General features: G+C 72.9%; 36 protein-coding genes. 10 read left to right on the forward strand and 26 right to left on the reverse strand.

Annotation, left to right across the window (positions count from 1 at the left end; translation table 11 throughout):
* Positions 1 to 109: 109 nt before the first annotated feature.
* Positions 110 to 658 (reverse strand): GNAT family N-acetyltransferase, encoded by a 549-nt coding sequence (locus AC07A6_RS33960; RefSeq protein WP_386271208.1) that lies wholly within the window; start codon positions 656 to 658, stop codon positions 110 to 112.
* On the reverse strand, positions 655 to 1,368 hold the full coding sequence (locus AC07A6_RS33965) for a tyrosine-protein phosphatase (protein ID WP_478779687.1): 714 nt from the start codon (positions 1,366 to 1,368) through the stop codon (positions 655 to 657). Before AC07A6_RS33965 ends, AC07A6_RS33960 begins: the two co-directional genes overlap by 4 nt.
* A gap of 81 nt (positions 1,369 to 1,449) precedes the next feature.
* On the opposite strand from AC07A6_RS33965, the gene AC07A6_RS33970 reads away from it, so the two are divergent.
* Complete coding sequence (locus tag AC07A6_RS33970) at positions 1,450 to 2,151, forward strand: nitroreductase family protein (protein WP_362462950.1); 702 nt, start codon at positions 1,450 to 1,452, stop codon at positions 2,149 to 2,151.
* A gap of 93 nt (positions 2,152 to 2,244) precedes the next feature.
* Here AC07A6_RS33970 and pruA read toward each other — a convergent pair whose 3' ends face one another.
* Complete coding sequence (gene pruA / locus AC07A6_RS33975; protein WP_478779688.1) at positions 2,245 to 3,876, reverse strand: L-glutamate gamma-semialdehyde dehydrogenase; 1,632 nt, start codon at positions 3,874 to 3,876, stop codon at positions 2,245 to 2,247.
* Between the two features lie 35 nt (positions 3,877 to 3,911).
* Positions 3,912 to 4,838, reverse strand: coding sequence for a proline dehydrogenase family protein (locus AC07A6_RS33980; protein WP_385761631.1), 927 nt, complete (start codon positions 4,836 to 4,838; stop codon positions 3,912 to 3,914).
* 199 nt (positions 4,839 to 5,037) lie between these two features.
* On the opposite strand from AC07A6_RS33980, the gene AC07A6_RS33985 reads away from it, so the two are divergent.
* Positions 5,038 to 6,237, forward strand: coding sequence for a PucR family transcriptional regulator (locus tag AC07A6_RS33985; RefSeq protein WP_478779689.1), 1,200 nt, complete (start codon positions 5,038 to 5,040; stop codon positions 6,235 to 6,237).
* Positions 6,238 to 6,244: 7 nt separating this feature from the next.
* On the opposite strand, the gene AC07A6_RS33990 is transcribed toward AC07A6_RS33985, so the two are convergent.
* Both AC07A6_RS33990 and AC07A6_RS33995 read right to left on the reverse strand, forming a co-directional pair.
* Positions 6,245 to 6,727: an RDD family protein gene (locus tag AC07A6_RS33990; protein WP_478779690.1), complete on the reverse strand. Its 483-nt coding sequence runs from the start codon at positions 6,725 to 6,727 to the stop codon at positions 6,245 to 6,247.
* A 59-nt stretch (positions 6,728 to 6,786) separates the two neighbouring features.
* A complete protein-coding gene (locus AC07A6_RS33995) occupies positions 6,787 to 7,395 on the reverse strand; it encodes a TetR/AcrR family transcriptional regulator (protein ID WP_362462935.1) in 609 nt (202 codons plus the stop codon).
* Between the two features lie 103 nt (positions 7,396 to 7,498).
* On the opposite strand from AC07A6_RS33995, the gene AC07A6_RS34000 reads away from it, so the two are divergent.
* Positions 7,499 to 9,040: an MFS transporter gene (locus tag AC07A6_RS34000; RefSeq protein ID WP_478779691.1), complete on the forward strand. Its 1,542-nt coding sequence runs from the start codon at positions 7,499 to 7,501 to the stop codon at positions 9,038 to 9,040.
* 87 nt (positions 9,041 to 9,127) lie between these two features.
* Here AC07A6_RS34000 and serA read toward each other — a convergent pair whose 3' ends face one another.
* The 6 genes from serA to AC07A6_RS34030 form a co-directional block, all read right to left on the reverse strand.
* Positions 9,128 to 10,717, reverse strand: coding sequence for a phosphoglycerate dehydrogenase (serA, locus tag AC07A6_RS34005; protein WP_125816088.1), 1,590 nt, complete (start codon positions 10,715 to 10,717; stop codon positions 9,128 to 9,130).
* Positions 10,718 to 11,011: 294 nt separating this feature from the next.
* On the reverse strand, positions 11,012 to 12,013 hold the full coding sequence (gene ilvC / locus AC07A6_RS34010) for a ketol-acid reductoisomerase (protein ID WP_478779692.1): 1,002 nt from the start codon (positions 12,011 to 12,013) through the stop codon (positions 11,012 to 11,014).
* 141 nt (positions 12,014 to 12,154) lie between these two features.
* Positions 12,155 to 12,679, reverse strand: coding sequence for an acetolactate synthase small subunit (gene ilvN, locus AC07A6_RS34015; RefSeq protein WP_007266740.1), 525 nt, complete (start codon positions 12,677 to 12,679; stop codon positions 12,155 to 12,157).
* A 32-nt stretch (positions 12,680 to 12,711) separates the two neighbouring features.
* Positions 12,712 to 14,601: an acetolactate synthase large subunit gene (locus AC07A6_RS34020; RefSeq protein WP_478779693.1), complete on the reverse strand. Its 1,890-nt coding sequence runs from the start codon at positions 14,599 to 14,601 to the stop codon at positions 12,712 to 12,714.
* 228 nt (positions 14,602 to 14,829) lie between these two features.
* The gene (locus AC07A6_RS34025) at positions 14,830 to 17,706 is read right to left on the reverse strand and encodes a putative bifunctional diguanylate cyclase/phosphodiesterase (protein ID WP_478779694.1); all 2,877 of its coding nucleotides are present in this window, start codon (positions 17,704 to 17,706) and stop codon (positions 14,830 to 14,832) included.
* Between the two features lie 307 nt (positions 17,707 to 18,013).
* Positions 18,014 to 18,961 (reverse strand): 2-hydroxyacid dehydrogenase, encoded by a 948-nt coding sequence (locus AC07A6_RS34030; RefSeq protein WP_362462919.1) that lies wholly within the window; start codon positions 18,959 to 18,961, stop codon positions 18,014 to 18,016.
* A gap of 84 nt (positions 18,962 to 19,045) precedes the next feature.
* On the opposite strand from AC07A6_RS34030, the gene AC07A6_RS34035 reads away from it, so the two are divergent.
* The 3 genes from AC07A6_RS34035 (at position 19,046) to AC07A6_RS34045 (ending at position 21,708) form a co-directional block, all read left to right on the forward strand.
* Positions 19,046 to 20,053 carry an aldo/keto reductase gene (locus AC07A6_RS34035; RefSeq protein WP_478779695.1) on the forward strand — a complete coding sequence of 336 codons (1,008 nt, stop codon included), beginning with the start codon at positions 19,046 to 19,048 and terminating at the stop codon, positions 20,051 to 20,053.
* 156 nt (positions 20,054 to 20,209) lie between these two features.
* The gene (locus AC07A6_RS34040) at positions 20,210 to 21,448 is read left to right on the forward strand and encodes a PQQ-dependent sugar dehydrogenase (protein ID WP_478779696.1); all 1,239 of its coding nucleotides are present in this window, start codon (positions 20,210 to 20,212) and stop codon (positions 21,446 to 21,448) included.
* 41 nt (positions 21,449 to 21,489) lie between these two features.
* Entirely contained in the window at positions 21,490 to 21,708 is a 219-nt protein-coding gene (locus AC07A6_RS34045) for a DUF6191 domain-containing protein (protein ID WP_478779697.1), read from the forward strand.
* Here the strand turns inward: AC07A6_RS34045 and AC07A6_RS34050 are convergent.
* The 6 genes from AC07A6_RS34050 to AC07A6_RS34075 all read right to left on the reverse strand — a co-directional run bounded on the left by AC07A6_RS34050 (position 21,705) and on the right by AC07A6_RS34075 (position 29,342).
* The gene (locus AC07A6_RS34050; RefSeq protein ID WP_478779707.1) at positions 21,705 to 24,773 is read right to left on the reverse strand and encodes a helix-turn-helix transcriptional regulator; all 3,069 of its coding nucleotides are present in this window, start codon (positions 24,771 to 24,773) and stop codon (positions 21,705 to 21,707) included. The two genes, AC07A6_RS34045 and AC07A6_RS34050, sit on opposite strands and share 4 nt — an antisense overlap.
* Before the next feature lie 80 nt (positions 24,774 to 24,853).
* Complete coding sequence (locus AC07A6_RS34055) at positions 24,854 to 25,048, reverse strand: hypothetical protein (RefSeq protein ID WP_362462904.1); 195 nt, start codon at positions 25,046 to 25,048, stop codon at positions 24,854 to 24,856.
* A 158-nt stretch (positions 25,049 to 25,206) separates the two neighbouring features.
* A complete protein-coding gene (locus AC07A6_RS34060; RefSeq protein WP_478779698.1) occupies positions 25,207 to 25,824 on the reverse strand; it encodes a hypothetical protein in 618 nt (205 codons plus the stop codon).
* A 100-nt stretch (positions 25,825 to 25,924) separates the two neighbouring features.
* Entirely contained in the window at positions 25,925 to 26,479 is a 555-nt protein-coding gene (locus AC07A6_RS34065; protein ID WP_478779699.1) for a GNAT family N-acetyltransferase, read from the reverse strand.
* Positions 26,480 to 26,506: 27 nt separating this feature from the next.
* A complete protein-coding gene (locus AC07A6_RS34070; protein WP_478779700.1) occupies positions 26,507 to 28,741 on the reverse strand; it encodes an MMPL family transporter in 2,235 nt (744 codons plus the stop codon).
* Between the two features lie 208 nt (positions 28,742 to 28,949).
* A complete protein-coding gene (locus AC07A6_RS34075) occupies positions 28,950 to 29,342 on the reverse strand; it encodes a cupin domain-containing protein (RefSeq protein WP_362462892.1) in 393 nt (130 codons plus the stop codon).
* A gap of 61 nt (positions 29,343 to 29,403) precedes the next feature.
* On the opposite strand from AC07A6_RS34075, the gene AC07A6_RS34080 reads away from it, so the two are divergent.
* On the forward strand, positions 29,404 to 30,216 hold the full coding sequence (locus AC07A6_RS34080) for a GNAT family N-acetyltransferase (RefSeq protein ID WP_478779708.1): 813 nt from the start codon (positions 29,404 to 29,406) through the stop codon (positions 30,214 to 30,216).
* A gap of 92 nt (positions 30,217 to 30,308) precedes the next feature.
* Entirely contained in the window at positions 30,309 to 30,818 is a 510-nt protein-coding gene (locus AC07A6_RS34085; protein WP_362462889.1) for a DinB family protein, read from the forward strand.
* A 41-nt stretch (positions 30,819 to 30,859) separates the two neighbouring features.
* On the opposite strand, the gene AC07A6_RS34090 is transcribed toward AC07A6_RS34085, so the two are convergent.
* Positions 30,860 to 31,594 carry a siderophore-interacting protein gene (locus AC07A6_RS34090; protein ID WP_478779701.1) on the reverse strand — a complete coding sequence of 245 codons (735 nt, stop codon included), beginning with the start codon at positions 31,592 to 31,594 and terminating at the stop codon, positions 30,860 to 30,862.
* A gap of 72 nt (positions 31,595 to 31,666) precedes the next feature.
* On the opposite strand from AC07A6_RS34090, the gene AC07A6_RS34095 reads away from it, so the two are divergent.
* Both AC07A6_RS34095 and AC07A6_RS34100 read left to right on the forward strand, forming a co-directional pair.
* Positions 31,667 to 33,739 carry a penicillin acylase family protein gene (locus AC07A6_RS34095; RefSeq protein WP_478779702.1) on the forward strand — a complete coding sequence of 691 codons (2,073 nt, stop codon included), beginning with the start codon at positions 31,667 to 31,669 and terminating at the stop codon, positions 33,737 to 33,739.
* A complete protein-coding gene (locus tag AC07A6_RS34100; RefSeq protein WP_478779703.1) occupies positions 33,736 to 34,350 on the forward strand; it encodes a GNAT family N-acetyltransferase in 615 nt (204 codons plus the stop codon). Before AC07A6_RS34095 ends, AC07A6_RS34100 begins: the two co-directional genes overlap by 4 nt.
* Here AC07A6_RS34100 and AC07A6_RS34105 read toward each other — a convergent pair.
* From AC07A6_RS34105 to gatC, 7 genes are all read right to left on the reverse strand, one after another.
* On the reverse strand, positions 34,328 to 35,143 hold the full coding sequence (locus AC07A6_RS34105; protein WP_478779704.1) for an alpha/beta fold hydrolase: 816 nt from the start codon (positions 35,141 to 35,143) through the stop codon (positions 34,328 to 34,330). The genes AC07A6_RS34100 and AC07A6_RS34105 overlap by 23 nt on opposite strands.
* A gap of 68 nt (positions 35,144 to 35,211) precedes the next feature.
* Positions 35,212 to 35,874, reverse strand: coding sequence for an isochorismatase family protein (locus AC07A6_RS34110; RefSeq protein WP_478779705.1), 663 nt, complete (start codon positions 35,872 to 35,874; stop codon positions 35,212 to 35,214).
* Positions 35,875 to 35,955: 81 nt separating this feature from the next.
* On the reverse strand, positions 35,956 to 36,948 hold the full coding sequence (locus AC07A6_RS34115) for a GlxA family transcriptional regulator (protein WP_478779706.1): 993 nt from the start codon (positions 36,946 to 36,948) through the stop codon (positions 35,956 to 35,958).
* Positions 36,949 to 37,089: 141 nt separating this feature from the next.
* Positions 37,090 to 38,580 (reverse strand): Asp-tRNA(Asn)/Glu-tRNA(Gln) amidotransferase subunit GatB, encoded by a 1,491-nt coding sequence (gene gatB / locus AC07A6_RS34120; RefSeq protein ID WP_386271224.1) that lies wholly within the window; start codon positions 38,578 to 38,580, stop codon positions 37,090 to 37,092.
* A gap of 37 nt (positions 38,581 to 38,617) precedes the next feature.
* A complete protein-coding gene (locus tag AC07A6_RS34125; protein WP_030236124.1) occupies positions 38,618 to 38,863 on the reverse strand; it encodes a hypothetical protein in 246 nt (81 codons plus the stop codon).
* Positions 38,860 to 40,359: an Asp-tRNA(Asn)/Glu-tRNA(Gln) amidotransferase subunit GatA gene (gatA, locus tag AC07A6_RS34130; RefSeq protein ID WP_386271221.1), complete on the reverse strand. Its 1,500-nt coding sequence runs from the start codon at positions 40,357 to 40,359 to the stop codon at positions 38,860 to 38,862. The genes AC07A6_RS34125 and gatA overlap by 4 nt, the downstream gene beginning before the upstream one ends.
* 5 nt (positions 40,360 to 40,364) lie before the next feature.
* Positions 40,365 to 40,661 (reverse strand): Asp-tRNA(Asn)/Glu-tRNA(Gln) amidotransferase subunit GatC, encoded by a 297-nt coding sequence (gene gatC / locus AC07A6_RS34135; protein WP_007266718.1) that lies wholly within the window; start codon positions 40,659 to 40,661, stop codon positions 40,365 to 40,367.
* Positions 40,662 to 40,899 lie beyond the last annotated feature (238 nt).

Genomic DNA, 40,899 nt, shown 5'->3' on the forward strand with positions numbered 1-40,899 from the left:
TACGAGGTCTTCCGCCCGGCACGCCGAGAGCACGCACCGGACGCCGCGGGGCCCGCCCTCCGGGCGGACGGCGCCACTTTGCGGACACCCCCTAGGCCGCGTCGCCCGGCTACACGACGTCCCCGTCCCGCCAGTCGAAGTCGAGCCGCCCGGCGGAAGCCGGTACGACCCCGCCGGGCGGCGTCCACACGTAGGTCGAGCCCTCCTCCTCGGGCAGCCGCTCGGGGCCGGCCGGGCCGAGCACGCCGATCTGCCCGGGGTACGGCTTCCACCCCCGGCTCTCGTACAGGGCCGCCCCCTCCTCGGACGCGGACAGGGCGCCCAGTACGTAAGCCCGGGCGATCACGTCCTCCAGCGCGGCCATCACCGCTCCGCCGAGCCCGCGCCGGCGCCGGTCGGCGCGGACGGCCACGGCCTCCACGTACCCGGTCCGCAGGGCCCGCCCCTGGTGCAGCACCCGCCGCTGGACGAGGCTGCCGTGCGCGACGAGCGCGCCGTCCTCGTACACCAGCGCGTGCATCCCGCCGAGGGCGTGTTCGAGGTCCTCGTCGCCGAAGTCGCCGTCGAAGGCCCCGTCGAGCAGGTCCCGGACGGCGGCGAGGGTGCCCCCGTCGAGCTGGGAGGTGTGCGCGAGGCGGGTCCGCATGTCGTCGCTCATGCCCCCAGTCTGCCCCTCAGCCCCTCCAGTTCGGCGGCCGTCAGCCCGGCCGAGCGCAGGTAGGCGTCCGCATCCAGCCACTCGGCGGTGGACCGGGCCAGGGCGTGCACGGTGGTGCCGAGGCCGGCCGTGTACTCCTCGATCTCGCTGTCGTCGTAGGACCTGCCCCGGGCCGCGTACCGGGCCCGGACCCGCGGCTCGCTCAGCGCGTGGTCGTCGGCTATCTGCTCCGGGCTCGCCCCGGCCAGCCGCAGCAGGACGAGCGCGATGATCCCCGTACGGTCGCGGCCCAGACCGCAGTGGAAGACGACCCCGCCCGGCGGGGCTCCGGCGACGGCGCGGGCCACGGAGGCCACGCGGTCGGGGAAGCGCTCCAGGAAAGGCCGGAAATACGCGGGGGTGCCGAAGCCGGGAGTGCCCCACCACACGTCCCAGAAGTCCCGGTGCTCGATGCCGTCGAGCGGGATCCGCAGGGTGGTCAGCCCGGCCGGACGCGGGGCGTGGTCCACCTCGGCCTCTCCGTCGTTGCGCAGGTCGACGACGGTCCGCACCCCGTGAGCGGACAGTGTGGTCCAGCCCCGGGCGGTGAGCCCGTCGAGGCTGTCCGCCCGTATCAGCGCCCCGGGCCGCACCTCTCCCAGACCGCCGAGGTCGCGGGCGTTGAAGCAGCCTTCCCAGTCCACGAATCGACCGACGTTCGACACGGTCATAGCCCCCCTGTCAGTACACAACGGACATTGGTTCATGACGTCCCGCTGGCCTCGGGAGTTCCCTCGCTGGAAGATCTGGACATGTCGCCTGAGACCCAGCAGTGGACCCCCACCCATGGCCAGCCCTACCGGCCCGTCGCCTACCGTCCCGCGCGCATGCCCGGCCCCGAATCCCTCGCGCGGGCGGCGGAGCTGCGCGCCCGGATGGACGAACGGCGGACCGTGCGCCACTTCTCCCCCGACCCCGTCCCGGAGCAGGCCGTCCGCGACGCCATCGCCTGCGCGGCCACCGCCCCCTCCGGTGCGCACCAGCAGCCGTGGACCTTCGTCCTGGTCAAGGACCCGGCCGTCCGGCAGCAGATCCGCGCCGCCGCCGAGCAGGAGGAGCAGATCTCCTACGACGGCCGCCTCGGCGACGAGTGGCTCGCCGCGCTGCGCCCGATCGGCACGGACGCCGTGAAGACCCACCTCACCGATGCGCCGGCGCTGATCGTGGTCTTCCAGCAGCGCTACTGGCTCGGTCCGAACGGCACGAAGCGCAAGCACTACTACGTCGACGAGTCGGTCGGCATGGCGGTCGGCATGCTGCTCTCCGCCCTCCACCTGTCCGGCCTGGCCGCACTCATCCACACCCCGAGCCCGATGCGCTTCCTTTCGCACGTCCTGAACCGCCCTGAGAACGAGAAGGCCTTCGCGGTCATCCCGGTGGGCTACCCGGCCGACGACTGCGAGGTCCCCGACCTGGTCCGCAAGTCCCTGGACCAGGTCCTCGTGGAGGTCTGAACGCCGGGAGCCCTCCCGCCCCCGGAAATGGGGACCGCCCCCGCTCCGGACTTGGGGGTACCGGAGCGGGGGCGGGGTTCAGCGCAGGGCGGGTCAGCCCATGTGGGGGTAGCCGTACTCGGTCGGCGGGACCAGGGTCTCCTTGATGGAGCGGGTCGAGGTCCAGCGGAGCAGGTTGGACGCCGCGCCCGCCTTGTCGTTGGTGCCCGAGGCGCGGCCGCCGCCGAAGGGCTGCTGGCCGACGACGGCGCCGGTCGACTTGTCGTTGATGTAGAAGTTGCCCGCCGCGAAGCGGAGCTTCTCCATCGTGTCGGCGGCCGCGTAGCGGTCCTGGGCGATGACGGCGCCGGTCAGGGCGTAGGCCGAGACGTTCTCCATCTGCGCGAGCATCTCGTCGTACTTGTCGTCCTCGTACACGTGGATCGCGAGGATCGGGCCGAAGTACTCGGTCGTGAAGACCTCGTTCTCCGGGTCGGTGCACTCGATGACGGTCGGGCGGACGAAGTAGCCCTCCGAGTCGTCGTACGTGCCGCCGGCGACGATCGTGCAGGTCGGGTCGGCCTTCGCACGGTCGATCGCGGCCTTGTTCTTCGCGAAGGAGCGCTCGTCGATGACCGCGCCGATGAAGTTCGACAGGTCGCGGACGTCACCCATGGTGATGCCGTCGACCTCGGCCGCGAACTGCTCCTTGAAGCCGTCGTTCCAGATGGAGGCCGGGACGTAGGCCCGGGAGGACGCGGAGCACTTCTGGCCCTGGAACTCGAAGGAGCCGCGGGTCAGGGCGGTCTTCAGGATCGCGCGGTCCGCGGACGGGTGCGCGACGACGAAGTCCTTGCCGCCCGTCTCGCCGACCAGGCGCGGGTACGAGCGGTAGTTCGCGATGTTGTTGCCGACCGTCTTCCACAGGTACTGGAAGGTCTTGGTCGAGCCGGTGAAGTGGATGCCGGCCAGCTCGGGGTGGTTCAGGGCCACCTCGGAGACCGCGATGCCGTCACCGGTGACGAGGTTGATGACGCCCTTGGGCAGGCCGGCCGCCTCCAGGAGCTCCATGAGGAGGACCGCGGAGTGGGTCTGCGTCGGGGACGGCTTCCACACGACCACGTTGCCCATCAGCGCGGGGGCGGTCGGCAGGTTGCCGGCGATGGCCGTGAAGTTGAACGGCGTGATCGCGTAGACGAAGCCCTCCAGCGGGCGGTGGTCGCTGCGGTTCCACACGCCGGCGCTGTTCGCGGCGGGCTGCTCGGCCAGGATCTGGCGGGCGAAGTGGACGTTGAAGCGCCAGAAGTCGACGAGCTCGCAGGGGGTGTCGATCTCGGCCTGCTGCGCGGTCTTGGACTGGCCCAGCATGGTGGAGGCGGCCAGCTTCTCGCGCCACGGGCCGGCCAGCAGCTCGGCGGCGCGCAGGATGATCGCGGCGCGGTCGTCGAAGGACATCGCGCGCCAGGCCGGGGCGGCGGCCAGGGCGGCGTCCACGGCCTCCTGGGCGTCGGCCTGGGTGGCGTTGGCGTACGTGCCGATGACCGACTTGTGGTCGTGGGGCTGGACGACGTCGAAGCGCTCGCCGCCACCCATCCGCTTGACGCCGTTGATCGTCATCGGGAGGTCGATCGGGTTCTCGGACAGCTGCTTCAGCTGGATCTCGAGGCGCGCACGCTCGGCACTGCCGGGGGCGTACGAGTGGACCGGCTCGTTGACCGGCGCGGGGACCTGGGTCACAGCATCCATGGGGCGGTAACTCTCCTTGACCTGGTTCGGGCGGGCTAGTTCTTGGTGATCATCGAGCGGAGGAAGAAGAGCAGGTTGGCCGGCTTCTCCGCGAGACGGCGCATGAAGTAGCCGTACCAGTCGGTGCCGTAGGCCGTGTAGACCCGCATGCGGTGCCCCTCGGCGGCGAGCCGCAGGTGCTCCTCGCTGCGGATGCCGTAGAGCATCTGGAACTCGTACTCGTCCAGCTTGCGCCCGGCCTGGCGGCCGAGCTCCTGCGCGATGGCGATCAGGCGCGGGTCGTGGGACCCGATCATCGGGTAGCCCTCGCCCTCCATCAGGATCTTCATGATCCGGACGTACGCCTTGTCGATCTCCGCCTTGTCCTGGTAGGCGACCTCGGCGGGCTCCTTGTAGGCGCCCTTCACGATCCGGACGCGGCTGCCGGCGGCGGCCAGGCGTCGGGCGTCGGCCTCGGTGCGGAAGAGGTAGGCCTGGATCACGCAGCCGGTCTGCGGGAAGTCCCGGCGCAGCTCCTCGTGGATGGCGAACATCGAGTCGAGGGTGGTGTGGTCCTCGGCGTCCAGCGTCACGGTGGTGCCGATGGCGGCGGCGGCCTCGACGACCGGGCGGACGTTGGCGAGGGCCAGCTCGTGGCCGCCCTCCAGGGCCTGGCCGAACATCGAGAGCTTGACCGACATCTCGACGGTCTCGCCCAGCTCCAGCTCCTTGAGGCGCTCGATGAGCTCCAGGTAGGCGTCCCGGGCCGCGTAGGACTGCTCCACGGCGGTGATGTCCTCGCCGACGACGTCGAGGGTGACCTCAAGGCCCTTGCGGGTGAGCTCCTCGACGATCGGGATGACCTGGTCGACCGTCTCGCCGGGGATGAACCGGTTGACCACCGGCTTGGTCACCGGGGCGGCAGAGACGATTCGGCGCATCTTGTCGCTGCGCGAAGCGGCGAGGATCGCGGGACCCAGCACGGGGCACCTCCAACGGGTGGCAGAAGCGGACGAACGGACGCCGCAGGGGTGGGCCGCGACCGTAAGGAAAACGCAAGTAAAACCACCGTGAAACCTAAGGATCTCCACGATCCTCTGCCATCGACAGCTGTCACGCATCCGTGGCCCGGATCTCATACATCTGTCTGAAGGGCCCGCCGCGGGGTGGGAGAATGTCCGCGTGAAGGGCGATTACCAGGACCTGGTGGACGAGATCTCGGCGCTGCTCGGCGCCCCGGCGACGCTGGAGAACCGGGACTTCCGCCTCATCGCCTTCGGCGCGCACGACAGCGAGGACGACCTCGTGATGGACCCGGTGCGCACCCGCTCGATCCTGACCCGGCAGTCGACGGCGGCCGTCCGCTCCTGGTTCGAGGGCTTCGGCATCGCCCGCGCCACCGGCCCGGTGCGGATCCCGGCGGCCCCGGACGCGGGGGTCTTCCGCGGGCGGATCTGCCTGCCGGTGCGGTACCGGGGCATCGTCCAGGGCTACGTGTGGCTCCTCGACCAGGACCCCGGCCCGGAGCCGGCCGCCCTGGAGGCCGCCATGGAGGTGGCCCAGCGGATCGGGGTGCTGCTCGCCGAGGAGGCCAAGGCGGGCGCCGACCTCTCGCGGGAGTTCCTGGCGGTGCTCACCGCCGGCCGGGGCTGGCAGCAGGACATGGCGGTGGCCGCGCTGCGGGTGGCTCTGGGGCCGGGGGCCGAGGGGCCGCACGCCGCCGTGTGCGTGGCCCCGTGGTCCGGGGAGGCTCCGGGGTCGGTGCCGGGGGCGGCGGCGGTGTGCGTGGTCCCGGCGGGCTCCGAGTACCGGGACGGTCCGGGCCCGGGGACGGGGGTGCTGGCGGTGCTGGTGCGGCTGCGGTCGGGGGACGCGCTCGGTCCGGCCCTGGCGGCGGTCGGGCGGCTGCTGCCCCGGGCGGAGGCGGGCTCCCCCGGCGGCCGGGGCTCCGCCGGCGGGGGCGGCTCCGTCACCGCCGGGCTCTCCGACCCGGTCCGGGCGCTCGCGGAGCTGCCCGCGGCGTGGGCGCAGGCCACCGCCGCCGCCCGGGCGGCGGCGGGTCAGCCGGGGCTGGGTCCGGTTGCGCAGTGGTCGGGGATCGGGCCGTACCGGATGCTGGCCGCCCTGGGCGCCGGGCCGGCGGACGACCCGGCGACGCGGGCCCTGCTGGGCCCGGCCCACCGGGAACTGGCCCGCACGGCGGAGGTGTTCCTGGACTGCGCGGGGCAGGCGGGGCGCGCGGCGGCCGAACTGGGCATCCACCGCCAGACCCTGTACTACCGGCTGGGCCGGGTGGAGCAGCTGACGGGGCTCGACCTGGACCTCGGCGAGGACCGCCTGCTGCTGCACATGGCCCTCAAGGCCGCCCGCCTGCGGGCCTGAGCACCGCTCAGGCGGGGGTCCTGCGGCGGTGGACCACCGCGCTGCCGACGGCCTTGTCGTGGAGGCCGAGGGCATCGGGGCTGAGCGTGATGGAGGACGCGTTCGCCACGCACAGCACGGGGACCGCGTTGACCACCAGGTTGGCCAGGTGGCGGACCACCGCCGCGCCGTAGCCGAGGCGCCCGCCGCCCCCGAGGACGATCACCTCCAGGCCCAGCAGCCGCTTGCCCGGGGTCGCCCCCCGGCGCGAGACGCACAGCGGCGAGTACAGCAGCAGGAAGGCGGCCGTCCAGATCCCGGCGGCCGTGCGCCAGACCGTCGGGGCGTCGCCGTCGGGGACGCCGAGCGGGCCGAGCAGGCGGTCGAACCCGACGAGCGGCACGAGGATCACCACGATGCCGATCGCCAGGTCCACCGCCGTGGCGGCGCAGCGCCGCACGCCCCCGGCCGGGGAGCCGGGCAGCGGCCGGGCGTCCGGGGCGCGGCCCACGGGCGGCAGGGGGGGCGAGGTCGCCCCCGGCGGACAGGTATCCGGGGCCCATCGGACGCCTACTCCCCCGCCCGCGCGGCGGAGCCGCCCCGCAGGGACGCCGTCAGGCCTTCCGCGATGCGGCGCAGCCCCTCGGTGAACTCCTCCGCGGAGGAGGCGGTCGCGGGGTCGAGCAGCCACTGGATCATCAGCCCGTTGAGCAGCGCCTGGACCACGGAGCCGAGGGTGCGTTCGTCGCGTTCGGTGAGCTCCTCCTCCGGGGTGCCGGTGAGGAGCGCGATCAGGCCCCGGCGGCCCTCGGCCTGGGAGGCGGCGAGCATCCCGCGCAGCTGCGGCAGCCGTTCGCCGCTCAGCGCGACCTCCATGCTGGCCGCCCAGACGGGGGCCGCGGTGTCGTGCTGAGCGAGGACGCCGTCCCACATGGCCCGCAGGCGCTCCAGGGAGCCGTCCTCACCGGGCAGGCCGGCCTGGAAGGCCGTCTCCCCCCACTCCTGCATCAGGGCGATGAACGCCTGGGTGAGCAGGGCGTCCTTGGAGCCGTAGTGGTAGCCGATCGACGCCAGGTTCGTGCCGGAGGCGCCGACGACGTCGCGCGCGGTGGTGCGTACGAACCCCTTCTCGACCAGGCACTTCTTGGCACCTTCGAGCAGATCCTCTTTGTGTCCCATGGCCGCCACCGTAGCAAGACAACCGTCCTAGACGAAGGTCCCACACGAATTTTCCATACACACGTCATAGACAAGCGTTCCATACGCTTGTACATTCCTGCTCATGACGAAGCCCGCCGCCACGGCACCCCTCGCCGGCCGCCGCGAATGGACCGCCTTCACGGTCCTGCTGCTGCCCCTGCTCCTGGTCTCGATGGACGTCTCCGTCCTCTACTTCGCCGTCCCGGCCATCACCCGGGAGCTCGAACCGAGCGCCACCCAGCAGCTCTGGATCTTCGACAGCTACGCCTTCGCCCTCTCCGGCCTGCTGCTCACGATGGGCTCGCTCGGCGACCGGATCGGCCGCCGCAGGCTGCTGCTGATCGGCGCCGCCGCCTTCGGCCTCGCCTCGGTCGGCGCCGCCTTCGCCACCAGCGCCGAGATGCTCATCGCGGCCCGGGCCCTGCTCGGCGTCGGGGGCGCCACCCTGATGCCCTCCACGCTGGCCCTGGTCCGCAACCTCTTCCAGGACGCCGGTCAGCGCGGCAAGGCCATCGGGATCTGGTCCGGCGCCATGACCGGCGGGGTCGCCCTCGGGTCCGTGCTCAGCGGGGTGATGCTGAAGCACTTCCACTGGGGCTCCGTCTTCCTCGTCAACGTGCCCGCGATGCTGCTCCTGCTGGTCCTGGTCCCGGTCCTGGTCCCGGAGTTCAAGGACCCGGCCCCCGGCCGCTTCGACCTGGTGAGCGTGCCGCTGTCCATGGCCGCGGTGCTGCCGGTGGTCTACGGGCTGAAGGAGATCGCAGCCGCCGGCTTCGAACCGCTGTACGCCGCCTGCCTGCTGGCCGGCCTGGCCTTCGGGTACGCCTTCGTCCGCCGCCAGCGCGGCCGCGAGGACGCGATGGCGGGCCGGGCGCTGTTCCGGGACCGCCGCTTCGGGGCGGGCATCGGCCTCAACTCGGTCGCCGCCTTCGCGATGATGGGCTCCGCCTACTTCACCACGCAGTACCTGCAGTCCGTGCTCGGCATGGGCACCCTGGAGGCCGCCCTGTGGAGCCTGGCGCCCTCGCTCCTCATCGGCGCTGCCGCGCCGGTCGCGGCCGCCCTGGCGCAGCGCACCGACCGCTCCCGGGTGATCGCCGGCTCCTTCGCCGTCGCCGCCGCCGGCTTCGGGCTGGTCTCCCTCGTGGGCACCGACTCCCTGTGGCTGCTGCTGGCCGACGCCGGGGTGCTCGCCTCCGGCATCGTCGGCGTGATGTCCCTGGTCTCCGACATGGCCCTCGCCACGGCTCCGGCCGAGAAGGCCGGTTCGGCCGCCTCGTTGCTGGAGACGGGCCAGGAGTTCGGCGGGGCCCTCGGGATGGCGCTGCTGGGCAGCCTCGGCACCGCCGTCTACCGCGCCGACCTGGCGGGTGAGCCCTCCGCCGTACGGGAGACCCTGGGCGGCGCCGTCGCCGCCGCCGGGCAGGCCGGGGGCGAGGCCGGCGGGCAGCTGCTGGCCCTGGCCCGGGAGGCCTTCGTGCACGGGATGCAGTACGCCGCCTGGGGCGGTGCGGTGCTGCTCCTCGCGGCGGCGGGGCTCTCGCTGGCCCTGGCCCGGGGCGGGACGAGCCCGGCTCCCGCCGGGGCGGAGGCGGCCCCGGCCGAACCGGTACCGGCGCACTGAGCCGCGTACGAAAGCCGAGCGGGGCGCAGCGGGCACGCGAGAGGGCCCGGGGTCGCGACCCCGGGCCCTCTCGGCTGTGTGCGACGGTCAGCCGAGGTTGACCGTACGGGCCGAAGCGGCGCCGATCTCCTCGGAGATGGCCGCCAGGACGTCCACCGGGACCTCCGCGTCGACCGTGAGGACGACGAGCGCCTCGCCGCCCTCCTCGGCACGGGCGACCTGCATGCCCGCGATGTTCAGGCCGGCTTCGCCGAGCAGCTGGCCGACCTTGCCGACCACGCCCGGGCGGTCGGTGTAGCGCAGCACGATCATGTGGTCGGCCAGGGCCAGGTCCACGTCGTACTCGCCCACGCCGACGATCTTCTGGAGGTGCTTCGGGCCCGCGAGGGTGCCGGAGACCGACACCTCCTGACCGTCCGACAGGGTGCCGCGGACGGTCACCACGTTGCGGTGGTCCGGGGACTCCGAGCTGGTGGTCAGACGGACCTCGACGCCGCGCTCCTGCGCGAACAGCGGGGCGTTGACGTAGGAGACGGTCTCGTCGACGACGTCCTCGAAAACACCCTTGAGGGCGGAGAGCTCCAGCACCTTGACGTCGTGCTGGGTGATCTCGCCGCAGACCTCGACGTCGAGGCGGACCGCGACCTCGCCCGCGAGGGCGGTGAAGATGCGGCCGAGCTTCTCGGCGAGCGGCAGACCGGGGCGCACGTCCTCGGCGATGACGCCGCCCTGGACGTTGACCGCGTCCGGCACGAGCTCGCCGGCGAGGGCGAGGCGCACCGACTTGGCGACCGCGATACCGGCCTTCTCCTGGGCCTCGTCCGTGGACGCGCCGAGGTGCGGGGTGCAGACGACCTGGTCGAGCTCGAAGAGCGGGGAGTCCGTGCAGGGCTCCTTCGCGTACACGTCGAGGCCGGCGCCGGCGACGCGGCCCTCCTTGATGGCCGAGTACAGCGCGGCCTCGTCCACGATCCCGCCGCGCGCGGCGTTGACGATGCGGACGGACGGCTTGACCTTGTGCAGGGCCTCGTCGCCGATGAGACCGAGGGTCTCGGGGGTCTTGGGGAGGTGCACGGTGATGAAGTCGGCGACCTCCAGCAGCTCGTCCAGCGTCAGCATCTTGACGCCCATCTGGGCGGCGCGCGCGGGCTGCACGTAGGGGTCGTAGGCGACGATCTTCATGCCGAAGGCCGACATGCGCTGGGCGACCAGGACGCCGATGCGGCCGAGGCCGACGACGCCGAGGGTCTTCTCGCTGAGCTCGACGCCCGTGTACTTGTTCCGCTTCCACTCGCCGTTCTTCAGGGCGGTGTTGGCCTGCGGGATGTTGCGGGCGGTGGCGACGAGCAGGCCGCAGGCGAGCTCGGCGGCGGTGACGATGTTGGAGGTCGGGGCGTTCACGACCATGACGCCGGCCTTGGTGGCGGCGGAGACGTCGACGTTGTCGAGGCCGACACCGGCGCGGGCGACGACCTTCAGCTTCTTGGCGGCGGCGATGGCCTCGGCGTCCACCTTGGTGGCGGAGCGGACGAGGATCGCGTCCACGTCGACGATCGCGGGGAGCAGCTCGGCGCGGTCGGCGCCGTTGACGTGCCGGATCTCGAAGTCCGGACCGAGCGCGTCCACCGTGGCGGGCGACAGCTCTTCGGCGATGAGTACGACAGGTTTCGAGCTCACGTGGGTCCTCACAAGTCCAGTGCGGACGGCCGTCCCGACGGCCGCAGGCGGTGGAGGGGGTAGCCGCGTGGAAGACGCACGACACTGTGGGCCTGACGCGTTGTGTTGAGCAGTGTAGTGGCGGATCGGGTGCGGATTTCCGCCTGTACGGAAGGATCACCCGTCCGGGATTGGCCGGGGTGGACAATCCGTCCTATCCGAGGGCTACATTCCGGTGATCTCCGGCCGGCGCCGGAGGGGAGCGGGTGTGCGGCGGGGCCGGGACTCACCGTCCCGGCCCCGCCGTTCACGAGATCAGCTCTCTTCGCTGTCGACCCAGCTCATCAGCTTGCGCAGCTTCTTGCCGGTGGTCTCCAGCAGGTGCTCCGAGTCGGCCTTCTTGTACTCGTTGTACTTCGGCAGACCGGCCTTGTACTCGGCCATCCACTCCTCGGCGAACTTGCCGCTCTGGATCTCCTCCAGGACCTTCTTCATCTCGGCCTTGGTGGCGTCGGTGATGACGCGCGGGCCGGTGATGTAGTCGCCCCACTCGGCGGTCTCGGAGACCGACCAGCGCATCTTCTCCAGGCCGCCCTCGTACATGAGGTCGACGATGAGCTTCAGCTCGTGCAGGCACTCGAAGTAGGCGATCTCCGGCTGGTAGCCGGCCTCGGTCAGGGTCTCGAAACCGGCCTTGACCAGGGCGGAGGCGCCACCGCAGAGGACGGCCTGCTCACCGAACAGGTCGGTCTCGGTCTCCTCGGTGAAGGTGGTCTTGATGACGCCGGCGCGGGTGCCGCCGATGCCGGCCGCGTACGACAGGGCCAGGGCGAAGGCGCTGCCCGAGTAGTCCTGCTCGACGGCGGCGATGCACGGAACGCCGCGGCCCTCCTCGTACTGACGGCGGACCAGGTGGCCCGGGCCCTTCGGGGCGACGAGGGCGACGTCCACGTTGGCCGGGGGCTTGATGAAGCCGTAGCGGACGTTGAAACCGTGGCCGAAGAAGAGCGCGTCGCCCTCCTTCAGGTGGTCCTTGATGGACGCCTCGTAGATCTCGGCCTGGAGCGGGTCCGGGGTCAGGATCATGATGACGTTCGCCCACTCGGCGGCCTCGGCGACCGGGAGGACCTTCAGGCCCTGCTCCTCGGCCTTGGCCTTGGAGCTGGAGCCCTCCTTGAGGCCGACGACGACGTCGACGCCGGAGTCACGGAGCGACAGCGCGTGGGCGTGGCCCTGGCTGCCGTAACCGATGACCGCGACCTTGCGGCCCTGGATGATGGACAGGTCGGCGTCGTTCTCGTAGAACAGCTCGGCCACTGGGATATCTCCTTGGTGCGCTGGTGTTGCTCCCACCGTACGGCGGGGAACGGAATAAGAGTTTCTCGGTCTCGCTATGCGGGCCGGCGTGTCAGCCGCCGTGTCCTGGACACGGCGCGACCGGCCCGGACGCAGCGGGGCTCAGGCGCTGCGTTCGAGCGAGCGCAGGCTGCGGTCCGTGATGGACCGGCCGCCACGCCCTATGGCGATGGTGCCGGACTGCACGAGCTCCTTGATGCCGAAGGGCTCCAGCATCTTGAGCATCGCGCCGAGCTTGTCGGCGCCGCCGGTGGCCTCGATGGTGACGGCCTCCGGGGAGACGTCGACGGTCTTGGCGCGGAACAGCTGGACGATCTCGACGATCTGCGAGCGGGTCTCGTTGTCGGCGCGGACCTTCACCAGGACGAGTTCGCGCTCGATGGCGTTGGACGGCTCCAGCTCGACGATCTTGAGCACGTTGACCAGCTTGTTGAGCTGCTTGGTCACCTGCTCCAGCGGGAGGTCCTCGACGTTCACCACGATGGTGATGCGGGAGATGTCGGGGTGCTCGGTGACGCCGACCGCGAGGGAGTCGATGTTGAACCCGCGGCGGGAGAACAGCGCGGCGATCCGGGCGAGGATGCCGGGCGTGTTCTCGACCAGGACGGAGAGCGTGTGCTTGGACATGTGAGTCGTTCTCTCTCTCAGGCTCTCTCGGCTCAGTCGTCTTCGTTGTCGCCGAAGTCGGGGCGGACGCCCCGGGCTGCCATGACCTCGTCGTTGGAGGTGCCGGCGGCGACCATCGGCCACACCATGGCGTCCTCGTGGACGATGAAGTCGACCACGACCGGGCGGTCGTTGATCGCGTTGGCCTCGGCGATGACCTTGTCCAGGTCCGCCGGGTCCTCGCAGCGCAGCGCGACGCAGCCCATGGCCTCGGACAGCTTGACGAAGTCCGGGACGCGGGTGCCCATGCGGGGGGCGGCGGACTCGCCGAGCTGGGAGCCCACGGTGTCGTGGCCGGTCTCGCCCGCGTGCAGGACCGTGTTCGAGTAGCGCTGGTTGTAGAACAGGGTCTGCCACTGGCGGACCATGCCCAGCGCGCCGTTGTTGATGATCGCGACCTTGATCGGGATGCCGTTCAGCGCGCAGGTGGCCAGTTCCTGGTTGGTCATCTGGAAACAGCCGTCGCCGTCGATCGCCCAGACCGTGCGGTCCGGCATGCCGACCTTGGCGCCCATCGCGGCGGGGACCGCGTAGCCCATGGTTCCGGCGCCGCCGGAGTTCAGCCAGGTGCGGGGCTCCTCGTAGTTGACGAAGTGCGAGGCCCACATCTGGTGCTGGCCGACGCCGGCCGCGTAGATGGTGCCCTGCGGCGCCAGCTGGCCGATCCGCTCGATGACCTGCTGCGGCGAGAGGCTGCCGTCCTCGGGGAGGTCGTAGCCCAGGGGGTAGGTCTCGCGCCAGCGGTTGAGGTCCTTCCACCAGGCGGTGTAGTCGCCGGTGTTGCCCTCGTTCGCCTCCGCCTGGACGGCCTGGATCAGGTCGGCGATGACCTCGCGGGCGTCACCGACGATCGGGACGTCGACGGCGCGGTTCTTGCCGATCTCGGCGGGGTCGATGTCCGCGTGGATGACCTTGGCGAAGGGGGCGAAGCTGTCCAGCTTGCCGGTGACGCGGTCGTCGAAGCGGGTGCCGAGCGCGATCAGCAGGTCGGACTTCTGGAGCGCGGTCACGGCGGTGACGGCTCCGTGCATGCCCGGCATGCCGAGGTTCTGCGGGTGGGTGTCCGGGATGGAACCCAGGGCCATCAGGGTGGTGACGACCGGGACGCCGGTCAGCTCGGTGAGGACCTTCAGCTCGGCGGTGGCGCCGGCCTTCATGACGCCGCCGCCGACGTAGAGGACCGGCCGCTTGGCGGCGGCGATCATCTTGGCGGCCTCGCGGATCTGCTTGGCGTGCGGCTTGGTGACCGGCCGGTAGCCGGGCAGGTCCTGGCTGGGCGGCCAGGAGAAGGTGGTCTTCGCCTGGAGGGCGTCCTTGGCGATGTCGACGAGGACCGGGCCGGGGCGGCCGGTGGAGGCGATGTGGAAGGCCTCGGCGATGGTCTTCGCGATGTCCTCGGCCTTGGTGACCAGGAAGTTGTGCTTGGTGATCGGCATGGTGATGCCGACGATGTCCGCCTCCTGGAAGGCGTCGGTGCCGATCGCCTTGGAGGAGACCTGGCCGGTGATCGCGACGAGCGGGACGGAGTCCATGTGCGCGTCGGCGATCGGGGTGACCAGGTTGGTGGCGCCCGGGCCGGAAGTGGCCATGCACACGCCGACCTTGCCGGTGGCCTGGGCGTAGCCGGTGGCGGCGTGGCCGGCCCCCTGCTCGTGGCGGACCAGGATGTGACGGACCTTCTTGCTGTCCATCATCGGGTCGTACGCCGGGAGGATGCAGCCGCCCGGGATACCGAAGACGGTGTCGCACCCCACCTCTTCGAGAGAGCGGATGAGGGACTGCGCGCCCGTGACGTGCTCAACTGCGGTGGGCTGGTTCTGCCCACCCGTACGGGGCCGCGGCTGCGGATGGTGGGCCCCGGAGGCCTGCTCGGTCATCGGCATTCTCTTCTCGAAGCTGAGGGTTTTACGAGGAGCGGGGGGTGGTCCGGATCTGGTCCGGACGCGTGTGCCAGTGCAACAAAAAACCCCTCGTGCCGGGTGGCAAGCGAGGGGAGCGCGTCGGTGGTGTCGAGCGGGGACATGCAGGCCCCAGCTTCAGCCGACGCGCTTTCCAAGTACGAGAATTCGGGTGCGCATGGCATTGACCCTCCCTCCGGCGGGAGGTTGATGTCAAGCGGGTGGGACGGGCGTCTCATTATTTGAGCCTCTACGGATGACCATCGAGCCACCGGACGAGCCGCCGGCCAAGGCGGGCTGGGCCGTACCGCCCGGTACTGGGAACGTACCTCGCACGAGCGCACGCCGCAGCCTGTATTCGTCAAGCGGTCCGGAGAACGCCGCTCCCTGGCCGTGGGTGCACCCCATCGCCCGCAGCGCCAGCAGCTGCTCGGGGAGGTCCACCCCGTCGGCCACGGACTGCATGCCCAGGTCGTTTGCGATCCGCAACAATCCGGCCGTGATCTTGTGCAGTCTGGCTGATTCGACCACCCCTTCGACCAGGCCCCGGTCCAGCTTGAGCAGGTCCACCGGGAGCCTGCGGAGGGCGCTGATGGCCGCGTAGCCGCTGCCGAAGCCGTCCAGGGCGATCCGTACCCCGAGCCGGTGCAGGGCCGTCAGACGGCGCTCCAGCTCGTCGAAGGGCACCCTGGGGTCGGAGGCGGCCAGTTCGAGCACGAGGGACCCGGAGGGCAGCCCGTGGCGGGTCAGCAGGGCCTCCACGCTGCTGCCGGGCGAGGAGCGGTCCAGCAGCCGCTGGGCGGTCATCCGGACGGCCACTGGTACGTCGTGCCCGGCGCGGTGCCGCTCGGCGGCCTGCTCGACCGCCTCCTCCAGGAGCCAACGGCCCAGTTCGGCGGTGCGCGAGCCGTCCGGCCCGGCCGCCGGACCGCCCTCGCTGTGCTCGGCCACCCGGAGGAACTCGGCCGGGGTGAAGAGGATCCCCTGGGCGGAGCGCCAGCGGGCCTGCGCGGCGACGGCGGTGACCTCGCCGGTGGCCAGGCAGACCACGGGCTGGTGCAGCAGGGCGAACTCGCCCTCGTGCAAAGCGGTACGCAGCCGTCCGGCCAGCTCGGCCTTGCGGACGACCTCGGCCTGCATCTGGGGCGCGTACAGCTCGACCCGGTCCTTGCCGCCCGCCTTGGCCCGGTACATCGCGAGATCCGCGTTGCGCATCAGGTCCGAAGGGGTGATGCCGGGGTCCGCGAAGGCGACGCCGATGCTGGCGGCCACCCGGACCTCGCTCCCCGCGATGCGGTACGGCTGGGAGAGGGTGGCGCGCAGCCGGTCGGCGATGTCGTGGACCTGGCACTCGCGGGCGCTGCGGTCGCGGCTGCCGTCGCCGAGGATCAGCGCGGCGAACTCGTCGCCGCCGAGGCGGGCGGCGGTGTCACCGGCCCGGACGGCGTCCTGGAGGCGGCGGGCGGCCTCGACGAGGAGTTCGTCGCCGGCCTGGTGGCCGATGGTGTCGTTGACGGCCTTGAAGCCGTCGAGGTCGATGAAGAGCACGGCGGTGCTGTGGTCGCCGGCCCGGCGGCCGGTGAGGGCCTGGCGGACGCGGCGGGTGAAGAGGGCCCGGTTGGGCAGGTCGGTCAGCGGGTCGTGCTCGGCGCTGTGCTGGAGCTGCGCCTGGAGGCGGACCCGCTCGGTGACGTCGCGGCTGTTGAGGATGAGGCCGCCCTGGTGGCGGTTGACGGTGGACTCCACGTTGAGCCATTCGCCGCCGCCCGACTCGAACCGGCACTCGATGCGGGTGGTGGGCTCCTCGGCGGGCGGGGCGGCCAGGAAGCGGCGTACCTCGTGGACCACCCGGCCGAGGTCGTCGGGGTGGATCAGGGCGGCGAGCTCGGTGCCGACCAGTTCCTCCGCCTCGCGGCCGTAGACCCCGGCGGCGGCGGGGCTGACGTAGCGCAGGGTCCCGGTGGGCGCGGCGATCATGATGACGTCGCTGGAGCCCTGGACCAGGGAGCGGAAGTGGTTCTCCTTCTGGGCCAGTTCCTGGGTGAGCGCGATGTTGTCGAGGAGCATGATGCCCTGCCGGATGACGAGGGCGAGGACGACGGTGCAGCCGGTGAAGACCACCATCCGGTCCACCTTCCGGCCGTCCACGACGTTGTAGAGGATGCCGAGGGTGCAGACGGCGGCCGCGAGGTACGGGGTGAGCGCGGGCAGCGAGCCGGTGATGGGGCGGCTGTGCGGACGGTCCTGGCGCGGCGGCGCGGGGCGCGGGACGGGCTCGGGCCGGCGGGCGCCCCAGGGGGCGTAGGCGAGCAGCAGCGAGCCCGCGAACCAGCCGGCGTCGAGGATCTCCCCGGAGCTGTAGGTGGTGTTGAGCAGCGGCGAGGTGAACAGGGCGTCGCTCAGGACGGTCAGGGCGAGGGCGGCGATCGCCGTGTTGACCGCCGAGCGGTTGTTCGCCGAGCGCCGGAAGTGCAGCACCAGGACCATCGAGACCAGCGCGATGTCCAGGAGGGGGTACGCGAGCGAGAGCGCGGCGCGCGGCACGCTGCCGGGGGCTCCCGACTGGGCGGTGCGGGCGGCGTTGGCGAGGGCCAGGCTCCAGGACAGGGTCAGCAGCGAGCCGCCGATGAGCCAGGAGTCGAGGCCGAGGCAGACCCATCCGGCCCGGGTGACCGGGCGTTTGGCCAGGACGAGCAGGCCCACGATGGCGGGCGGTGCGAAGCAGAGGAAGGCGAAGTCGGCGAGCGAGGGCTCGGGGACCTTCTGGCCGAGGACCACCTCGTACCAGCCCCAGACCGCGTTCCCCAGGCCGCCCATGAGCGAGGAGAAGGCGAACATCAGCCAGGCGGGGCGTTCGCGCCGGTCGATCGCGCGGGCGTAGTGGTAGCAGGAGACGGCGGCCAGTAATCCGGCGGCGCTGAGTCCGAAGTCGCCCATGATCTTGGCCATTTCGGGCGACCCCCAGCCGAGGGCGGCTCCGACCGCGTAGCCGCCGCTGACCAGTGCGAGGAGGAGTTGCGCCGCGAGGCCCCGGCCGCCTCCGCCGGTGACCGGCGGCCGGGTCAGCAGCGCCGCCCCCGGGGCGCTCACCGGTGCCCCTCGCCGGCCGGTTCCGGTGCATTCCAGTCTCGGCAGCGTCGCCTCCGGCGGCCCTGCCGCAGCGGATCCTTCGTCCATTGGCCGTGCATCGCCCGTCGCCCCCCAAAGTGTCCGATCACTCCCCAGCGCCAGACGTACGTGGCGCAGCCCCTTGTTCCGGACGATACACCACTTTCGTCACTCAGCGACATAGCCGATCTACGCTCCGTCACCAAGAGGGGGGTCCTGGCCACCGGTCGCGCATGCTTCGTCGCCCAGCGTAGCGACGTGCGGCCCGGAAGTGCGGGACGCGCCGGCCTCAGTCCTTGATCAGGACGGTGTTGTGGACCTCCTCCCCCGCGGCGAACCGGGTGAGCTGGCGGGCCAGGAGCCGCTTCGCCCTGGGCTCGAACGCCGAGCTGCTGCCGCCCACGTGAGGGGTGATCAGGACGTTGGGGGCGTGCCAGAGGGGGTGGCCGGCGGGCAGCGGCTCCGGGTCCGTGACGTCGAGCGCGGCGCGCAGCCGGCCGGACTCCAGTTCCGCCAGCAGGGCCGCGGTCTCGACGACCGGTCCGCGCGAGACGTTCACGAGCAGGGCGCCGTCCTTCATCCGCCCGAGGAAGGCGGCGTCGACGAGCCCCCGGGTGTCCTCGGTCAGCGGGGTCGTGACGACGACGACGTCCGCGTCCGGGAGCAGGCCCGGGAGGTCGGCGAGGGCGTGGACCGGACCGTGCGGGGCAGTGCGGGCCGAGCGCGCGACGCGGGTGACCGGCCCGCACTCGAAGGGGACGAGCCGGTCCTCGACGGCCGCGCCGATCGCCCCGTAGCCGACGATCAGGACGGACCGGTCGGCGAGGGCGTCGTAGAAGCCGCCGCGCCACTCCTCGCGGTCCTGGCCGCGCACCATGCCGGGGATGCCGCGCAGGGAGGCGAGGACGAGGGTGAGGGCGAGCTCGGCGGTGCTGGCCTCGTGGACGCCGCGGGCGTTGCACAGCCGTACGCCCGGGCGGAGGTCGCCGAGGCCGGGCAGGACGTGGTCGATGCCGGCGGTGAGGGTCTGCACCACCCGCAGGGCGGGCATGCGGGCGAGCGGGCGCAGGGTCACCTCCTGGGACTTCATGTAGGGGGTGACGTAGAAGACGCAGTCGGCCGGGTCGGCGGGAAAGGTGTCCTCGCCGTCCCACTGGCGGTAGCGGAAGCGGTCGGGGAGGCCGTCGATCTCTCCGGGCGGGAAGGGGAGCCAGACGTCCCCGGTCGTTGCAGTCATGATCACGAGGCTATGCGAAGGGAACTGGATCAAGCCGTTAGTTTGAGGGCCGGACCGGGACCGGGCCGGAAGGGGGACGCAGGGGTGGAGCGCAGGTCGATCGGGTCGGGACCGCTGACGGTGGGCGCCATAGGACTCGGCTGCATGCCGATGAGCTGGGCCTACGCGCCTTCGCGGCGGCGGGGCGAGGAATCGCTGCGGACCCTGCACACGGCGCTGGACCTCGGGGCGAATCTGCTGGACACGGCCGATCTGTACGGGCCTTACACCAACGAGCTGGTGCTGGGGCGGGTGCTGCGGGAGCGGCGGGCCGAGGCCTTCGTCTCCGCCAAGGTGGGGCTGCGGGCGGGCGAGGGGCACGTGGTGGCCGACGGGCGGCCGGGGTACGTGCGGCGGGCGTGCGACGCCTCGCTGCGGCGGCTGCGGACCGACGTCATAGACCTGTACCAGCTGCACCGGGTGGATCCGGAGGTGCCGGTGGAGGAGACCTGGGGCGCCATGGCGGAGCTGGTGCAGGCGGGGAAGGTGCGGGCCCTGGGGTTCTGCGCGCTCGGCGCGGGGGCCGGGCCGGGGGCGGGGCGGCGCGGGGACCGGGGGTACCGGACGACGCTGCGGCAGCTGGAGCGGGTCCAGCAGGTGTTCCCGGTGACGGCGGTGCAGGCGGAGCTGTCGGTGTGGTCGCCGGAGGCGGCGTGGCAGCTGCTGCCGTGGTGTGCGGCGCGGGGGGTGGGGATGCTGGCGGCGATGCCGCTGGGCAGCGGGTTCCTGACCGGGACGCTGACGCCGGGGCAGGGTTTCGAGGAGGCGGACGTACGGGCGCGGCACCCGCGGTTCACGGCGGACGCGATGGCCTCCAACCAGGTGCTGGTGGCGGGGCTGCGGCGGGTGGCCCGGCGGCACGGGCCGGAGGTCACGGCGGCGCAGGTGGCGCTGGCCTGGGTGCTGGCGCAGGGGCCGCACGTGGTGCCGGTGCCGGGGGCGGAGCGGGCGCGGTGGGCGGCGGAGAACGCCCGGGCCGCGGAGGTACGGCTCACGGGCGCGGAGCTGGCCGAGATAGCGGCGCTGCCGGCGGCGGTGGGAGCCTGGGACTAAGTCCTCGTTGCCGCTGCCCGCTGCCCGCTCCCCCGGTCCACTCGATCGGGTGTACGAGGGGTGGAACTTCGGGACCGGCCGGGTCTGTTGAGTGGAGTGAAGGGCAGGACTGGAGGACACCGGACAGGGGACGGACGACCGGAGGGGAGCGGGACGATGCGGTACGGACAGTTCCACAGGGACGGGGCACTGCGGGGCCCCGGGGTGCCGGGGTACGGGGAAGGCCGCGCGCGGCGCAGGGGCGTGCTGGCGGGGCTCGCGCTGGCCGGGTGCGGCGCCCTGCTGGCGGCGGGCTGTTCCCCGCCGGGCGGCGAGCGGGCCGGGCCGGGCGGTTCACCGCCGGGGTCGCCGCCGGCCGGAGCGGCGTCCCCGGGGGCGTCGGACGCGTCGGGGGCGCCCGCGAAGGGGTCGGTGACGGTGTCGGGCGAGGTCGCCAAGGGCCTGGAGTCCCCCTGGGGCGTGGCCCCGCTGCCCGGCGGGGACCTGCTGGTCGCCTCGCGCGACAAGGGCACGGTCAGCCGGGTGCGGACGGACACGGGCGCCGTGACACAGATCGGCAGGGTGCCGGGGGTGGCCCCGGGCGGGGAGGGCGGCCTGCTGGGGCTCGCGCTGTCCCCGGACTTCGCCTCGGACCGGATGGTCTACGCGTACTTCACGACCGAGTCCGACAACCGCATCGCCCGGATGCGGTACGACGAGCAGAGACCGGCCGGTCAGCAACTGGGTGCGCCCGACACGGTGTTGCGGGGGATCCCCAAGGGACTCATCCACAATGGCGGCCGGATCGCCTTCGGCCCCGACCGGATGCTCTACGCCGGCACGGGCGAGACGGGGAACACGGCGCTGGCGCAGGACAGGAAGTCGCTGGGCGGGAAGATCCTGCGGATGACCCCGGACGGGCGGCCGGCAGCGGGCAATCCGGAGGCCGGATCCGTCGTCTACTCCTACGGGCACCGCAATGTGCAGGGCCTCACCTGGGACAAGGACAAACGGCTCTGGGCGTCCGAGTTCGGCCAGCGCACCTGGGACGAGCTGAACCTCGTCGAGCCCGGGGGGAACTACGGCTGGCCGGAGGCGGAGGGGAAGGCCGGCAAGGCGGGGTTCCGAGATCCGGTGGCGGTGTGGAAGACGGACGAGGCCTCGCCGAGCGGGATCGCCTGGGCGGAGGGCTCGCTCTGGATGGCCGGGCTGAAGGGCGAGCGGCTGTGGCGGATCCCGCTGAAGGGCGCCGCCGCCGCGGCGGAGCCGGAGGCCTTCCTCCAGGGGAAGTACGGCCGGCTGCGCACGGTGGTGCCGCTCGAAGGGGACCAGTTGCTGCTGGTGACGAGCGAGACGGACGGGCGCGGGTCGCCGGAGTCCGGCGACGACAGGATCCTGAGACTGACGGTGCGGTGACCTGAGCGGCTCCGGAGGGGGCGGAAGGCAGGGCGAGCGCGGTGTTCAACATGATCGAGGAACTCTTCAACCCGGGACGCAAGCACACGCACGAGGAGAAGAAGCGCCTGGAGCTGTCCCGGACCGACGTCGGTGACGGCGATCCGGGACGGGGTCCCATAGACCTCGACACCGGCAAGGTGCTCATACGCCCGGCCGACGTCCCTGAGCCGGGCGGGGCCCCCGAGCCGGGCGGGGCCGCCGGGGGCGAGGTGCCCTAGGAACGTCCTCCCGGGACCGCGGGGGACCCCGCCGGGGCGAGCGGCGCGGTGAAGAGGCGGAGCCGGTGGGCGAGGGCCGCGGCCTCGCCCCGGCTCGCCACTCCGAGCTTGGCCAGGATGTTCGAGACGTGCACGCTGGCCGTCTTCGGGGAGATGAAGAGCTCCTCCGCGATCCGCCGGTTGGTGCTGCCGGCCGCGACGAGCCGCAGGACGTCCCGTTCCCGGCTGGTCAGCCCCAGGGCCTCGATGGGGTCGGTGTCCGGGAGCGGCGCGGCCGGGTGGGCCTCCTCGGCGGTCAGCGGGAGCCGGGCGCGCTGGGCGAGCAGGGCCAGGTCCTCCCGGAGCCGCCGGGCGCCGAGCCGGCCGGCGGCGGCGTGGGCGTCGCGGAGCAGGCCGGCGGCGGTCTCGCGGTCCCCTCCGGAGACGAGCAGCGCCTCGGCGAGCCGGTGGTGGGCGCGGGCGAGCAGGTACGGGCGCTGGAGGGGGCGTACGGCGGCCTCGACCGCGGTCCAGTCGGCGACGGTGTCCCGGGCCTCGGCGCGGAGCAGTTCGGCCCGCAGGTACTCGGCGTGGGCGACCCAGACGGGGACCGGGGTGGCCAGCGTCCGGGCGGCGGCGCGCAGCACCTCCAGGGCGGCGTCGCGTCCGGCGTCGGCGGCCGGGAGGCCCCGGGCGTCCGCCTCGGCGGAGGCGGAGGCCAGCAGCAGCGGCCAGGCGTAGCGGTGCTGGCCGAGCGGGAAGCCGTGGTCCACGGCGTCGGCGGTCTCGGCGCGGACGTCGGCGATGCGGCCCTCGCCGTCGGCCAGTCCGATGGCCAGCCGGTGGAGCGGGAGCTGGCGCTGGGGCTGACGGTCGTGGCTGCCGAAGTGGGCGTGGGCGGCGGCGAGCTGCTGGGCGGCTTCGGTGAGTTCGCCGCGGGCCAGGGCGAGGTAGGCCAGGCGGGCGGCGGCGGCGCCGCGCGGGGCGGCGCTCTGGCCGACGCGCAGGGTGCGGCGGGCTGCCTCAGCGGCCTCGTCCCAGCGGCCGAGGCTGTACAGGCTCTCCGCCATGTTCCCGCAGACCCAGGCCTCGGTGTCCAGGAGCCGGGACCTGCTGACGAGTTCGACCCCCCGTTCGGCCAGTTCCACGGCTTCGCGGGACCGGCCCATGGCTTCGAGTTGAGAGGTGATGTTGACGTGAGCGCGACCTGCGACCACGGTGAGCCCGAGTTCGGTGGCGCGGTCCTTGACCGCGTCGAGTTCGGCGAGGCCGGTGGTGCCGTCGCCGGAGTCGGTGAGCAGGCAGCCGTAGGTGATCCGGGCGTTGAGCTCGGTCTCCTCGGCCCCGATCATGCGGGCGTACTCCACGGCCCGTTCGGCGGCGGCGAGGTTGCCGGGGCCCGGGTTGTGGAGCATGCCCCAGCCCGCGGCCTGGACGAGGACGTCGGCGTGCACCTGGGACGGGGGCAGCCCCTTGACCAGTTCCTGGGCCGTGGCGATCTCCTCCCAGCCGTCGCCCCGGCCGAGGCTGGCGACGAGACGGGAGCGCTCGGTCCAGAACCAGGCGGCGCGCAGGGGGTCTTCGCCGTCCTCGTCGAGGGTGCGCAGGGCCAGTTTGGCGAGTTTCAGGGCGCGTTCGCGTTCGCCGCCGAAGCGGGCGGCGACGGTGGCCTCGGCGAGCAGGTCGAGGCGCTGGAGCGGGGTGGTGGCGGGGTCGCAGCCGCAGGGCGGGTAGACCTCGGTGTAGTCGGCGGGGCGCAGCCCGGCGCGGACCTCGTCGGGGGCGCTGTCCCACAGGTCCATGGCCCGCTCCAGCAGGCTGAGCTGCTCGGAGTAGGCGTGCCGGCGGCGGGCGGTGACGGAGGCGGCGAGGACCGCGGGCAGGGCCTTGGCGGGGTCGTTGGCCGCGTACCAGTAGTTGGCCAGCCGGATGAGCCGCTCCTCGGCGCGGACCAGGGTTTCGTCGTCCTCCACGGCCTCGGCGTAGCGGCGGTTGACGCGGGCGCGCTCGCCGGGCAGCAGGTCGTCGCTGACGGCCTCGCGGACCAGCGAGTGGCGGAAGCGGTAGCCGTCGCCGTCGGTGGTGGCGAGGAGGATGTTGGCGCCGACCGCGGCGCGCAGGGCCTCGATGAGTTCGTCCTCGCCGAGTCGGACCACGGCGCGCAGCAGGGCGTACTCGACGGTGGAGCCGCCCTCGGCGACGATGCGGACCACGCGCTGGGCGGCGTCGGGCAGTACCTCGACGCGGACGAGCAGGAGGTCGCGCAGGGATTCGGTGAGGCCGGTGCGGCAGCCGCTCTCCTGGGAGGCGACGAGTTCCTCGACGAAGAAGGCGTTGCCGTCGGAGCGGTCGAAGACGGAGTCGACGAAGCTCTCCTCGGGCTGCGAGGCGAGGATCCCGGCGAGCTGGCGGCGCACCTCGGCCCGGTTGAAGCGGGACAGTTCGATGCGGTGGACGGTGCGGAGCCGGTCGAGTTCGGCGAGCAGCGGGCGCAGCGGGTGGCGGCGGTGGATGTCGTCGGCGCGGTAGGTCGCGACGAGGACGAGCCGGCCGCGGGCGAGGGTGCGGAAGAGGTAGGCGAGCAGGTGCCGGGTGGAGGTGTCCGCCCAGTGGAGGTCCTCCAGGACGAGCACGACGGTGCGGTCGGCGGCGAGGCGTTCCAGCATCCTGGCGGTCAGTTCGAAGAGCCGGGCGGTGCTCTCCTCGTCGTGGGGGCCGCGGGGGGTCTCGCCGAGTTCGGGGAGGATACGGGCGAGTTCGTCCTCCTGGCCGGCGGCGGCTTCGGCCAGTTCGTCGGGGAGCAGGCGGAGCAGGGTGCGCAGGGCAGTGGAGAAGGGGGCGAAGGGAAGTCCCTCCGCCCCGATCTCCACACAGCCTCCGACGGCCACCACGGCGCCGCTGCGGGCGGCCTCCGCGATGAACTCCTCGGTCAGGCGGGTCTTGCCGACTCCGGCTTCGCCGCCGATGAGCAGGGCCTGCGGCTCCTGGCCGGCGGCGCACCCCAGGGCGTCCACGAGTGCGGCCAGTTCGTCGGCTCGGCCGACGAACACCGGGCTGACAGATCTGGTCTCCACGCCGCCGAGCATCGCACACAGGTCCGGTCCGGCGGCAGTCGTTATCGCTGCGCTTGTCATCTCGCCCCGTCTCCCGTGGTCCGCGGCGCGGGTTACGCGGCGCGGGTGAAGAGGCCGCGGTGGCGACTCACCGTCCTCTCGGATTCCTGGCTCCGAGAGGTGCGGGAGGCCTTCTTGGCCTCCCGGACGGCCCGGTACCGGTCGGCCTCGCGGATGAGGTCGGCGCGGCGGGCGGTGGCGATCTCGTACTCGAACATCTCGTTCTCCCTGGTTGCTTTCTCGGGCACCTCGTTCGGTGTGATCCAAGATTCGCGTCCCAGAGGGGTGCGGCACATGGGGCTCATGCCGCATCTTCGCGGTGCCGGGGGCCTTAGGCCGGGGTCCGGGGGGCCTGAGGGTGCCTCGGGCGGCCTAAGGCAGGGCGGGAGATCGCGTAAGGCGGTGCCTACTGGGCGGCCGTGGGGAGGGGGAAGAGCAGGTCGAAGTACATGAGGCCGAAGAGCAGGACCCCGAGGAGGCCGAGGGCCACGGCGGCCCAGGAGACGGAGCGGACCCAGGCGGGGTGGACCCGGCCGGGGGCGCCGAAGGCGGGCCCGGCGAGGACGAGGACGGCGAGGAGGAGGGCGAGGGTGGACAGGACACCGTTGACGAGGGCGGTCATGTGCCAGGCGTCGCCGTACAGGGCGGCGATCTTCTCCTTGGCGGTGGTCGCGCTGACCGATTCGATCTGGCCTATGAGCGTCTGGCGTTCGGCGGCGACGCGCGAGACCCAGCTGCCGCTGAGGGCGACGAGGCCGAGGCCCGCGGCGACGACGGCGGACGCGGCGGCTCCGACGCCGGTGCTCCGCTCGGGGGCGTCCTCGGCGTCCTCGGTGTCCTCGTCGGCCTCTTCGGGGTTGTGGGGGTCTTCGGCGTCGGCGGCGTCCCCGGTGGTGCCGGCCGGCTCGACGTCGAGGTCGGCGGCGGGTTCGGCGGCTGCCGTCCCGGGGGTGGCCGCCTTGTCCTCGGGGGCGTCCGCGTCCGCGTCGGGTGCGGTCGGGACGGGGGTCTTCGTGGTGTCCATGCCGGGCACCGTAGGCGGCGTTTCTGAGAGGTTCCTGAGAGGTGCGTGCGGGCTCCGGCGCCGGTGGGCCGCGGGCCCCCGGCGGGGCCCGCGGTGGTGGCTACGCCTGGCGGGCGGCGGCCCGTTCGTGGGCGAGTACGGCCCAGACCTCGGTGTCCTGGCGGACGCCGCGGTGGAGGTGGTTCTGCCGCATGACGCCGTCGCGGGTCAGTCCGAGGCGTTCGGCGGCGGCGATGCTCTTCTCGTTGCCGGCGGCCACGTGCCACTCCACGCGGTGCATGCCGCGCACGTCGAAGGCCCAGTCGATCAGGATCCGGCAGGCCTTGGTGACCAGGCCCCGGCCGGCCCCGGCGGGCTCCAGCCAGCAGCCGACCTCGCAGTTGCCCGCGGCGGCGTCGAAGGTCCGGAAGAGGACCCCGCCGACGAGGGTGCCGTCGACGCGGATGCCGTAGAGCCGGGCGCCGTCCCTGGCGGCCTCCTCCGCCTTGGTGCCGAGCAGGTGCCGCGCCGATGCGAGGTCGGTGACGCGGTCCGGGAGGCCGATGAACCGGCCGATGAACTCGCGGCCCCGGTCCATGTGCGCCAGGAACTCCTCGGCGTGCCACACCTCCAGCGGGAACAGCTGGGCGTCGTCGGCCAGGTCTATCGCGAACATCTGTGCTTCCTTACGGCTCGTGACCGGTCAGCGGGTCGTGCGGGCCGGCTCGGAGTGGTCCGCCTCCGGCCGCTGCGACGGAAGTGTCGCACGGGGGGCGGCCCGCTCCGGCGGCTCGATGCTGATGCGGGGCAGCCGGCGGTCGAGCCAGGCGGGGATCCACCAGTTGGCGCCGCCGAGCATGTGCATGAGGGCGGGGACGAGCAGGGTTCGCAGGACGAAGGCGTCGAGCGCGACGGCGGCGGCGAGCGCGATGCCGAACATCGCGATGAGCCGGTCGCCGCTGAGCACGAAGGCCAGGAAGACGGAGATCATGATGACGGCCGCCGAGTTGATCACCCGGCTGGTCTCGGCGAGGCCCACGCGGACGGCCCGCCGGTTGTCGCCGGTCTCCAGCCACTCCTCGTACATCCGGCTGACCAGGAAGACCTGGTAGTCCATGGAGAGCCCGAAGAGCACCGACACCATGATCACCGGCAGGAAGGGTTCGATCGGTCCGGCGCTGCCCAGGCCCATCGGTTCGCTCCCCCAGCCCCACTGGAAGACCGCGACGACGACGCCGAAGGAGGAGGCGACGGCGGCGACGTTCATGGCGGCGGCCTTGAGCGGTATGCCGATGGACCGGAAGGCGAGCAGCAGCAGGACGCAGCCGAGCGCGATGACCACCCCGACGAAGAGCGGCAGCTTGCCGACGATCACCTCGGCGAAGTCGTCGTAGCCGGCCGTCACCCCGCCGACGTGGGCGTCCATGGTGCTGCCGTGCGCGGCGCGGGGGATGACGTCCCGGCGCAGGGCGTCGACCAGTGCGCTCGTGGCCCGGGACTGGGGGGCGGAGTCGGGGACGACGGTGAGGACGGCGGTGTCCCCGCTGCGGTTGAAGACGGCCGGGCCGGCGGAGGCGACGCCCTCGGTGGTGCGCAGGGCCTCCGTCAGCCGCTCGAAGGCGATGCGGTCGCCCGCGCCGTCGAGCCGGGCGACGACGCTGAGCGGGCCGTTCGTGCCGGGTCCGAAGCTGTCGGCCAGCAGGTCGTAGGCCTTGCGGGTGGTGGAGGCGGCCGGGTTGTTGCCCTGGTCGGAGGTGCCGAGGTGGAGCGAGAGGGTCGGCAGGGCGAGCACGGCCATCACCAGGGCCGCGACCAGTCCGAGGAGTTTGGGGTGGCGCTCCACGAAGGCCGACCAGCGGGCGGCGAAGCCGGTGGGCGGCTGGGGCCGGGGGCCCTCGGCGGCGAGCTTGCGCCGTTCGCGGCGCGAGAGGGCCCGCATGCCGATGTACGAGAGGAGGGCGGGCAGCAGGGTGACGGAGGCCGCCACGGTGAGCACCACGGTGAGGGAGGCGGCTATCGCGACGCCGTCGAGGAAGTTCAGCCGGAGCACCAGCATGCCGAGCAGGGCTATGCAGACGGTGGCCCCGGCGAACACGACGGCCCGGCCGGTGGTGGCGACGGCGTTCGCGGCGGCTTCCTCGACGGTGAGGCCGCGCGCCAGGCCCTTGCGGTGCCGGGTGACGATGAAGAGGGCGTAGTCGATGCCGACGCCGAGGCCGACGAGGGTGCCCAGCATCGGGGCGAAGTCGGCGACGGGCATGGCGTGCCCGAGGAGGGTGATGCCGAAGTAGGCGCTGCCGACGCTGACGAGGGCGGTCGCGATGGGCAGCAGGCTGGCGGCGAGGGAGCCGAAGGCGAGGAAGAGGACCACGGCGGCGATGCCGACGCCGATGACCTCGGCGAGGTGGGCGCTGGGCGCTTCGGTCAGGCCGATGGCGCGGCCGCCGAGTTCGACCTGGAGGCCGTCGGCCTGGGTGGCGGGGTTCTTCACGGTGTCGACGACGGCCTTGGCCTGGGCCTTGGGCACGGAGTCGGCCGGCCGGTCGAAGGTGACCACCGCGTAGGCGGTGCGGCCGTCGGGGCTGATCTGCGCGGCGCCGGCGGGGCCCGGCGTGTAGGGGCCGGCGACGGATGCGACTCCGGGCAGGGCCGCGACGGCGTCCAGGGCCCGGGTCATGCGCTGTTCCATCTCCGGGGTGCGTACCGTCCGGTGGTCCGGGGCCCGCCACACGATGGTGTCGGTGTCGCCGCCCTGGCCGGGGAAGCCCTCGCGCAGCAGGGCGTGGGCCTTGGCGGATTCCGTGCCGGGGACCTCGTAGTCGTTGGAGAACGCGGCGCCGGCCGCTCCGGCCGCCGCGGCGGTCCCACCGAGGGCGAGCAGCCAGATCAGGACGGTCACCAGTCGGTGCCGCAGGCACCAGCGTGCGATTGCTGCCAACGGACGTGCTCCCTGGTGGTTCGGATCTTCAGCGGGAGGTGGCCCGGCGCAAAGAACTCATGAACGCGTGAACTTGTGAAGGTTCGGCCGCGAGGTCCGCCGCGGCCAGGGTGGTCTACACCTCGATTGACACGATTCCAGCCTTTCGTGATCGTTGGCTCGTTTCGTGTGCATCGTCACAGGCATGTGGCGGGATGCGGGACCTTGGTCACTGGTGCTCGGGGACGGACGGCTCGTCGGCCCGGTAGCCGGGGAGCGAGGGCCAGCGCACGGTGAGGACCACCGAGTCCTCCTCCGCGTACCAGGAGTGGTCGACCCCGCGTCCCCAGACCACGTAGTCGCCCTGCTCGGCGAGGACCACGGTGCGGCCGGGGAACTCCAGCCGGAACCGGCCGCTGACGAGTACCTGGAGGGCGGTGCGGCGCTCGCCGGTCACCCACTGCTCGCGTTCCTCGCCCTTGGGGTGGACCCCCCACTTGATCTCGACGTCCTCGCTGTGGCGGGGATCGCCGGGGCTCTTGAAGTGGCCGAGGAGCCAGCCCCGGTCGGCGGCTGCGTCGGGGGTGGCCTTGCCCGTGTAGATGGCGGAGTCGTCAGTCACGGTGTGAGGCTAATGCAGTTGTACGTACGGTCCCGCACCTGGTCAGCTGGCCGGCATGACGATGGATCCTGATGAACTGATGAAGGTGCGCGACCGCTACGACGCCGAGATGCGGCGCGACGCGCAGCCCGACGCCGCGCACGCGCGGGTGGAGCGGGCGGGCCGGGTCGTACGCCAGACCGTGCCGGGGCTCGGCTGGAACGGCGTGCTCTGGTCGGACCTCGACGAGGACACGGCGGACGCGGAGATCGCGGCGCAGCTCGCGTACTTCGGGGGCCGCGGGGAGGACGTCGGCGGGCCGGAGTTCGAGTGGAAGCTGTACTCCCACGACCGCCCGGCGGACCTCGGGGACCGGCTGCGCGCGGCGGGCTTCGTGCCGGAGGCTCCGGAGACGCTGGTGGTGGCGCGCACGGCCGACCTCGCCGCCCTGCCGGTGGAGCCGCCGGAGGGGATCACGCTGCGGGTGGTGACGGACGAGGCGGGCGTGGACCTGATGATGGAGGTGCACCACCGCGCCTTCGGCACCGAGCGCCCCCGGATCCGCGAGCAGATGCTCACGCTGCTGCGGGACGAGCCGGACACCATCGAGGCCGTGCTGGCGATGGCCGGGGACGTCCCGGTCAGCGCGGCCCGGATGGAGATGCGGCCGGGCAGCGCCTTCGCCGGCCTGTGGGGCGGCGGCACCGCACCCGAGTGGCGCGGCCGCGGCATCTACCGCCTGCTGGTGGCCCACCGCGCCCGCGTGGCGGCGGCCCGGAACATCCCGTACCTCCAGGTCGACGCCTCGGACGACAGCCGTCCGATCCTGGAGCGCCTGGGCTTCGGCGTGCTCGGCGTGACGACCCCTTACATCTGGCAGGGCACCCGCGCCTGACCCGCGCCCGGGACCGGGACCCGGCGGCGGGGGCCTCACCGGCAGGCGGAAATGCCTTTCGCGCGCCCCGCCCCGCAGGGGAGGATCCCGGTATGCAGAACACAGAACGCGTCGGCCCGCCGCTGACCGGCGGGGAGCGCGAGACGCTCCGGGCCTATCTGGACTTCCACCGGGCCACCCTCGCCTGGAAGTGCGAGGGCCTCGGCGACGAGGAGCTGCGGCGGCAGGCGTCGCCGCCGTCCACCCTGTCCCTGCTGGGGCTGGTGCGGCACATGGCCGAGGTGGAGCGGCAATGGTTCCGGCGCACGCTGGGCGGCGCCGACGTACCGCACCTGTGGTCCGACGACCACGACTTCCAGGCCGCGTACGACGCCACGACCGCGACCCGCGCCGAGGCGTTCGCCGCGTGGGAGGCGGAGGTGGAGCACTCCCGTGCCGTCGAGGCCGCCGCCGAGTCCCTTGAGGTGACGGCGTACGTCGCCAAGTGGGAGCAGGAGGCCTCGCTGCGCCTGGTGATGCTCCACATGATCCACGAGTACGCCCGCCACAACGGCCACGCCGACTTCCTCCGCGAGGCCGTCGACGGCACGGTCGGCGCGTAGCCGGAACGCGGCCGGACACGGCCTGATCCGAAAGACGCGGCCTACGCGGCGCGCCAGTAGCCCAGGCTGTTCACGCGCTGCTTCGGCAGGCCCAGTTCCTTCTTGAGGTATCCGGCCAGGTCCCGGGTGGTCGCCGTGTCGCAGGCCAGCCAGACGTACGCGTTGGCCGGGTCCGGGCCCAGCAGCTCCGGCAGTTCGGCCCGCACCCGCTCGGCCAGCGCCGACCCGCCGCGCTCCACCCGCCGGACGTCGTGCCGGCCCGGGTCGGCGCGTACGGGCAGGTCCGCGTCGGAGTCGTGCTGGGTCTCGAACCAGATGGTGGCCGGGGTGCGCGGGTAGGCGTCCAGCAGGGAGTTGACGGCGGGCAGCGAAGCCGGGTCGCCGATCACCAGCAGCCGCTCCGGCTCCGGGTCCGGCGCCGTGAAGCCGGTGCCCTGGACGGTGGCCTCCAGGGTGTCCCCCGGCGCGGCCGTGCGCGCCCACCGGCTGGCCAGCCCGTCGTGCAGGGCGAACTCGAAGGCGAAGGTCCCGGCCGCCGGGTCGGGGTCGACCAGCGTGTAGGCCCGCTGGTGCGGACGGCTGCCGCCCTGGAACCAGACCCGGACCCACATGGTCGGGTGCAGGGAGGCGCCCGCGGCGGCCAGCAGCCCGCCGTCGCTGAAGCGGACCCGGCGGAAGTGCTCGGTGACCTCCTCCACCCCGGTCACCGTGAGCGTGAAGTCCTTGCCGCGCAGCAGCTTGAGGACCACGCCCTCCCAGCCCTTGCCGACCGCCATGTCCGACCCTCCCCCTGACACCCTTATAGTAAGGCCAGCCTAACCTAAGACGCCCGGGGAGACGTGAGCAGCGTGACTACAGAGCCCTACGAGGTCTACCGCGACAGCTGGGGCATCCCGCACCTGCGCGCATCCGACCCGGTCCACCTCTCCTACGCCCAGGGCCGGATCACCGCCCTCGACCGGGCCTGGCAGCTCGAAGTGGAACGGCACCGCGCCCAGGGCTCCAGCGCCGCCTTCCTCGGCGCCGACTGCGTCCCCTGGGACCGCTTCGCCCGCCAGGCCCGCCTCGACGACACCGCCCGCCGCTGCCACGAGGCCCTCGACCCCGAGACCGCCGCCTGGCTGCGCGCCTACGTCGACGGCGTCAACTCCGGCCTCGCCGAAGGCGCAGCCCGCGACGAGCGCTTCGCCCGCACCGGCCACACCCCCACCCCCTGGGAGCCCTGGGTCCCGCTGTCGGTCTGGATCGCCACCCACATCCTCTTCGCCGGGTTCGCCACCAAGCTCTGGCGCGAGCGCGTCGCCCGCGTCCTCGGCGACGGCGCCTCCACCCTCTTCGCCACCGACGGCCCCGGCACCGCCGGCAGCAACGGCTGGCTGGTCCCGGGCGACCGGACCGCCACCGGCGCGGCGATCATCGCGGGCGACCCGCACCGCTTCATCGAAGACCCGGGCGTCTACCAGCAGATACGTCTCTCCTGCCCCGAGTACGACGTCCTCGGCCTGGCCGTCCCCGGCGTCCCCGGCCTCGCCCACTTCGGCCACACCGGCAGCGCCGCCTGGGCCATCACCAACGCCATGGCCGACTACCAGGACCTCTACGCCGAGCGGCTGCGCCCCGCCGGCGACGGCCTGGAGGCGCTCGGCCCCGACGGCACCTGGGAGCCCGTCGCCCGGCACACCGAGACCATCGCCGTGGCCGGCGCCGCCGACGTCGAGGTGGAGGTCCTGGAGACCCCGCGCGGCCCGCTCGTCGTCCACGGCGACGCCGACGGCCTCGTCCCCGACGGCGCCGACGCCCTCGCCCTGCGCTACCCGCCGCGCGTCCGCCGCGACCTGGGCTTCTCCGCCCTGCCCGCCCTGCTCCGCGCCCGCACCGTCGCCGACGTCGACCGCGCCCTCGACGGCTGGGCCGAACCGGTCAACGTCGTCCACGCCGCCGACTCCCGAGGCGGCCTGCTGCACCGCGTCGCCGGAGCCGTCCCGCTGCGCGACGCCGCGAACCGGCTCCGGCCGGTGCCCGCCTGGGACGCCCGGCACGCCTGGCAGGGCTGGGCGGCCACCCCCGCCGAGCCGGTCCAGGGCTTCGCCGTCATGGCCAACGCGCGCGGGATCGCGTCCCCGCTCGGCGTGGAGTTCGCGCCCCCGCACCGCGCCGACCGGATCCGGGAGCTGCTCAGCGGCTCGGCGGACTGGTCCCCGAAGGCCATGGCCGACGTGCACGCCGACACGTACCTGGCCTCCGCCGGACCGCTGCTCGCCCTGCTGCCCGCCCCCGACGGCCTCTCCCCCGCCGCCGCCCGGCTCCGGGAACGGCTCCTCGCCTGGGACCGGCACATGGCGGCCGACAGCACCGACGCCGCCGCCTTCGCCGCCTTCCGGAGCGCGACCGTCCGCCGCCTCGCCGCCGACCCCGTCTTCGCGGGCCTGGCCCCGGCCCCCGCCGGCCCGGAGGTCTTCCACCCCTGGCTGTACCTCCTGCCCCGCGTCGGCTACGCCCTGGAGGGCCTGCTCACCACCGGCCTCCTCCCCGGCCTCGACCGCGCCGCGCACGTCCGCGCCGCCCTGGAGGAGGCGGCGGAGGCCGGCGCCCACGACACCCCCTGGTCCCGCCTCCACCTCCTCGCGCCCTGGTCGGCCCTGCCGGACCCGGAGGCCGAGTGGCCGGGCCTGGGCGGCGACCACGACTGCGTCAACGCCACCTCCTCCGTACCCGGGTTCACCGACCGAGCCGCCCGCGCCTCCGCAGCCCGCTACGTCTGGGACCTGGCCCGCCGCGAGGACAGCCTCTGGGCGGTCCCGCTGGGCGCGGACGGCGTCACCGGCTCCCCCCACCACCGCGACCAGCTCCCCTTCTGGGCGCGCTGCGAACTCGTCCCCGTCGTCACCGACTGGGCCCGCCTCACCAAGGAATCCGTATGAGAACCGGCTCCGCCGCCGCCCCCGCGTCCACCCGTACGCCCGTCCACACCCAGCACGTCGAGGGCTTCGGGACGGTCACCATCACCCCCGTCGACCCCGCCGCCGACTCCGCGCTGATCCACTCCTGGGTCACCGAGGAGCGGGCGCGCTTCTGGGGCATGGCGGAGGCCGGCCGCGAACTGGTCCAGGAGATCTACGAGGACGTCGACCGCCGCACCACCCACCACGCGTTCATGGTGAGCCGCGACGGCGCGCCCGTCGCGCTCTTCCAGACGTACGAGTGCGCCGAGGACCGGGTCAGCGAGTGCTACGAGGTCCTGCCCGGGGACGTCGGCGTGCACCTGCTGATCGGCCCCAGCCACGGCGGAGTCCAGCACGGCTTCACCGGCGCCCTGATGACGGTCTTCATCGCGTACGTGTTCTCCGACCCCGCCACCCGCCGCGTCGTCGGCGAGCCGGACGCCCGCAACGCCAAGGCCATCGCCCTGCTGGAGCGGACCGGCTTCGAGCTCGGCCCCGAGGTCGAGCTGCCGGAGATCGACCTGCCGGAGGTCTACCTCCCGGCGAAGCCGGCCCGCCTCGCCTTCCTCAGCGCGCCGGACGCCCGCTGAGGAAGTCCGTGACCAGGGCCGCCCATTCCGCGGGGCGCTCGGCGAACGGGAGGTGCCCGGTGGGCAGTTCCGCGCGCCGGGCGCCCGGCAGGGCCTGCGCCAGCTCCTGCTGGGCGGCCCGGGGCACGAGCCGGTCCCGGGTCGTCTCGACGACCAGGGCCGGTACGCCGATGCCCGCGAGTTCCGCGCGCAGGTCCACGCCCTTGATCAGGGAGGCCTGGTCCCCGCTCCCGGGCGGCACCGTGGACGCGGTCCCCCGCACCGCGTCCTCCAGCTGCCCGGGGCTCAGCGCCTCCAGCTGCTCCTCGCTGAGCACGAGCGGTACGAGGAGCCGCGCGAGCAGCTCGTTCTCCCCGCGCCGGCCCAGCTCGGACCACAGCTCCCCCACCAGGCCGAAGCCGTGCCCGGCCCGCGCGAAGCTCGCGGTGAGCACGAGCCCGGTGACCCGCTCGGGGTACCGGGTGGCGACCCGGACGGCCACGTTCCCGCCCAGCGAGTAGCCGAGCACGGCGAACCGCTCCAGCCCCTCGGCGTCAGCGGCGGCCACCAGCTGGTCGGCCAGCTCGTCGAGGCTCAGCGGCTCCTCGGACTTCGGGGTGCCCCCGGCGCCGGGGTAGTCGACGCCGACGACGCTGTGCCGGGCGGCGAGCTCGTCCAGCAGCGGCCCGAAGTTGGCCTCCACCGATCCGCCCGCCCCGTGGGCCAGCAGCAGGCCGGGCCCGCCGCTCTCCGTGCGGACGGTCCGGGCGTAGTGGGCCCGGTGGGCCCTGCTCGTGGTCGTGGTCGCGGACATGCTGATCCCCCGATTCTTTCCGTAGCGGTCGCTACAGAAAGAAAGCTACCCGATTTTGCTAGCGGTCGCTACAGAAGGTCGCCCACCCCCGGCACCACCACGCCGAAGAGGTCCGCGATCGTGGTGAGGGCGGCCGTCTGGAGGGCTCCGGCGGGCAGGACCGCACCGTCCGGAGCGGCCAGGGCGCGGGTGGCGGTGGCCTCGGCGACCACGGTGGGCCGGTAGCCGCGGTAGAAGGCCCCCTCCGCGGTGAAGGTGACGCACATGTGCGTCATGAACCCGGCCAGCACCAGGTCCTTCCCGCTGCCCGCGCCGAAGCCCAGGCCGGTGAGGACCTTCTCCAGCTCGGTGGCGTGGAAGGCGTTCGGCGCCTGCTTGACCACCACCGGCTCCCCCTCGGCCGGGGCGACCTCGTCGCTGATGGCGCCGATCCGGGCGCGGACGTCGTACGGGGTGCCCTCGCCGCCGTCGTTGACGACGTGCACCACCGGCGCACCGGCGGCCCGGGCCCGCTCCAGCAGCCGGGCACCCGCCGCGAGCGCCTCCTCGGCGCCGTCCAGGGCCATCACGCCGGAACGGTAGGTGTTCTGGAAGTCGATCATCACCAGGACGGAGTCCGCCAGCCGGGCCGGACGCCCGTCCAGCCCGCTCACCTCACGCAGGGACGCGGAAGCCGTGCCCGTGCCCGTGCTCGTGTTCGTGCTCGTGCTCGTGCTCGTGTTCTCGCTCATGAAAAACCCTCCAAAGGGGATGAATTACACGGAAGAAGGCATGGCGGAGCCGCTCCTGCTCCTCCAACGGGTCGGGTGCGGTCAGCCGGCCTGCGTACGGAACCGCCGGCGGTAGGCCGCCGGGGTCGTGGCGAGCTGCCGGCGGAAGGCGCGGTGCAGGGTCTCCGCCGAGCCCAGACCGGCCGCGGCCGCGACCTGGTCGAGCGGGCTGTCGGTGGTCTCCAGCACGCGCCGGGCCACCTCGATGCGGGCCGCTTCGACGTAGGCGGCGGGACTGGTGCCGGTCTCCTGGGTGAAGACGCGGGCGAAGTGCCGCTCGCTCAGGCACATCCGGGCCGCGAGGGCCGGTGCGGACAGGTCCGCGTCGAGGTGGTCGGCGATCCACAGCCGCAGGTCGTCGATGTCCCGGCGGCCGGCGGCCGGCCGGCTGAGCGGCACCGAGAACTGGCTCTGGCCGCCCTGCCGCTTGAGGTACATCACCAGCTGCCGGGCCACCGCCAGCGCGGTCTGCTCGCCCTGGTCCTCGGCGACGAGGGCCAGCGCCAGGTCCAGACAGGCGCTGATCCCGGCCCCGGTCCACAGCCGGCCGCGGTCGGTGCGGACGAAGATCGGATCGGGGTCGACCGCGACCTCCGGATGGTCGGCCGCCAGCTGGGCGGCGGTCGACCAGTGGGTGGTCGCCGTCCGCCCGTCCAGCAGCCCGGCCGCCGCCAGCAGGTGCGCCCCCACGCACACCGACGCCACCCGCCGGGCGTGCGGGGCGGTCTCCCGCACCCACGCCACGACGGCGTCGTCGATCCGGGCGACCGGTCCGGCCTCGGTCACGTCGACCGCGCCGGGCACCAGCAGGGTGTCCACCCGCCCGCCGACGTCACCGAAGGCGGTGTCGGCGAGCAGCCGCACCCCGGCCGAGGTCCGCACCGGTCCGGCCGCGGGCCCCGCGAGGGTGACCTCGTAGCCGGCCCGCCCGCCGGTCTCCCGGTTGGCCAGGGCGAAGACCTCGGCCGGGCCGGTGACGTCGAGGAGGTCGACATCGGGGAAGACCGCGATGACGACCCGGTGCGGAGTGGGCATGACCCCATCCTCACGCGGCCCGCGCATGGCGGCAATGACGATTCCCTGTCACATCCGGACACGGAGCCGGCCGTGCCGGGACACGGCGAAGGCCCCGCACCGGGGTCCGGTGCGGGGCCTTCGTCAGGGTCTGGCCGGGGGTCAGCCCTCGACGCCGAGGCGCTCCAGGATGAGCTCCTTGACGCGGGCCGCGTCGGCCTGGCCGCGGGTGGTCTTCATGACCGCGCCGACCAGGGCGCCGACGGCGGCGACCTTGCCGCCGCGGATCTTGTCCGCGATGGCCGCGTTGCCCGCGATGGCCTCGTCCACGGCCGCGCCGAGCGCGCCCTCGTCCGAGACGACCTTCAGGCCGCGCTTGTCGACGACCTCGTCCGGGGTGCCCTCGCCGCCGAGGACGCCCTCGATGACCTGGCGCGCCAGCTTGTCGTTCAGGTCGCCGGCCGCGACCAGGGCCGCGATCCGGGCCACCTGGGCCGGGGTGATCGGCAGTTCGTCGACCGAGACGCCCTGCTCGTTGGCGTTGCGGGCCAGCTCGCCCATCCACCACTTGCGGGCGGCGGTGGAGTCGGCGCCCTCCTCGATGGTGGCGACGATGGAGTCCACCGCACCGGCGTTGAGGATCGACTGCATGTCGTGCTCGCTGACGCCCCACTCCTCGCGGAGGCGGTTGCGGCGCACGCGCGGCATCTCCGGCAGCCCGGCGCGCAGCTCCTCGACCCAGGCGCGGGCCGGGGCGACGGGGACCAGGTCCGGCTCGGGGAAGTAGCGGTAGTCCTCGGCGTTGTCCTTGATGCGGCCGGCCGTGGTGGAGCCGTCCTCCTCGTGGAAGTGCCGGGTCTCCTGCACGATCGAGCCGCCCGACGAGAGCACCGCCGCGTGGCGCTGGATCTCGAAGCGGGCCGCGCGCTCGACGGAGCGCAGCGAGTTGACGTTCTTCGTCTCCGAGCGGGTGCCGAATTCCTTCGTGCCGTTCGGGCGCAGCGACAGGTTCACGTCGCAGCGCATCTGGCCCTTGTCCATGCGGGCCTCGGAGACGCCGAGCGCCTTGATGACCTCGCGCAGCTCGGCCACGTACGCCTTGGCGACCTCGGGGGCCCGCTCGCCCGCGCCCTCGATCGGCTTGGTGACGATCTCGATGAGCGGGATGCCGGCGCGGTTGTAGTCCAGCAGGGAGTGGGACGCGCCGTGGATGCGGCCGGTGGCACCGCCGACGTGCAGCGACTTGCCGGTGTCCTCCTCCATGTGGGCGCGCTCGATCTCCACGCGGAAGACCTCGCCGTCCTCCAGCTGGACGTCGAGGTAGCCGTTGAAGGCGATGGGCTCGTCGTACTGGGAGGTCTGGAAGTTCTTCGGCATGTCCGGATAGAAGTAGTTCTTCCGGGCGAAGCGGCACCATTCGGCGATCTCGCAGTTGAGCGCGAGGCCGATCTTGACGGCGGACTCGACGCCGATCGCGTTGACGACCGGGAGCGAGCCGGGCAGACCGAGGCAGGTCGGGCAGGTCTGCGAGTTGGGCTCGGCGCCCAGCTCGGTGGAACAGCCGCAGAACATCTTGGTCTTGGTGCCGAGCTCGACATGGACCTCCAGGCCCATGACGGGGTCGTACGACGCGAGGGCGTCCTCGTACGACATCAGTTCGGTGTAGGTGCTCACGGTGAAACTTTCCCTCTCAGCCCAGCAGGACGTCGTCGTCGCCGAGGCGCTTCAGCTCGCGGTACAGGATCGCGAGGCCGGTGACGATGGCGGCGGCGGATACGACGGCGTCGACGAGCTTCAGCGTGTCGTGCTCGGTGCGGGCCTTGCGGGCCTGCTTGATCACGCTGATGGCACCGAAAGCGGTGGTGCCGATCGACAGGTAGGTGCCGGACTTGGACTTCTTGAAGCCCTTGGCCTTGGACAGTGCACTGGAACTCACAGCGACGGAGCCTCCTCAAGCAGCGGGTGGCCCCAGCGCTCGGTGAAGGCGGCCTCGACGGCGGCACCGACCTTGTACAGGCGGTCGTCCTTCATCGCCGGGGCGATGATCTGCAGTCCGACCGGGAGACCGTCCTCCGGTGCCAGGCCGCAGGGAAGCGACATGGCGGAGTTGCCGGCCAGGTTGGTCGGGATGGTGCACAGGTCCGCGAGGTACATCGCCAGCGGGTCGTCGGTGCGCTCACCGATCGCGAAGGCGGTGGTCGGGGTCGTCGGGGAGACGATCACGTCGACCTGCTCGAAGGACTTCTCGAAGTCCTTGGTGATGAGCGTGCGGACCTTCTGGGCGGAGCCGTAGTACGCGTCGTAGTAGCCGGAGCTGAGCGCGTACGTGCCGAGGATGATGCGGCGCTTGACCTCGTCGCCGAAGCCGGCCTCACGGGTCAGGGCGGTGACGTCCTCGGCGGACTTCGTGCCGTCGTCGCCGACGCGCAGGCCGTAGCGCATGGCGTCGAAGCGGGCCAGGTTGGAGGAGGCCTCGGACGGCGCGATCAGGTAGTACGCGGCCATGGCGAGGTCGAAGGACGGGCAGTCCAGCTCGACGATCTCGGCGCCGAGCTCCTTGAGGAGCTCGACCGACTCGTTGAAGCGCTGGACGACACCGGCCTGGTAGCCCTCGCCGGCGAACTGCTTGACCACACCGATGCGCATGCCGGCGACGGAGCCGTTGCGGGCCGCCTCGACGACCGGCGGGACCGGGGCGTCGATGGAGGTGGAGTCGAGCGGGTCGTGGCCGGCGATGACCTCGTGCAGGAGGGCCGCGTCCAGGACCGTACGGGCGCAGGGGCCGCCCTGGTCGAGGGAGGAGGAGAAGGCCACCATGCCGTAGCGGGAGACGCCGCCGTAGGTGGGCTTCACGCCGACGGTGCCGGTGACGGCGGCGGGCTGGCGGATGGAGCCGCCGGTGTCCGTGCCGATGGCGAGGGGGGCCTGGAAGGCGGCGAGCGCCGCCGCGGAACCGCCGCCGGAGCCGCCGGGGATCCGGGTGAGGTCCCAGGGGTTGCCGGTGGGGCCGTAGGCGCTGTTCTCGGTGGAGGACCCCATGGCGAACTCGTCCATGTTGGTCTTGCCGATGATGACGACGCCGGCTTCCTTCAGCTTGCGCGTCAGGGTGGCGTCGTACGGCGGGATCCAGCCTTCGAGGATCTTCGAACCGACGGTGGTCGGGACCCCGACGGTGGTGAAGATGTCCTTGAGGGCGAGCGGGACGCCGGCCAGCGGGCCGAGCTTCTCGCCGGCCGCGCGCTTGGCGTCGACGGCCGCCGCCTGGGCGAGCGCGCCCTCGCGGTCGACGTACAGGAAGGCGTTGACCTTCTCGTCCGTCGCCTCGATGCGCGCGAGGTGGGCCTCGGTGACCTCGACGGCCGTGAGCTCGCCGGAGGCGATCTTCTCGGCGGTCTGGGCGGCCGTGAGCTTGATGATGTTGGTGTCAGCCATGGTGATTAGTCCTCCCCCAGGATCTGCGGCACCTTGAAACGCTGCTGCTCCTGGGCGGGAGCGCCGGAAAGCGCCTGCTCGGGGGTGAGCGAGGGACGGACCTCGTCCGCGCGCATGACGTTCGTCAGCGGCAGCGGGTGGGAGGTCGGCGGGACGTCTTGGTCGGCGACCTCGGAAACGCGGGCGACCGCGCCGATGATGTCGTCGAGCTGTCCGGCGAAGTGGTCGAGCTCTTCGCTCTTCAGTTCCAGACGTGCCAGCCGAGCGAGGTGGGCGACCTCCTCGCGCGTGATGCCAGGCATGCAGCGATCCTCTGGGGGTGAGTGTGTAGGTTTCGGCCCCAATCCTATGGGGCCGGGCCCCCGACCCGTTAAACGGTTTGCCGGGGGCCTGCAGCACGGTGCGGGCAGGCCGCTGCGCGGGGCGGTCCCCTACCCGCCCTTCGCCCGTTCCCCGGGCTCCGCCCGGACCCCTCCTGGGGGCTCCGCCCCCAGACCCCCGCGCCTCAAACGCCGGCGGGGCTATTTATAGCCCCGCCGG

The organism is Streptomyces sp. NPDC044002, from assembly GCF_056434525.1.

Excerpts from the sequence above, each read along its gene's own strand:
- AC07A6_RS34065 (WP_478779699.1), bottom strand. The coding sequence starts at position 26,479 with ATGTTCGCGATAGACCTGGCCGACGACGCCCAGCTGTTCCCGCTGGAG.
- AC07A6_RS33995 (WP_362462935.1), bottom strand. The coding sequence starts at position 7,395 with ATGGGACACAAAGAGGATCTGCTCGAAGGTGCCAAGAAGTGCCTGGTC.
- gatC (WP_007266718.1), bottom strand. The coding sequence starts at position 40,661 with ATGCCTGGCATCACGCGCGAGGAGGTCGCCCACCTCGCTCGGCTGGCA.
- AC07A6_RS34085 (WP_362462889.1), top strand. The coding sequence starts at position 30,309 with ATGCAGAACACAGAACGCGTCGGCCCGCCGCTGACCGGCGGGGAGCGC.
- AC07A6_RS34000 (WP_478779691.1), top strand. The coding sequence starts at position 7,499 with ATGACGAAGCCCGCCGCCACGGCACCCCTCGCCGGCCGCCGCGAATGG.
- AC07A6_RS34115 (WP_478779706.1), bottom strand. The coding sequence starts at position 36,948 with ATGCCCACTCCGCACCGGGTCGTCATCGCGGTCTTCCCCGATGTCGAC.
- AC07A6_RS34030 (WP_362462919.1), bottom strand. The coding sequence starts at position 18,961 with ATGACTGCAACGACCGGGGACGTCTGGCTCCCCTTCCCGCCCGGAGAG.
- gatA (WP_386271221.1), bottom strand. The coding sequence starts at position 40,359 with ATGGCTGACACCAACATCATCAAGCTCACGGCCGCCCAGACCGCCGAG.
- pruA (WP_478779688.1), bottom strand. The coding sequence starts at position 3,876 with ATGGATGCTGTGACCCAGGTCCCCGCGCCGGTCAACGAGCCGGTCCAC.
- AC07A6_RS34090 (WP_478779701.1), bottom strand. The coding sequence starts at position 31,594 with ATGGCGGTCGGCAAGGGCTGGGAGGGCGTGGTCCTCAAGCTGCTGCGC.
- AC07A6_RS34100 (WP_478779703.1), top strand. The coding sequence starts at position 33,736 with ATGAGAACCGGCTCCGCCGCCGCCCCCGCGTCCACCCGTACGCCCGTC.
- ilvN (WP_007266740.1), bottom strand. The coding sequence starts at position 12,679 with ATGTCCAAGCACACGCTCTCCGTCCTGGTCGAGAACACGCCCGGCATC.
- AC07A6_RS34040 (WP_478779696.1), top strand. The coding sequence starts at position 20,210 with ATGCGGTACGGACAGTTCCACAGGGACGGGGCACTGCGGGGCCCCGGG.
- AC07A6_RS34080 (WP_478779708.1), top strand. The coding sequence starts at position 29,404 with ATGGATCCTGATGAACTGATGAAGGTGCGCGACCGCTACGACGCCGAG.
- gatB (WP_386271224.1), bottom strand. The coding sequence starts at position 38,580 with ATGTCGTACGAGGACGCCCTCGCGTCGTACGACCCCGTCATGGGCCTG.
- AC07A6_RS34060 (WP_478779698.1), bottom strand. The coding sequence starts at position 25,824 with ATGGACACCACGAAGACCCCCGTCCCGACCGCACCCGACGCGGACGCG.
- AC07A6_RS34050 (WP_478779707.1), bottom strand. The coding sequence starts at position 24,773 with ATGCTCGGCGGCGTGGAGACCAGATCTGTCAGCCCGGTGTTCGTCGGC.
- AC07A6_RS33965 (WP_478779687.1), bottom strand. The coding sequence starts at position 1,368 with ATGACCGTGTCGAACGTCGGTCGATTCGTGGACTGGGAAGGCTGCTTC.
- AC07A6_RS33970 (WP_362462950.1), top strand. The coding sequence starts at position 1,450 with ATGTCGCCTGAGACCCAGCAGTGGACCCCCACCCATGGCCAGCCCTAC.
- AC07A6_RS33960 (WP_386271208.1), bottom strand. The coding sequence starts at position 658 with ATGAGCGACGACATGCGGACCCGCCTCGCGCACACCTCCCAGCTCGAC.
- AC07A6_RS34105 (WP_478779704.1), bottom strand. The coding sequence starts at position 35,143 with ATGTCCGCGACCACGACCACGAGCAGGGCCCACCGGGCCCACTACGCC.
- AC07A6_RS34110 (WP_478779705.1), bottom strand. The coding sequence starts at position 35,874 with ATGAGCGAGAACACGAGCACGAGCACGAGCACGAACACGAGCACGGGC.
- AC07A6_RS34020 (WP_478779693.1), bottom strand. The coding sequence starts at position 14,601 with ATGCCGATGACCGAGCAGGCCTCCGGGGCCCACCATCCGCAGCCGCGG.